47 protein-coding genes and 3 pseudogenes are annotated in these 46709 nt (G+C 72.9%); 28 read left to right on the top strand and 22 right to left on the bottom strand.

Going from position 1 to position 46709, the window contains the following annotated elements; all coding sequences use genetic code 11:
- Positions 1 to 168: 168 nt before the first annotated feature.
- Positions 169 to 333: a hypothetical protein gene (locus ABZW30_RS37180; RefSeq protein ID WP_355675691.1), complete on the bottom strand. Its 165-nt coding sequence runs from the start codon at positions 331 to 333 to the stop codon at positions 169 to 171.
- 340 nt (positions 334 to 673) lie between these two features.
- On the opposite strand from ABZW30_RS37180, the gene ABZW30_RS37175 reads away from it, so the two are divergent.
- From ABZW30_RS37175 to metG, 3 genes are all read left to right on the top strand, one after another.
- Positions 674 to 1522, top strand: a complete 849-nt coding sequence (locus ABZW30_RS37175) for a helix-turn-helix transcriptional regulator (protein WP_355675690.1) — start codon at positions 674 to 676, stop codon at positions 1520 to 1522.
- A complete protein-coding gene (locus ABZW30_RS37170; RefSeq protein WP_355675689.1) occupies positions 1519 to 1731 on the top strand; it encodes a DUF397 domain-containing protein in 213 nt (70 codons plus the stop codon). Before ABZW30_RS37175 ends, ABZW30_RS37170 begins: the two co-directional genes overlap by 4 nt.
- 133 nt (positions 1732 to 1864) lie before the next feature.
- On the top strand, positions 1865 to 3598 hold the full coding sequence (gene metG / locus ABZW30_RS37165) for a methionine--tRNA ligase (RefSeq protein ID WP_355675688.1): 1734 nt from the start codon (positions 1865 to 1867) through the stop codon (positions 3596 to 3598).
- A 100-nt stretch (positions 3599 to 3698) separates the two neighbouring features.
- On the opposite strand, the gene ABZW30_RS37160 is transcribed toward metG, so the two are convergent.
- Complete coding sequence (locus tag ABZW30_RS37160) at positions 3699 to 4595, bottom strand: hypothetical protein (protein ID WP_355675693.1); 897 nt, start codon at positions 4593 to 4595, stop codon at positions 3699 to 3701.
- 36 nt (positions 4596 to 4631) lie between these two features.
- Here ABZW30_RS37160 and ABZW30_RS37155 point away from each other — a divergent pair.
- Positions 4632 to 5006 (top strand): annotated as a pseudogene (locus ABZW30_RS37155) (ATP-binding protein); the annotation flags it as partial.
- Positions 4970 to 5620, top strand: coding sequence for a response regulator transcription factor (locus tag ABZW30_RS37150; protein WP_355675687.1), 651 nt, complete (start codon positions 4970 to 4972; stop codon positions 5618 to 5620). The pseudogene ABZW30_RS37155 and the gene ABZW30_RS37150, both read left to right, overlap by 37 nt.
- Here ABZW30_RS37150 and cutA read toward each other — a convergent pair.
- From cutA to ABZW30_RS37130, 4 genes are all read right to left on the bottom strand, one after another.
- Entirely contained in the window at positions 5610 to 5951 is a 342-nt protein-coding gene (cutA, locus tag ABZW30_RS37145; protein ID WP_355675686.1) for a divalent-cation tolerance protein CutA, read from the bottom strand. The genes ABZW30_RS37150 and cutA overlap by 11 nt on opposite strands.
- 149 nt (positions 5952 to 6100) lie before the next feature.
- Entirely contained in the window at positions 6101 to 7042 is a 942-nt protein-coding gene (locus ABZW30_RS37140; RefSeq protein ID WP_355675685.1) for a class I SAM-dependent methyltransferase, read from the bottom strand.
- Positions 7043 to 7101: 59 nt separating this feature from the next.
- Positions 7102 to 8085 carry an NAD(P)/FAD-dependent oxidoreductase gene (locus tag ABZW30_RS37135; RefSeq protein ID WP_355675684.1) on the bottom strand — a complete coding sequence of 328 codons (984 nt, stop codon included), beginning with the start codon at positions 8083 to 8085 and terminating at the stop codon, positions 7102 to 7104.
- A gap of 82 nt (positions 8086 to 8167) precedes the next feature.
- The gene (locus ABZW30_RS37130; RefSeq protein ID WP_355675683.1) at positions 8168 to 9118 is read right to left on the bottom strand and encodes a hypothetical protein; all 951 of its coding nucleotides are present in this window, start codon (positions 9116 to 9118) and stop codon (positions 8168 to 8170) included.
- A gap of 165 nt (positions 9119 to 9283) precedes the next feature.
- Here ABZW30_RS37130 and ABZW30_RS37125 point away from each other — a divergent pair, with 165 nt between their 5' ends.
- Complete coding sequence (locus ABZW30_RS37125; protein ID WP_355675682.1) at positions 9284 to 10339, top strand: aldo/keto reductase; 1056 nt, start codon at positions 9284 to 9286, stop codon at positions 10337 to 10339.
- Between the two features lie 78 nt (positions 10340 to 10417).
- Here ABZW30_RS37125 and ABZW30_RS37120 read toward each other — a convergent pair whose 3' ends face one another.
- The 3 genes and pseudogenes from ABZW30_RS37120 to ABZW30_RS37110 all read right to left on the bottom strand — a co-directional run bounded on the left by ABZW30_RS37120 (position 10418) and on the right by ABZW30_RS37110 (position 11667).
- Entirely contained in the window at positions 10418 to 10987 is a 570-nt protein-coding gene (locus tag ABZW30_RS37120; RefSeq protein ID WP_355675681.1) for a GNAT family N-acetyltransferase, read from the bottom strand.
- 93 nt (positions 10988 to 11080) lie between these two features.
- Positions 11081 to 11173, bottom strand: a pseudogene (locus ABZW30_RS37115) (NAD(P)-dependent oxidoreductase); the annotation flags it as partial.
- A 5-nt stretch (positions 11174 to 11178) separates the two neighbouring features.
- Entirely contained in the window at positions 11179 to 11667 is a 489-nt protein-coding gene (locus tag ABZW30_RS37110; protein ID WP_355675680.1) for an LURP-one-related family protein, read from the bottom strand.
- 93 nt (positions 11668 to 11760) lie between these two features.
- Between ABZW30_RS37110 and ABZW30_RS37105 the strand changes: the two genes are divergently transcribed.
- The 3 genes from ABZW30_RS37105 to ABZW30_RS37095 are packed head-to-tail and all read left to right on the top strand — an operon-like array spanning position 11761 to position 14564.
- Positions 11761 to 12285 carry a GNAT family N-acetyltransferase gene (locus tag ABZW30_RS37105; RefSeq protein ID WP_355675679.1) on the top strand — a complete coding sequence of 175 codons (525 nt, stop codon included), beginning with the start codon at positions 11761 to 11763 and terminating at the stop codon, positions 12283 to 12285.
- Between the two features lie 47 nt (positions 12286 to 12332).
- Positions 12333 to 12704 (top strand): hypothetical protein, encoded by a 372-nt coding sequence (locus tag ABZW30_RS37100; RefSeq protein ID WP_355675678.1) that lies wholly within the window; start codon positions 12333 to 12335, stop codon positions 12702 to 12704.
- Positions 12705 to 12749: 45 nt separating this feature from the next.
- A complete protein-coding gene (locus ABZW30_RS37095; RefSeq protein WP_355675677.1) occupies positions 12750 to 14564 on the top strand; it encodes an NHL domain-containing thioredoxin family protein in 1815 nt (604 codons plus the stop codon).
- A 119-nt stretch (positions 14565 to 14683) separates the two neighbouring features.
- Here ABZW30_RS37095 and ABZW30_RS37090 read toward each other — a convergent pair whose 3' ends face one another.
- The gene (locus tag ABZW30_RS37090) at positions 14684 to 15997 is read right to left on the bottom strand and encodes a M18 family aminopeptidase (RefSeq protein ID WP_355675676.1); all 1314 of its coding nucleotides are present in this window, start codon (positions 15995 to 15997) and stop codon (positions 14684 to 14686) included.
- A gap of 714 nt (positions 15998 to 16711) precedes the next feature.
- On the opposite strand from ABZW30_RS37090, the gene ABZW30_RS37085 reads away from it, so the two are divergent.
- Positions 16712 to 17218, top strand: coding sequence for a hypothetical protein (locus ABZW30_RS37085; protein WP_355675675.1), 507 nt, complete (start codon positions 16712 to 16714; stop codon positions 17216 to 17218).
- 98 nt (positions 17219 to 17316) lie between these two features.
- Here ABZW30_RS37085 and ABZW30_RS37080 read toward each other — a convergent pair whose 3' ends face one another.
- Complete coding sequence (locus tag ABZW30_RS37080; RefSeq protein WP_355675674.1) at positions 17317 to 19146, bottom strand: acyl-CoA dehydrogenase; 1830 nt, start codon at positions 19144 to 19146, stop codon at positions 17317 to 17319.
- A gap of 284 nt (positions 19147 to 19430) precedes the next feature.
- Here ABZW30_RS37080 and ABZW30_RS37075 point away from each other — a divergent pair, with 284 nt between their 5' ends.
- On the top strand, positions 19431 to 19865 hold the full coding sequence (locus tag ABZW30_RS37075; RefSeq protein ID WP_355675692.1) for an SseB family protein: 435 nt from the start codon (positions 19431 to 19433) through the stop codon (positions 19863 to 19865).
- A 167-nt stretch (positions 19866 to 20032) separates the two neighbouring features.
- Complete coding sequence (locus tag ABZW30_RS37070) at positions 20033 to 20992, top strand: pirin family protein (RefSeq protein ID WP_355675673.1); 960 nt, start codon at positions 20033 to 20035, stop codon at positions 20990 to 20992.
- A gap of 43 nt (positions 20993 to 21035) precedes the next feature.
- Here ABZW30_RS37070 and ABZW30_RS37065 read toward each other — a convergent pair whose 3' ends face one another.
- The 4 genes from ABZW30_RS37065 to ABZW30_RS37050 form a co-directional block, all read right to left on the bottom strand.
- Positions 21036 to 21857, bottom strand: a complete 822-nt coding sequence (locus ABZW30_RS37065; protein ID WP_355675672.1) for an integrase — start codon at positions 21855 to 21857, stop codon at positions 21036 to 21038.
- A gap of 325 nt (positions 21858 to 22182) precedes the next feature.
- Positions 22183 to 22791: a TIGR03086 family metal-binding protein gene (locus ABZW30_RS37060; RefSeq protein ID WP_355675671.1), complete on the bottom strand. Its 609-nt coding sequence runs from the start codon at positions 22789 to 22791 to the stop codon at positions 22183 to 22185.
- Positions 22792 to 22935: 144 nt separating this feature from the next.
- Positions 22936 to 24237 (bottom strand): amidase, encoded by a 1302-nt coding sequence (locus ABZW30_RS37055; RefSeq protein ID WP_355675670.1) that lies wholly within the window; start codon positions 24235 to 24237, stop codon positions 22936 to 22938.
- 37 nt (positions 24238 to 24274) lie between these two features.
- Positions 24275 to 24505 (bottom strand): hypothetical protein, encoded by a 231-nt coding sequence (locus tag ABZW30_RS37050; RefSeq protein WP_355675669.1) that lies wholly within the window; start codon positions 24503 to 24505, stop codon positions 24275 to 24277.
- Between the two features lie 278 nt (positions 24506 to 24783).
- Between ABZW30_RS37050 and ABZW30_RS37045 the strand changes: the two genes are divergently transcribed.
- Positions 24784 to 25773, top strand: coding sequence for an LAETG motif-containing sortase-dependent surface protein (locus tag ABZW30_RS37045; RefSeq protein ID WP_355675668.1), 990 nt, complete (start codon positions 24784 to 24786; stop codon positions 25771 to 25773).
- Between the two features lie 100 nt (positions 25774 to 25873).
- On the top strand, positions 25874 to 26680 hold the full coding sequence (locus tag ABZW30_RS37040; protein ID WP_355675667.1) for an LPXTG cell wall anchor domain-containing protein: 807 nt from the start codon (positions 25874 to 25876) through the stop codon (positions 26678 to 26680).
- A 204-nt stretch (positions 26681 to 26884) separates the two neighbouring features.
- Here the strand turns inward: ABZW30_RS37040 and ABZW30_RS37035 are convergent, their stop codons facing one another.
- Positions 26885 to 27553, bottom strand: coding sequence for an ATP-binding protein (locus ABZW30_RS37035; RefSeq protein WP_355675666.1), 669 nt, complete (start codon positions 27551 to 27553; stop codon positions 26885 to 26887).
- A 229-nt stretch (positions 27554 to 27782) separates the two neighbouring features.
- Between ABZW30_RS37035 and ABZW30_RS37030 the strand changes: the two genes are divergently transcribed.
- From ABZW30_RS37030 to ABZW30_RS36980, 11 genes are all read left to right on the top strand, one after another.
- Positions 27783 to 28580 carry a hypothetical protein gene (locus ABZW30_RS37030; RefSeq protein WP_355675665.1) on the top strand — a complete coding sequence of 266 codons (798 nt, stop codon included), beginning with the start codon at positions 27783 to 27785 and terminating at the stop codon, positions 28578 to 28580.
- Between the two features lie 191 nt (positions 28581 to 28771).
- On the top strand, positions 28772 to 29533 hold the full coding sequence (locus tag ABZW30_RS37025) for a YcnI family protein (RefSeq protein ID WP_355675664.1): 762 nt from the start codon (positions 28772 to 28774) through the stop codon (positions 29531 to 29533).
- A 75-nt stretch (positions 29534 to 29608) separates the two neighbouring features.
- Positions 29609 to 30313, top strand: coding sequence for an SCO family protein (locus tag ABZW30_RS37020; protein WP_355675663.1), 705 nt, complete (start codon positions 29609 to 29611; stop codon positions 30311 to 30313).
- Positions 30314 to 30377: 64 nt separating this feature from the next.
- Positions 30378 to 30905 (top strand): copper chaperone PCu(A)C, encoded by a 528-nt coding sequence (locus ABZW30_RS37015; RefSeq protein WP_355675662.1) that lies wholly within the window; start codon positions 30378 to 30380, stop codon positions 30903 to 30905.
- 13 nt (positions 30906 to 30918) lie between these two features.
- A complete protein-coding gene (locus ABZW30_RS37010; RefSeq protein ID WP_355675661.1) occupies positions 30919 to 32913 on the top strand; it encodes a FixH family protein in 1995 nt (664 codons plus the stop codon).
- A 5-nt stretch (positions 32914 to 32918) separates the two neighbouring features.
- Entirely contained in the window at positions 32919 to 34265 is a 1347-nt protein-coding gene (gene efeB, locus ABZW30_RS37005) for an iron uptake transporter deferrochelatase/peroxidase subunit (protein ID WP_355675660.1), read from the top strand.
- Positions 34266 to 34453: 188 nt separating this feature from the next.
- On the top strand, positions 34454 to 35389 hold the full coding sequence (gene pheA / locus ABZW30_RS37000) for a prephenate dehydratase (RefSeq protein WP_355675659.1): 936 nt from the start codon (positions 34454 to 34456) through the stop codon (positions 35387 to 35389).
- Between the two features lie 521 nt (positions 35390 to 35910).
- Complete coding sequence (gene serS, locus ABZW30_RS36995) at positions 35911 to 37185, top strand: serine--tRNA ligase (protein WP_355675658.1); 1275 nt, start codon at positions 35911 to 35913, stop codon at positions 37183 to 37185.
- Positions 37182 to 38015 (top strand): HAD family hydrolase, encoded by an 834-nt coding sequence (locus ABZW30_RS36990; RefSeq protein WP_355675657.1) that lies wholly within the window; start codon positions 37182 to 37184, stop codon positions 38013 to 38015. Before serS ends, ABZW30_RS36990 begins: the two co-directional genes overlap by 4 nt.
- Before the next feature lie 188 nt (positions 38016 to 38203).
- Positions 38204 to 38935 carry a FadR/GntR family transcriptional regulator gene (locus ABZW30_RS36985; RefSeq protein ID WP_355675656.1) on the top strand — a complete coding sequence of 244 codons (732 nt, stop codon included), beginning with the start codon at positions 38204 to 38206 and terminating at the stop codon, positions 38933 to 38935.
- Positions 38936 to 39017: 82 nt separating this feature from the next.
- Positions 39018 to 40256, top strand: a complete 1239-nt coding sequence (locus tag ABZW30_RS36980; RefSeq protein WP_355675655.1) for an MFS transporter — start codon at positions 39018 to 39020, stop codon at positions 40254 to 40256.
- Between the two features lie 18 nt (positions 40257 to 40274).
- Here the strand turns inward: ABZW30_RS36980 and ABZW30_RS36975 are convergent, their stop codons facing one another.
- Genes ABZW30_RS36975 through ABZW30_RS36960 form a run of 4 tightly spaced genes read right to left on the bottom strand, consistent with a single transcriptional unit; the run spans position 40275 to position 43941 of the window.
- Positions 40275 to 40991, bottom strand: a complete 717-nt coding sequence (locus ABZW30_RS36975) for an ABC transporter permease subunit (protein ID WP_355675654.1) — start codon at positions 40989 to 40991, stop codon at positions 40275 to 40277.
- Between the two features lie 52 nt (positions 40992 to 41043).
- Positions 41044 to 41961 carry an ABC transporter ATP-binding protein gene (locus ABZW30_RS36970; protein ID WP_355675653.1) on the bottom strand — a complete coding sequence of 306 codons (918 nt, stop codon included), beginning with the start codon at positions 41959 to 41961 and terminating at the stop codon, positions 41044 to 41046.
- Positions 41962 to 41984: 23 nt separating this feature from the next.
- The gene (locus ABZW30_RS36965; RefSeq protein WP_355675652.1) at positions 41985 to 42884 is read right to left on the bottom strand and encodes an ABC transporter permease; all 900 of its coding nucleotides are present in this window, start codon (positions 42882 to 42884) and stop codon (positions 41985 to 41987) included.
- Positions 42868 to 43941: an ABC transporter ATP-binding protein gene (locus ABZW30_RS36960; RefSeq protein ID WP_355675651.1), complete on the bottom strand. Its 1074-nt coding sequence runs from the start codon at positions 43939 to 43941 to the stop codon at positions 42868 to 42870. The genes ABZW30_RS36965 and ABZW30_RS36960 overlap by 17 nt, the downstream gene beginning before the upstream one ends.
- A 223-nt stretch (positions 43942 to 44164) precedes the next feature.
- Here ABZW30_RS36960 and ABZW30_RS36955 point away from each other — a divergent pair, with 223 nt between their 5' ends.
- The 3 genes from ABZW30_RS36955 to ABZW30_RS36945 are packed head-to-tail and all read left to right on the top strand — an operon-like array spanning position 44165 to position 45371.
- Entirely contained in the window at positions 44165 to 44587 is a 423-nt protein-coding gene (locus ABZW30_RS36955; protein ID WP_355675650.1) for a hypothetical protein, read from the top strand.
- Between the two features lie 14 nt (positions 44588 to 44601).
- The gene (locus tag ABZW30_RS36950; RefSeq protein WP_355675649.1) at positions 44602 to 45099 is read left to right on the top strand and encodes a PPE domain-containing protein; all 498 of its coding nucleotides are present in this window, start codon (positions 44602 to 44604) and stop codon (positions 45097 to 45099) included.
- Positions 45051 to 45371, top strand: coding sequence for a hypothetical protein (locus ABZW30_RS36945; RefSeq protein ID WP_355675648.1), 321 nt, complete (start codon positions 45051 to 45053; stop codon positions 45369 to 45371). The genes ABZW30_RS36950 and ABZW30_RS36945 overlap by 49 nt, the downstream gene beginning before the upstream one ends.
- A gap of 28 nt (positions 45372 to 45399) precedes the next feature.
- Here the strand turns inward: ABZW30_RS36945 and ABZW30_RS36940 are convergent, their stop codons facing one another.
- Positions 45400 to 45987: a hypothetical protein gene (locus ABZW30_RS36940; protein WP_355675647.1), complete on the bottom strand. Its 588-nt coding sequence runs from the start codon at positions 45985 to 45987 to the stop codon at positions 45400 to 45402.
- Positions 45988 to 46262: 275 nt separating this feature from the next.
- A pseudogene (locus ABZW30_RS36935) lies at positions 46263 to 46709 on the bottom strand (hypothetical protein); the annotation flags it as partial.

Below are 46709 nucleotides of genomic sequence, written 5' to 3'. Positions count from 1 at the left end.
CCCACTTTCCTGTTCCCCTTTCCCGCCCCGCCCCCCCCCAGGTTTTGGGGGGCCCCCACTTTTTTTTGGGGGGGGGGGGGGGGCCCCGCGCCCCCCCCCCCCCCCCCCCCCACGAAGGAGAAGGAACAGCGACGGGCGACCGGGCGGGAGGAAGGGAACGGGGGCCGGTCACGCCCCTCGGTTCCGCTTGCCAGCGGTGGAATGGCGGGCGGCGAAGCCGCGCTTCGCGGGGCGGGGTAGCCGGGGTTGCATGTTGACCAGCCAGACCAGCCAGCCGACGAAGAGGACGGCGAGGAGGAGAGCCGACAGTCCGGCAACCAGGAGGGCGTTCACCGGGTTGCGGAAATGCGGTGGGGAAGGCGGCGGGCAAGGCGGAGAGGCGAGGGAAGGGGCACGGCTGCCTCCGGTCGGTGATGTCGAGCGCCCTGGCCATGCATCTGATGCGCGTTTAAGGCTGATTGACAGGGCTGAATGGCGACTTGGCGACTGTTTAGGCGACAACAAGTCAGCGAGTGACACGTACGACCTTAGAGTCAGGGTGCCAGAGTTGCTACCGAGCGAGTGAACGTTCACTCCATCGTGGGGTATCCCCCATTTCGCTAGCTAGGGCCCGGTGTCCACGGCACACTTCACCGGAAGCATCGACCGTAGCCGCGATCCGGAGAAGAGAGTCATGCCACCCCGCTTGTCGCCGACCGTGCGCCAGCAGCGCCTCGGGATCGAGCTGCGCAAGATGCGCGAACGTGTGGGCGTGACGCCCAAGAGCCTGGCCGCCACGATCGGCACCGACCTGCCCAAGATCTCCCAGATGGAGAACGGGAAGTCGGGCATCAGCGCCGAGCGGCTGCGGATCTGGGCGCGCACCTGCGGCTGCGCCGACGGCCCGTACCTGGACGCGCTGCTCACGATGACGCAGGACCGGCGGAAGTACTGGTGGGACGGCTACCGGGGCCGGATGCCGAGCGGGATCATCGACATCGCGGAGATGGAACACCACGCGGTCTCGCTGTCCATCCTGAACAGCACCTTCGTCCCCGGCCTGCTGCAGACCCCGGCGTACGCGGCCGCGGTGTTCGAGCGGCTCCCCTCGCACGTCCGGCAGGAGGCGGAGGCCCGGATGGCATTCCGGATCCGGCGCCAGCAGATCTTCGTCGACCACCCGAAGCCGTACAGCGCGGTCCTGCACGAATCCGCGCTGCGGATGCAGTTCGGCGGTCCGGAAGTGCTGCGCGAGCAGTTGCGGAACCTGCTGGAGAATTCCGAACGGCCGGGGCTGGAGGTCAGGGTGATCCCGTTCAGCGTCCCCACCTACACCGGGTCCGGCGAGAGCCTGTATCTCGCCCGCGGGCCGGTCCCGGAGCTGGACACCGTCCAGATCGACCTCTCCCACGGGCCGACGTTCGTGCACACCGAAGCCGAATTGGACTCCTACCGCCGGATCAAGGAGAAGACCGCGGCGATCGCGCTCGGGACGGACGAGTCCCGGGACTTCATCCGGGCCTTACTGAAAGACTTCTCATGAACATACGGCTGAACGTGTGGCGCAAGTCGTCGGCCAGCGGTGAGAGCACCGACTGCGTCGAGGTCAGAGCGGCGGGCGGGCTGGTGGAGATCCGCGAGTCGGACCGCCCCGAGGCGATCGTGCGGACGACGCCGCGCAAGTGGGCGGCGTTCGTCCGCGGGGTGAAGGACGGGGAGTTCGACCGGTACGCCGACTTCACCCGGCCGTGAGGCCGACGCCCGTACGACGCGGCCGCTGCGCGGGCCCCTGCGGCGGTAGGCTTGGCAGCCCACAGTGGACCCCTGCGCCTGGCACAGCACTCCGGGTGGGGTGCGCGTGCGGGAGAAATCGGAGCATCCGAGGATGGCTCGCCACCTGATCACCAGCGCCCTTCCGTACATCAACGGGATCAAGCACCTGGGCAACATGGTCGGGTCCATGCTCCCGGCGGACGTCTACTCCCGCTACCTGCGCCAGCGCGGCCACGAGGTGCTCTACATCTGCGCCACCGACGAGCACGGCACACCCGCCGAGCTGGCCGCGCAGGAGGCCGGGCTGCCGGTCGCCGAGTTCTGCGCCCAGGCGCACGACGCGCAGAAGGCGGTGTACGACGGCTTCGGGCTCTCCTTCGACCACTTCGGCCGCAGCTCCTCGGCGCAGAACCGGGAGATCACCCAGGAGATCGCCCGCGAACTGCAGCGCAACGGCTTCATCGAGGAGCGCTCGGTCCGCCAGGTGTACTCCAACGCCGACGGCCGCTTCCTGCCGGACCGCTACATCGTCGGCACCTGCCCGCACTGCGGCTACGACAAGGCGCGCGGCGACCAGTGCGAGAACTGCACCCGGGTGCTCGACCCGACCGACCTGCTGGAGCCGCGCTCGGCGATCAGCGGCAGCTCCGACCTGGAGGTCCGGGAGACCCGGCACCTGTTCCTGCTGCAGTCGAAGCTGACCGAGGAGGTCGAGCAGTGGATCGCCGCCAACGGCGACGACTGGCCGGTGCTGGCCTCCTCCATCGCCCGCAAGTGGCTGACCGAAGGCCTGCAGGACCGCTCGATCACCCGTGACCTGGAGTGGGGCGTCCCGGTGCCGGCCGACGTGTGGCCCGAACTGGCCGCCGAGGGCAAGGTGTTCTACGTCTGGTTCGACGCCCCGATCGAGTACATCGGCGCCACCAAGGAGTGGGCGGACGCCGCCCCGGCCGGGCACCTGCGGGACTGGAGGTCCTGGTGGTACGAGGCCGACCGGACCGTCCGCTACACCGAGTTCATGGCCAAGGACAACGTCCCGTTCCACACCGTGATGTTCCCGGCGACGATCCTCGGCTCCCGCCGCCCGTGGAAGAAGGTCGACTACGTCAAGGCCTTCAACTGGCTGACGTACTACGGCGGGAAGTTCTCCACCAGCCAGAAGCGCGGCATCTTCACCGATGTCGCGCTGGAGCTGCTGCCGGCCGACTACTGGCGCTACTTCCTGATGGCGCACGCGCCCGAGTCGGACGACTCCAGCTTCACCTGGGACCTCTTCGCCTCGGTGGTCAACAAGGACCTCGCCGACACCCTCGGCAACTTCGTCAACCGGGTGCTCTCCTTCAGCCGCAAGCGCTTCGGTGACGACGTCCCCGGCGGGCACCCGGCGGGCGAGGCCGAGCAGCGCCTCGGCGAGCAGATCGCCGCCCTGCTGGCCGAGTACGAGGCCCAGCTGGACGCGCTCAACTTCCGCAAGGCGGCGCAGAGCCTGCGCGCGCTGTGGAGCGCGGGCAACGCCTACCTGGACGAGAAGGCGCCCTGGCTGCAGGTGAAGACCGACCCGGAGGCGGCGGCGCTGACGCTGCGGACGGCGATGAACCTGATCCACCTGTACGCGGTGGTCTCCGAGCCGTTCATCCCGACCGCGGCGGCGGCCATGCGCGGCGCCTTCGCCCTGCCCGAGGACTCGCCGGCGGCCACCCGTACCTGGGTCGGCGCGGAGGAGGCGCGGGCGCTGGACCTGATCCCGGCGGGGACGGCGTTCACGGTGCCGCCGGTGCTGTTCGCGAAGATCACGGACGAGGACCTGGCGGCCTGGACGGCGCGCTTCGGCGGCGCCGACAGCTAGTCGAGGGCTGGTCGACAGCTGGTCGAGGGCTGATCGAGGGCTAGGACGACGAACAGGCGGGGCCCGGGGGTTCCCGGGCCCCGCCTGCCGGTTTCCGCACTCAGCCGAGCAGGTCCAGCGCGCTGGTCCCGGCCAGGTCGTACGCCCCGGCGAGCAGCAGGAGCAGCAGGGACGCCAGCGTCAGGGCGGTGTAGTGCAGCCGCCCGGGGACGCCCCACCAGCGGCGGCGCCAGGCCAGCACCGTGCAGACCAGCATCGGCGCGGTCAGCGCCAGGGCGGCCAGCACCAGCACCGGGACGACGGTCAACAGCGGCGAGTCGGCCAGGAACAGCGTCTGGTTGAGCTCGTTGGGGTCCGCGGTCAGCAGGGCGAAGCAGGCGGTGGCGGCGAGCAGCAGGGTGCTGACGGCCGCGCCGAGCAGCCGTACGGCCGGCTGGCCTGCCCGGCCCCGGCGGCGCACCAGCCGCACCAGCGCGCCGACCGTCCAGCCGAGCAGGGTCAGGGCGAGCACGGCCAGGCCGGCCAGGGCGGTGATCCGGTGCAGGCCGGGGGCCTGGTACCAGGCGAGCGGCTGGTAGGCGACGGTCGGGTCGGCGTCGGTCAGCAGGGCGGTCACCGCGCCGTCGGCGCCGGTGGGGAAGGCGATCCGCGCGGTGCCGCCGACCTGCTGGAACAGACCGGGCTCGATCTGCTCCCAGTGGGTCTCCTCGGCCTCCGGGTCACGGGTGACCGGGCCGGTGACGGTGAGCCGACCGTCGGCGGCGGTGACGTGCAGCGAGCCCATCAGGGCGGCGGCCTTGGTGAGGTTGCTGCGGCTGGTGCGGGTGGAGCGGTAGTCGCCGGTGTAGCGGTCCAGGCCCGTGGTGATCGGGGCGGTGGCGATCGGCACGGTCGGGGCGGCGGGGGCGGCAGGGTAGAAGCGGTCGAGGAAGGCGTTGAGCACCTGCTGGGTGGCCCAGCCGCCGGTGCTGTCGACGCCGTCGCCGTTGAGGGTCACGTACAGGCCGACGCCGCGCTGCGGCAGCAGGGCCAGGCTGAAAGGGCGTTGGGCATGGACAGCCCGCTGGACGTGACCGTGGTCGCCGAACTGCCGGGCCGGGCCGAGGCGCCGGTCGAGTCGGCCTTCTACTTCGCCGTCTCGGAGGCGTTGACCAACGCCGCCAAGCACTCCGGCGCCGAGCACGTGGACGTCCAACTCTGGTACCAGGACGGCCTGCTGAAGGCCCAGGTCATCGACGACGGGAGGGGCGGCGCCGACCCCTCGCGCGGCACCGGGCTGCGCGGCCTGGAACGGCGGCTTGCTACCTTCGACGGAGCCCTGGCCGTCCACAGCCCGCTCGGCGGCCCCACGACCCTGACCATGGAGCTGCCGTGCGAGTTGTCCTCGCCGAGGACCTCTTCCTCCTGAGGGACGGTCTGGTCCGGATGCTGCAGGCCTACGACTTCGAGGTCGTGGCCGCGGTCGACACCGGACCGGACCTCCTGCAGGCCCTCCTCACCGAGCGCCCGGACGTGGCCGTGGTCGACGTACGGCTGCCCCCGACGTTCACCGACGAGGGCCTCCAGGCGGCGCTGGCGGCACGGCGGCAGATCCCCGGACTGCCGGTGCTGGTGCTGTCCCAGTACGTCGAGCAGCTCTACGCCAAGGAGTTGCTCGCCGACGGCAGCGGCGCGATCGGCTACCTGCTGAAGGACCGGGTCTTCGACCCCGACCAGTTCGTGGAGGCGGTCCAGCGGGTGGCAGCGGGCGGCACCGTGCTGGACCCGCAGGTGATCGCCATGCTGGTCAGCAGCACCGAACGGCGCAAGCCGCTGGACCGGCTGACGCCCCGTGAGCGCGAGGTGCTGGAGCTGATGGCGGAGGGGCGCTCCAACGCGGCGATCGCCGAGCGGATGGTGATCACGGAACGGGCGGTGAAGAAGCACACCGCCAACATCTTCCTCAAGCTCGACCTGCCACCCTCCGAGGAGGACCACCGCCGGGTGCGGGCGGTGCTGGCCTTCCTGGAGGTCACGTCCTGAGCGGTCCGGCCGTCTCCTCCGCCACCCAGGCCAGGTAGCCGGGGCTGCCGGAGACCACCGGTACGGCGATCACCTCGGGCGTCTCGTACGAGTGCCGTCCGGCGATGAACCCGGCGAGGCGGTCGGCGAGTCCGGCCCGGGTCTTGAGGTCGATCCGCCACTCCTCGGCGTCCTGCACCTCGCCGTCCCACCAGTACACCGACCGGACGGGGTACACCTGCGCGCAGGCCGCCAAGCGCTCCCGCACCACGGCGGCGGCGAGGGAGCGGGCCTGCTCCTCGCTCTCGTGGGTGGTGGTCACCACGACGAAGCCCTGCTGGTTCGCTGTCATGCCCCGACGGTAGCGGGAGCACGGACGGTATCCCGGAGCCGCGACGATAGCCGGAGCCCGGGCGGCAGGCCCGACAGCGGCCCGGAGCCCCGTCGCCGCGGTCTCGCAAGCGCGGCGACGGGGCGGCTCGGGTGCCCGCGGGCCCGGGGTCAGGCCCGGCGGGCGGTGTGGACGGTCATGGCGGAGAGGTAGAAGGCATCCGGGCGGTTGAGGATGCCGGTGGGGGCGTCCTCGGCGAGGAGGGCCTCCAGCGTGGCGCGGTCCTCCGGGATGAGCGCCTCGGCCAGCTGGTCGTGGCGGCGGCGGAGCTGGGTGTGCAGGTACTCCCGGACGGGACGGGCGAGCGGCGCCGGGTGGTCGACCAGGAAGGTGCGGGTGCCGCTGGGGACCAGTCCGGCCCGGCGCAGCATGGCCGGCCAGTCCTCGATCTCCTCGGTGGTGTCCGGAAGTTCGGCGCGCATGGCGCTGAAGCCGTCCTCGTGGGCCGCGTCCAGCCGGGCCTGGAAGCCGGGCCGGCCGAGGCCGAAGTCCCGGGGCAGGAAGCGCGGCGGCAGGCCGCTCTCGGCGACGGCGAGCAGGCCGCCGGGCCGCAGCCGCGCGCCCAGAGCGGTGAGCGCGGCCTGCTGGTCGCCGAGGTGGTGGATCGCGTTGCCGGACCAGATCAGGTCGGCCTCACCGAGCTTCTCGAACTCGGCGGGCAGGTCGGCCTGCTGGGTGCCCAGCCGACCGCCGGAGCGGGTCCGGGCGCGCTCCAGCAGGGCGGCCGACTGGTCGACGGCGACCACCTCGGCCGCCGGGAAGACCTCGGCGAGCAGCCCGGCGATCACCCCGGGACCGCTGCCGACGTCGAGGGCCCTGCGTACGCCGCCTTCGCCGGACAGGCCGGACAGACCGAACAGCCAGCGCGCGGCCTCGGTGACGGCTCCGGCGCGCAGGTCGGCCTCCTGCTCCAGGTGCGCCGCGAGGGCGTCCCAGTCCAGGTCGGCGGCGGGGACGTGGCCGTGGCCGTGGCCGTGGCCGTGCTGGTGACCGTGGCCGTGCTGATCCTGGTCCTGATGCTGATGCTGGTGCTGGTGCTGGTGCGAGGACATGGCCTCTCCTCCCGGATGGTGCGTCGTGGGTTGTCGGTGGGTCGACGAAAGCTTCCCGCTCAGGCGGGTACGGCGGCGTCGGACGCGCGACCCCGCCGATCGGCGAGGAGGGCGACCGCCCGCTCGACCTCCTCCGCCGCGAGGTCGTGGTCCAGCGCGAATGCGGCGGCCGCGCCCATCCCGGCGGCGGTGACCACCTGGGCGCGCGGGTCGGCGACGTTGCCGACCGCCCAGACGCCGGACACGCCGGTGCGCCCGGTCCGGTCGGTGGTGACCCAGCCGTTGTCGTCCCGCTCGCAGTCGAGGCCGAAGAGCAGCGCGTCCCGGGGCACCGGCTGCGGGAAGACGAACACCGCCTCGCGCAGCACCACCTGCCCGTCGGCGAGCTCGATGCCGCGCAGTCGCCCGTCGTCGGCGACCAGGCGGACGATCCGGCCCTCGACCACCCGAACACCCCGGGCGGCGAGCCGCTCCCGGTCGGCATCGGTCAACGCGAGGGTGTGCGCGAGCAGCACCACGTCGGCCGACCACTGCCGCAGGATCAGCGCCTGGTCGACCGCGCCCGGGCCGGTGCCGAGCACCCCGAGCGGGCGGTCGCGGACCTCCCAGCCGTGGCAGTACGGGCAGTGCAGCACGTCGACGCCCCAGCGCTCGGCCAGGCCCGGCAGCTCCGGCAGTCCGTCGCGCAGGCCGGTGGCGACCACCACCCGACGGGCGTGCAGCACCGGCCCACCGGCCAGGTGCACCACGAAGCCGGGCTCGACCGACTCGGCGGCCTCGATGTGCTCGACCCGCCCGTCGATCAGGTCCGCCCCGTACCGGGCGACCTCCTCCCGCCCGACCGCCAGCAGCGCCGCCGGGGGCATGCCGTCCCGGCTCAGGTAGCCGTGCATGTGCGCGGCGGGGGCGTTGCGCGGCTCACCCGCGTCCACCACCGCGACCCGCCGCCGGGCCCGGCCCAGCACCAGGGCGGTGCTCAGTCCCGCCGTGCCCGCGCCGACCACCACCACGTCGTAGCGCTCCGTCGTCCTCATCTCGCTCATGGCGCTCACCTCCGACGCCAGGCTGCGACCGACCATCCTGTGTCGGCAAGCTTTGTTGCCATCTCAGCAAACACCTCCACTCTCACTCCGCGGTCCGCAGCCAGTACGAGCGGGCCGCCACCGCCAGCGCCACGCCGTACCCGGCGAAGGCGCACGCCCCGACCCAGCCCACCTGCAGCGCCTGCTCGGCCGTGGCGAGCTCGCCCTGCCGGATGCCGAACACCCCGACCGCGCACAGCGCGAGGTAGCCGATCCCGACCAGCCCGTAGGGCACCAGCGTGGCCGCGCCGATCAGCGCCGGGGTGAGCGGCAGCCAACGCGGGACGCGACGGCCGCGCAGCGGCAGGGTCCAGCGCGGGAACACCTGCCCCCACGGCCGCACCAGCCCCCAGAGCAGGAACACCCCGATCGCCGCCAGCAGCACCGTGCCGTCCAGCCCCCAGCGCTCCAGGGCGAGCCAGAGCCCGGAGGAGCCGTTGTGCACGTAGCCGGCGTACATCTGGTCACCGCTGATCCCGGCGAAACTGCCGCCGAAGGCCCAGATCAGCTTCATCACCACATACGGAACGAAGGCCAAGGTCCCCGCCCAGGCCGCGAGTTGGACGGTGGCCGGGGCCGACGACGGGGCCGCGGGGGGAGCCGCCGCTCGGACGACCGGCCGCCCGGCCCGGGCGGCAGCGGCCAGCAGCAGCGCCCCGACCGCCGCCAGCGCCTTGTGCACCGCGTCCGCGACGCTGTCCACGCTCTGCCCGAACATCAGCGTCACCACATCCATCAGCAGGCTCCAGGCCGCCACCGCGGCCAGCCCGCACAACAGCCACAGCGCCCCCGTCAGCCATCGCACCGGCCCCAGCCGTACCGCCACCCACCCGGCCACGGCCGCCGCCAGGCCCACCCCGGCGACCACCCACCCCAACCAGGAGGCGCCCCACAGTGCGGTCCCGCTCAGCGCGCAGCCCAGCCCGAACCCGCCGTAGCCGACACCCCAACCGGCCACCGCCCAACCGTTCCTGCCCCACCCCTGCTTCGCCATGGCCCCAGGCTCGCCCGCGCCGCCGCACCCCGGCGTCCGCCGGAACGACGATCCGACTCCCCCTCCCGAGGGATCCACGGCAGGCCCTTGCCTTGGAGCGCACTCCAACTCCTAGCCTCTGACGCACCACCGCATCACCGACCCACCACCAGGGGGAGCACAACCATGCGCTACCGCGTCCTCGGCGGCACCGGCATCGAAGTGAGCGCCTACTGCCTCGGCACGATGATGTTCGGCGCGATCGGCAACCCGGACCACGACGACTGCGCCCGGATCGTCAACGCCGCGCTCGACCGGGGCATCAACTTCATCGACACCGCCGACATCTACTCGGCCGGCGAGTCCGAGGAGATCGTCGGCAAGACGCTGGCCGCCCGCGGCGACCGGGACGACATCGTGCTCGCCACCAAGGCGCACTTCCCGATGGGCGAGGGCCGCAACCGGGGCGGCAACTCCCGGCGTTGGATCGTCCGCGAGATCGAGGAGAGCCTGCGCCGACTGCGCACCGACCGGATCGACCTCTACCAGATCCACCGGCCGGACCACACCACGGACATCGAGGAGACCCTCTCCGTCCTCGGCGACCTCGTCCGGGCCGGCAAGATCCGCGCCTTCGGCTGCTCGACCTTCCCCGCCGAGCAGATCGTGGACGCCCACCACGTCGCCGAGCGCCGCGCCCTGCCGCGTTTCCGCACCGAACAGCCGCCGTACTCGTTGCTCGCCCGCGGCGTGGAGCGGGACGTGCTGCCGGTGGTGCAGCGGCTCGGGATGGGCGCGCTGACCTGGGGCCCGCTGGCCGGCGGCTTCCTCACCGGCCGCTACCGCAAGGGCCTGGAGATCGACCTCACCCGCGGCCGCGCCGCCATCAACCCGGGCCGTTTCGACCCTGCGCTGCCCACCACGGCCGCCAAGCTGGACGCGGTCGAGGCCTTCACCGATCTCGCCGAGGAGCTCGGCCGCACCCTGCCCGAGCTGGCCGTGGCCTTCCCGCTGGCCCACCCCGCGGTCACCTCGGTGATCCTCGGCCCGCGCACCATGGAGCAGTTGGACTCCGCCCTCAAGGGCGCCGACCTGGTCCTGGACGATGCCGTCCTGGACCGGATCGACGCCATCGTGCCGCCCGGCACGAACCTCTACCAGGCCGACGGCGTCTGGCAGCCGCCGGCCCTCACCACCCCGGCCATGCGCCGCCGCCCGGCCGCCGAGCGCCAGGCGGGCTGACGCTCCGCGGGCTGGAGGACGGCGGGCTGACGCTCAGCGGGCCGGGGCTCGGCAGGCTGGGGGCGGGCTTGGGACAGCTCACCCCCTCGGCGCGGCGAAGCAGTGGATCAGGACCGTACGGCCGGAGGCCCACCGCTGTTCGCCGCTACCGAGCAGGGCCCAGCCCAGGCGGCGGTAGAGGGTCACGGCGGCGGTGTCGGTGGCGAGCACGTCGAGCACGGGGTGCAGCCCGAGCGCCCGCGCGTGCACCACGGCGCTCGCCAGCAGTCGGGCGCCGGTCCCGTGGCCGCGCGCCGCCGGGGCGACGTACAGGCGGCCGATCACGGCGGTCAGTTCGGGGCGCCCGCCGGTCCGCAGGCTCCACAGACCGGGGGCGACATCGCCCGGGTCACTGCGGGAGATTCCGACGTGCCCGGCGATCCGGCCCCCCGCCTCGGCGACCCAGGCGGCCAGCAGGCCGTCCGGGGTGAGCCAGGCGGCGGGCCGCTCGGGCCAGTCGGCGGGGTAGCCGTCGACGGTGTGGACGTCGGACAGCACCCGGACGCAGTCGGCGAGGTCGGCGGCGCGACGCCGTCGGACGCCCACCCCCGCACCGGTCTGCCGAGAGCCGGACGCGACGACGTTGGCGCGTTCTTCAAGGTCAGCCATGCCGGTACGTTACCGGCCGCCCCTCACCGTCGCAGCAGGTCGACGACCCCGGTCAGGTCCTCCTCGCCGCTGCCGAGCTCCAACCGGCGCTCCGCTGAGCAGCGCCACGTCGTGCAGCGCCGCGCACCCGGCGTCCCCGCCCACGTACCGGGTGTCTGCCGGAACGGCGAGGGCCGCCCGGTGCTCCAGCCTCAGTGCTCCTCCGCCACCAGGTGGTCCACGCAGGCCGCGACGGCCAGCAGCAGCCCGGTGTCCGCGCCGTCGGCGATCTCCACGCCGTAGGTGTCGCGGACCCGGAACCACTTGCGGGAGATCCGGGCGAGCTCGTCGCCGTGGTGGTTCTCGACCCGGTAGTCCTTGTCGATCAGATTGCCGTGGATCTTCAGCTCGCCGCCGGAGGCCAGCTCCACCAGGTACTTGTCCCGGAACGGGGTGAACAGCTTCTCCCGGACGGTCGCGATCACCTCGCCGTCGGCGTCCTCGACCTTCATCGCGTCGCGGACGGTGAGCATCTTCTCCTTCACCACCGCGACCACCCGCCCGTGCGAGTCCTTCAGCTCGAAGGTGTGCCGCAGCCGCAGCACCTTGCCGTCCACCAGGAAGGCCTTGCGCCCCCGGTCGTCCTCGATCCAGTAGTCGTCGCCGACCGCGAACAGCTTCTCCCTGACCAGGTACCGCACCACAGCCTCCTCCGTCGTCGGGTGTCCGTCCCCATTCGACCCGACCCCCCACCCGGCACGAAGCACCGCCACGCGGCCGCGTTCAATACCGTCATGCGACCCGACCTCGACACCCCGCTGCACAGCGAGCGCCTCGACCTGCTGCCGCTCGCCTCCGAACACGCCGACGAACTGACCGCCGCCCTCGCCGACCCCGCCCTGCACATCTTCACCGGCGGCCGCCCGGCCACCCCCGAGGAGATGCGCGCCCGCTGCGCCCGCCTGGCCGCCGGCTCCCCCGACCCCGCCGAGGCCTGGGGCAACTGGGTCCTGCGACTGCGCGCCGACAGCGCCCTGACCGGCTATGTCCAGGCCACCGTCCGCTCCGAAGTCTCCGAAGTCTCCGAAGCCGAACTCGCCTGGGTGGTCGGCACCCCCTGGCAGGGCCGCGGCCTCGCCACCGAAGCCGCCCGCACCCTCCTCACCCACCTCACCGCCGTCGGCATCACCACCGCCGTCGCCCACATCCACCCCGACCACCACGCCTCGGCCCGCATCGCCCACGCCCTCGGCCTACGCCCCACCCCGCACACCCAGGACGGCGAAATCCGCTGGCAGGCCGATCTTCCGCAGCCGTAGCACCCGAGCCCCACCGCCCCCCCCCGGAAGGCCCATAGGAGCACCCCGTGTCCGTCGACGCCGGCCTTCACCTGCGCTGGCCCGGGGGCGGCCTGGTGGAGAGCGCCTTCGACATCGACGACCCAGCCGGCTACTGGACCTCCACCCGAACCGCCCGCCTCATCCCTCCGCCCGCCGAGGCCGCCGACGCCGTCACCGAGAGCCTCGCCCTCCGCGCAGCCGAGCTGCCGTTCCACCACACCGCGCGCTTCACCGGCCACCGGGTCACCCCCGAGGAGCTCGACGCCTTCTCCGACCGCCTCGTCGCCGAGCTGACCCGCCCCGGCGAGCAGACCGACGTCACCCTGTGGATCAACGACCGCCTCACCCGCCACGAGGCCGCCGTCCAGCCCGTCACCGACCTCCGACTGCTCGCCTGACCCCACCCGGAATGCCGTCCACCGCCGATGGGGTTGGATACAGGCATGGCATCTCGTGCACGTGTACGCGCCCCCGAGCTGGTCGGGGCAGGCGGTTGGCTGAACACCGGCGGCAAGGAGCTCACGCTCGCCGACTTCCGGGGCAAGATCATCGTCCTGGACTTCTGGACCTTCTGCTGCATCAACTGTCTGCACGTCCTGGACGAGCTGCGGGAGCTGGAGGAGAAGCACCGCGACACCGTGGTGATCGTCGGAGTGCACTCGCCGAAGTTCGTGCACGAGGCCGACCACCAGGCCGTGGTGGACGCGGTGGCCCGGTACGAGGTGCACCACCCGGTGCTGGACGACCCGGCGCTGGTGACCTGGAAGCAGTACGCCGTCCGGGCCTGGCCGACGCTGGTGGTGATCGACCCGGAGGGGTACGTGGTCGCCCAGCACGCCGGAGAGGGGCACGCCCACGCGATCGCCCGGCTGGTCGAGGAGCTGGAGGCCGAGCACGCCGCCAAGGGCACGCTGCGCCGCGGCGACGGCCCGTACGTGGCGCCCGAGCCGACCGCCGGGGACCTCAAGTTCCCCGGCAAGGCGGTCCGGCTGCCGAGCGGCAACCTCCTGGTCGCCGACTCCGGCCACCACAGCCTGGTGGAGCTGGCCGAGGACGGCGAGACGGTGGTGCGCCGGATCGGTGACGGCCAGCGCGGCCTGGTGGACGGCACCAGGCCCCGGTTCAGCGAGCCGCAGGGCCTCGCGCTGCTTCCGGAGGGTTCCGACTACGACGTGATCGTCGCCGACACCGTCAACCACGCGCTGCGCGGCGTCCGGCTGGCCGACGGGAGCGTCACCACCCTGGCCGGCACCGGCCGCCAGTGGTGGCAGGGCTCGGCCACCGAGGGCCCGGCCCGCGAGGTGGACCTCTCCTCGCCGTGGGACGTCGCCTGGTTCGACGGCCGGGTGTGGATCGCGATGGCCGGCGTGCACCAGCTGTGGGCGTACGACCCGGCCGCCGGCACCGTCGGCGTCGCGGCCGGCACCACCAACGAGGGCCTGGTGGACGGCCCCGTCGCCGAGGCCTGGTTCGCCCAGCCGTCCGGGCTGGCGGTCTCCGCGGACGGCGAGAGGCTCTGGGTCGCCGACTCCGAGACCTCGGCGCTGCGGTTCGTTTCACGTGGAACGAAGACGGTCCAAACCGCCGTCGGCACCGGCCTGTTCGACTTCGGGCACCGCGACGGCGCGGCCGACCAGGCCCTGTTCCAGCACCCGCTGGGCGTCACCGTGCTGCCGGACGGCTCGGTGGCCGTCGCCGACACCTACAACCACGCGCTGCGCCGCTTCGACCCGGCGAGCGGCGAGGTCACCACCCTGGCCACCGACCTGCGCGAGCCCTCCGGCGCGGTGCTGGTGGACGGCGACATCGTGGTCGTCGAGTCGGCCCGGCACCGGCTGACCCGGCTGCGGTTGCCCGAGGAGGCCGTCCAGGTCGAGTCGGTGGCGCACCGCACCCAGCGCGCGGCCACCGAGGTCGCCCCCGGCGCCTTCCAGCTGGACGTGGTCTTCGAGGCGCCGAGCGGCCAGAAGCTGGACGAGCGCTACGGCCCGTCCACCCGCCTGCTGGTCAGCTCCACCCCGCCCGAGCTGCTGGTCTCCGGTGCGGGCGCGGACTCCGCCCTCTCCCGTGAGCTGGTGCTCTCCGACCAGGTCACCGAGGGCGTCCTGCACGTCTCGGCGATGGCGGCCTCCTGCGACGACGACCCGGAGATCGAGTACCCGGCCTGCCACGTGCACCAGCAGGACTGGGGCGTGCCGGTGAAGCTGGTCGCCGACGGCGCCCGCCGCCTCCCGCTGGTCCTGGCCGGGATGGAGTAACCGGGCAGCGGGGTGACCGGGCAACCGAAGTAACCGGGCAACCGGAAGAGGCGGCAGCCGAAAGCGGCGGGGCCCGGCGGACATCACGTCCGCCGGGCCCCGCCGCTTCACCAGGGGGCTCAGCCCTCCAGGAACGCCTTGATCGCGCTCGCCAGCAGGTACGGGTCCTCCGCACCGCACAGCTCGCGCGCCGAGTGCATGGACAGCGCCGCGATGCCGCAGTCCACCGTCTTGATGCCCAGCCGCGCCGCCGTGATCGGGCCGATGGTCGTCCCGCAGGGCATGGCGTTGTTGGACACGAAGGTCTGCCACGGCACGCCGGCCTTCTCGCAGGCCGCGGCGAACACCGCCCGGCCGACGCCGTCGGTCGCGTAGCGGTTGTTGACGTTGACCTTGAGGATCGGCCCGCCGTTCGGCATCGGGTGGTGGCCCGGCTCGTGCCGCTCGGTGTAGTTCGGGTGGACGGCGTGGCCCATGTCCGAGGAGAGGCAGACGGTGCCGGCCAGCGCCCGGGCACGGTCCTCCGGGTTTCCGCCGCGGGCGTGGATCGTCCGGTCGATCACATTGCCGAGCATCGGGCTCTGTGCGCCGGTGTCGGACTCGCTGCCGGTCTCCTCGTGGTCGAAGGCGGCCAGCACCGGGATGTACGGCAGCTCGACGGCGCCTTCGGCGGCGGCGGTCGCCACGGCGGCGAGCGCGGCGGTGGCCGCGTGCACCGACAGCAGGTTGTCCAGCCGCGGGGCGGCCAGCAGCTCGCGGTCGCGGCCCAGGTAGGAGGCGGGCTGGACGTCGTGGGTCATCAGGTCCCAGCCGACCACGTCCTCGACGGCCAGACCGGCCCGCTCGGCGACGTAGGAGATCAGGGAACCCTCGTCCACCGGGCCGAGGCCCCAGATCGGGGTGACGTGGCGCTGCCGGTCGAGCTTCATGCCGTCGTTGACCTGGCGGTCCAGGTGGATGGCGAGCTGCGGCACGCGCAGCAGCGGCTCGTCCAGTTGGACGAGCCGCGCACTACCGTCCTTGAGCGCGAGTCTGCCGGACAGCCCGAGGTCACGGTCGAGCCAGGTGTTCAGCGGCACCCCGCCGTAGATCTCCACCGCGACCTGCCGCCAGCCGGCCGAACCGGTGTCCGGCAGCGGCTTGACCCGGAGGTTGGGCGAGTCGGTGTGAGTGCCGACGATGCGGAACGGCGTCTCCGCGCCGGCCCCTTCCGGCAGGTACCAGGCGATCAGCGCACCGCCGCGGATCAGGTAGCGCCCTCCGGCCGCCCCGTCCCAGGCGTCCGTCTCGGCGACCTGACGGAATCCCGCCTTCTCCAGGCGCTCGGCGGCGCTCGCGACCGCGTGGTACGGGGACGGCGAGGTGCCGAGGAACGCGATCAGGTCGTCGGTGTGCGTCCGGTCGAAAAATGCCCGGCGGGCGGCGGTCGACATACTGCTCCTGGGTCGAGGGAGGGCCGAAGCCGGATGGGGAGTCGGCTTCGCACCTTGAGCATATGCCCGTACACGGACATGGCATTCGGAAGCTCTCATCGGCGCGGAACCCGGACACACCCGCGGACCGCCCCGCGCCGAACTCCGCCCGCCCGGAGAGTTCCTGTGGTTCGGGTACGGCCGTCCCCGCCCTCGGCTCAGCCGGCCTTCGGTGCCTCCAACCGCTGCACCGACTCCCCCACCGGCAACTCCGAGCGCGATTCCATCCCCACCCCCGAGCCGATCCGAGTCCGGAACTCACCACGGGCATTCGATCGAATACCCGACATCCGTGTGGCACGCGTCACCACGGCATCGACTCCGATGGAGGGCATAGCGATCCATCCGTCTCGAAACGTAAGACGCCTAATGGCAACTCGCCGATTTCACAACGAAGTTCCAGTCCAAATTCCTGGCTCTCCGAGCCCTCCCGGGAGAGGATCTGTCCCGTGCGAACCGTCCGACGCGTTCGCACACGTCGGCCCCGCCGTGCCGGGCGAGGCCGGCGCGGCCAAGCTCGCCGCGCACAAGCCGCGGAACGAGGACCTGCTCCGCAAGGCCGGCCACCTCGTCGCCGACGGCACGAGCAGGTGACGGCCACACGTTCGCTCACATCCGCCCGGCTGCCGGGCGGATGACACTGGTAGCGGTGAAGTCCCCGGGGAGAGTGCCCTGTTGACCACAACGACGAGTACCGCCGACGAGACCGTCGAACCGCCGCCGCCCCCCGCCCGGTCCCGGGCCGCGCGGCGGCGGAGGGTGCTGCTGGGGGTGGCGCCGGCCGCCGCACTGGTGGCGGTGGGCGGGGTGGGGGCGGCGACGCTGGTGAAGTCCCCGGCGGAGCGGGCCGCGCAGACCGCGCCGCCACCGAACAGCCTGCTCACCGCGCCGGTGGTCAGCCAGGTGCTGACGCCCTCGGTGGCCGCCCGCGCGGTGGTGTACCCGCCCGCGCAGTACAACGTGGTCCCGGCCGCCGCCTCGACCGATGTCACCCAGCTGTTCGTCTCCAAGCTGGGGGTGAAGCAGGGGGACACCGTCAGGGCCGGCGAGTTGCTCGCCGAGGTGTCCGGCCAGCCGCTGTTCGCCCCGCTGATCGGCACGGTCGTCGGCCTGCCGGCCGGCCTCTACCCAGCCCTGCACGCGGCCCGGACGGACCCGCTGCAGGCGCTGCGGAGCGCCTAGCGGACGAACAGGCGCGGAGGAACACCGAAGGGCCCGGTGGCAGCCGGGCCCTTCGGTGTGAGGGTTTTCGTCAGGCGGTCAGAAGGGGGTGCCAGGCCTTAGAAGGCCTCCTCCGCCAGCTCCATGATCTCGTTGTCGATGCCCTCGGCGATCGCCCGCTGCGGAGCGACGGTCGGGAGGATGTTCTTGGCGAAGAAGCGGGCCGCCGCGACCTTGCCCTGGTAGAACGGCACGTCCTTCTCGGAGGCGCCGGCCTCCAGCTTGGCCAGGGCCACCGCGGCCTGGCGCAGCAGCAGCCAGCCGACCACGACGTCGCCGGAGACCATCAGCAGGCGGGTGGTGTTGAGGCCCACCTTGTACATGTTCTTGACGTCCTGCTCGACCGAGGAGAGGTCGGCGAGCAGCTTGCCGATGATGGCCTCCAGGTCGCCGGCGGCCGTGGCGAGCAGCTTGCGCTCGGCGGCCAGGGCGTCGCCGCCCTCGGCCGAGCCGAGGAACTTCTGGATCTGCTCGTTCAGGGCGGTCAGCGCCTGGCCGCCGTCCTTGACGATCTTGCGGAAGAAGAAGTCCTGGCCCTGGATCGCCGTGGTGCCCTCGTACAGGGTGTCGATCTTGGCGTCGCGGATGTACTGCTCGATCGGGTACTCCTGCAGGTAGCCGGAGCCACCGAAGGTCTGCAGGGACTGGGCGAGCTGCTCGTAGGACTTCTCCGAGCCGTAGCCCTTGACGATCGGCAGGAGCAGGTCGTTCAGGCGCTCGGCGGCCTCGTCGCGCTCGCCGCGCAGCTTGGCGGCCAGCATGTCGTCCTGGACCGACGCGGTGAACAGGACCAGCGCGCGCATGCCCTCGGCGTAGGCCTTCTGGGTCAGCAGCGAGCGGCGTACGTCCGGGTGGTGGGTGATGGTGACGCGCGGGGCGGTCTTGTCCAGGAACTGCGAGATGTCGGCGCCCTGCACGCGCTCCTTGGCGTACTCCAGGGCGTTCAGGTAGCCGGTGGAGAGGGTGGCGATGGCCTTCGTGCCGACCATCATGCGGGCGAACTCGATGATCTTGAACATCTGGCGGATGCCGTCGACCTTCTCGCCGAGCAGCCAGCCCTTGGCCGGGTGCTTGGCACCGAAGGTCATCTCGCAGGTGTTCGAGGCCTTGAGGCCCATCTTGTGCTCGACGTTGGTGGCGTAGGCGCCGTTGCGCTCGCCGAGCTCGCCGGTCTCCCAGTCGAAGTCGTACTTCGGGACGATGAACAGGCCCAGGCCCTTGGTGCCCGGCTTACCGCCCTCGGGGCGGGCCAGCACCATGTGGATGATGTTCTCGGACATGTCGTGCTCGCCCGAGGTGATGAAGCGCTTCACACCCTCGATGTGCCAGGAGCCGTCCTCCTGCTTGATCGCCTTGGTGCGGCCGGCGCCCACGTCGGAGCCCGCGTCGGGCTCGGTGAGGACCATGGTGGAGCCCCACAGGCGGTCGGTCATGCGCTTGGCGACCTCGAGCTGCTCCTCGGTGCCCTCCTCGGCGATGACGCCGGCGAAGGCCGGGCCGGAGGAGTACATCCAGATGGCGGGGTTCGAGCCCAGGATCTGCTCGGCGAAGGCCCAGATCAGCGAGTTCGGGGTGACCTGGCCACCGATCGACTCCGGGATGCCCAGGCGCCACCACTCGGCGTCCATGAAGGTCTGGTAGCTCTTCTTGAACGTGGCCGGGATCGGGGCGGTGTTGGTCTCCGGGTCGAAGACCGGCGGGTTGCGGTCGGTGTCGGTGAAGGACGCGGCGAGGTCGTTCTCGGCGAGGCGCGCGATCTCGCTCAGGATGTTCTTCGCGGTCTCGACGTCCATGTCGGCGAACGGTCCGGTGCCGTACACCTGGTCGCGACCGAACACCTCGAAGAGGTTGAACTCCACGTCCCGCAGGTTGGACTTGTAGTGACCCATGGCCTGTTTTCTCCGGTTCGTCGCTTCCGGGTGACCGCCGCTTTTCGGGCGCCCCGTACCCACCAGTAGGCATCATGATGCTACCCAGCGGTAACTTGGGCAAGCCCCTGGCGGTGAATCGCCTATGAACGTGGTCACGTCCCACAGCCAGGGCGACCACTCCTTGTCAGGATCGACGCCAGCGCGGGCGGGTGCGCTCCCGCTAGCCTGTCCGTGTGTACGGATATGACCAGAACGCATACCCGGGTGACCCCTACCAGCAGCAGGCGGGTCCGCAGCCGGGCATGAACGGCATGCCCGGACCCGACGCGTACGGCGCACAGGGGCAGGCGTCCCAGCAGTCGCTGTACCCCGAGCCCTCCCCGCCGTCGCTGGCGGACGCCGTCCGGGCCTTCACCACCGGCTCGATGGCGGTCGAGGACTTCCAGGCGATCTTCATCACCTCGAAGGTGCACTGCCCGCGCGGCGACCGCCCCGGCTTCCTGGCACTGCACAACACCCCGACACCGGTGATCCCGATGTTCAGCTCGCTCAAGGAGCTGCGCCGCTACGCCGGCAAGGACTCCAAGCACTTCACCGTCACCGGCGCCGAGGTCCTGGACCTGCTGCCGACCGGCTACGGCTTCGCGCTGGACATGGAGGGCGAGCACCGGATGGTGTTCGACGCCAAGGCCGTCGAGCAGATGGTCGACTTCACCATGCGCCGGATGTACGGCTGACGACCGCTCCGCGGCCGTCGGCCACCGCCTCGCGGACGGCCGCCCCATCCTGGAAGAGGAGCCCCGCGCTCCCCTGTCGAGACATAGTTCAATTTTCAACTTGCTTGTTGTTGAGAGTTGAACTAATCTCGTGCAGGTAGGCGAGACACCCCCCGAAGGAGGCCGACATGCCCGCCGTGACCGTCGACAACCCGCTGACCCTTCCGCGCGTGACCGCGCCGGACCCGGCCGTCGCGAGCGCCCGGCCCGTCCTCACCGTGGCCACCGCCCCCGAGGGCTACGAGGGCGAGGGCTTCCCCGTCCGCCGCGCCTTCGCCAAGATCAACACCAAGTACCTCGACCCGTTCATCATGATGGACCAGATGGGCGAGGTGGACTACGCGGCCGGCGAGCCGAAGGGCACCCCCTGGCACCCGCACCGCGGGTTCGAGACGGTCACCTACATCATCGACGGAACGTTCGTCCACCAGGACTCGCACGGCGGCGGCGGCGTCATCACCGACGGCGACACCCAGTGGATGACGGCCGGCTCCGGCCTGCTGCACATCGAGACCCCGCCGGAGTCCCTGGTCATGTCCGGCGGCCTGTTCCACGGCCTCCAGCTGTGGGTCAACCTGCCCGCCTCGGACAAGATGATCGCCCCGAAGTACCAGGACATCCGCGGCGGCAGCGTCAAGCTGCTCAGCTCCGAGGACGGCGGCGCGCTGCTCCGGGTGATCGCCGGCGAGGTCGACGGCCACCAGGGGCCGGGCGCCACCCACACCCCGATCACCATGATCCACGCGTCGATCAACCCCGGCGCCCAGGTCACCCTGCCCTGGCGCTCCGACTTCAACGCCCTCGCCTACGGCCTGGCCGGCAAGGGCTCGGCCGGCCAGGAGCGGCGCCCGTTCGGTATGGGCCAGGCGGTCGTCTTCGGCGACGGCGACTCCCTCACCATCCGCGCCGACGAGACCCAGGACTCGCGCAGCGCCAACTTCGAGGTCGTCCTCCTCGGCGGCCTGCCGATCCGCGAACCCGTCGCCTGGTACGGCCCGTTCGTGATGAACAGCCACCGCGAACTCCAGCAGGCCATGGAGGACTTCCAGGCCGGCCGCCTCGGCACCATCCCCACCGACGCTCACTGACCCCTTCCACCGAGAGGGCCCGGACCCCACGGTCCGGGCCCGGCTACAGCAGTGCGTAGAGGGCCGAGGCGTCGTCGTGGGTCTTGCCGCGCGGCCAGCGCTCGCAGGCGGCGTCCGCCCGCTCCACCTCGCGGACCTGGGCGATCAGCTCGCCCGGGCCGGACTCCGCGAGCAAACGCAGTACATCGCCCCAACTGCCCAGCCCGAAACGCTCGGTGTAGCGCGAGGCGCCGTCGGTGAGGGCGGCCAGCGCGTGCAGCCGGTCCAGCCGGACGAAGCCGGTCTCGGCGTGCTCGGCCGCGCGCGGGCTGGCGGCGGCGATCCACGGGCCGTTGCCCCGGTTGCGGGCGGCGCGCAGCGCCAGCGCGTACTCCAGGTGCAGCGCGGCCCGCTCGGCCGAGCCGGGGACGGTCGCCCAGACCTGGCGGCGCAGCCCCTCCCCGTCGGGGAAGCGCTGGTTGTCCCCGATCACCTTCGGCGGGCCGTCCTTGAACTCCAGCACCAGCAGCGAGTCGCCGAGCACCAGGTACTCCAGCGACTCGCCGTGCCGCCGGGCCGCGACCACCACCGCGGCGGGGGTGTTGGGGTGGGCGAGGTCGCAGCGGCCGCCGTGCAGCGCGGCCGTCTCCACGATGGCATCGGCCAGGCACTCGGCGATCGAGCGGTCCACGCGGTCGGTGAGCCGGGCGAGCAGGTGCACCCCCAACCGACGGACGTACCAGGCCGTTCCGTGCCGGCACCCGGACTCCAGACCGGTCGGCGAACTCGCGCCGTCCAGCAGGACCAGCGCCTCCGGCGAGGCCGCCGCGAAGTCCTCGCTCTCGCGGTCGGGCCGCCGTGCTTCCCCTGCGAGCTGTAGCTGCATCCCGACAGTGTGGACGCCGCCCCCGGCCCGCGCCCAGACCCATGCGTCGGTGTGGCGCGGGCCGGCGCCCGCCGCCCGGTGGCAGCCGGGGTGATTCGGCCATACCGTCGAATAGCGACTGGACGATTCGGCCGATCGGGGCCGGTCAGGTTTGGCACCACCTACGGGTGTCCGGACGGCCCGGGACTGACGAGGAGCGGAAGATGTTCTGGCAGTTCATCGTGTTGGCGGCCGCCTCACTCGGCTTTCCGACCGCGGCGCTGCTCTTCCTGATCGGCGGGCCGCGCTTCCCGGACGAGACCCGGGACCGGAAGGTCTAGGAGGCCTAGGAGGCCTTCCAGGCCGGGTCCCGTCCGAGCAGTGCGAGGGCGCGGTCGAACCGGCCGGCGCCGCCGGGTTCGAGGCCCGGGCGGAAGGCCCGGCCGGGCGCCCGGTGCTCCGGCGTGTTCGGGACGGCCTCGGTCACCGCCGACAGCGCGTCGGCCAGGGCGTCGTCGTGCTCCACCGCTGCGACCAGCGCGCCCGGGGTGCCGAGCGCGGCGGCGACGTCCCAGCCGTGCACCAGGGTGTCGAGCAGGTGGAAGCCCACCGCCTGCGCGAGCGGGAACGGTCCGCCGTCGCGGATCTCGGGCAGCCACAGCGCCCGGTCGGCGGCGGCCGCCTCCCGGAAGGCGGCGGTGAGGTCGGCGCCGGTCCGGCGGAAGACGCCCGCCGGGTCCGCGTCGACCGGGGCGTCCGCGAACAGCGCGAGGTCGGGCCCGGCGCCGCGGGCGGCCGCGGCGAAGCCATGGTGCTGGCCGACGCAGTGCTCCAGCAGCCGACGCAGCGTCCAACCGGCGCAGGGGGTGGGCAGGTCCAGCTGATCCGGCCGTACGGTGTCCACCACCTCGACGGCCAACTCCATGGCTTGCGCGTGCAGTTCGACGAGCTTCATACGACAGCAGCCTCCAGGCAAGCGGCAATGAATCCGATCACCTGATCAACGACGGTCGGTTCCGCGGTGATCCACCGGCGGCCGGGCCCCGGGTGACCACCAGGTCGAACCGTTCCCCGTACACCCGCCGCAGCCGATCCGACCCTAGCCCAACGCCCGTTCCAGCACGGCGGCCTGGGCGAGCAGCCGTTCGTCGCCGCCCGCCGCGCCGATCACCTGGAGGCCGAGCGGCAGCCCGGCCTCGGTCCGGCCGGCCGGCAGGCTCAGCGCGGGCAGGCCGAGGAAGCTCCACGGCAGCGACATCACCGCGTCCCCGGTGCTGTGCAGGCCCTCCGGCGCACCGCCGGTCGCCGAGGGCGCCAGCCACAGGTCCACCCCGGCCTCGGCGGTCGCCGCCGCCACCTGCTCGCGCAACCGCTGCCGGAACTGCAGCGCGGCCGCCCGGTCCTCGGCCGCGACGCCCCGGCCGACCCGAATGCTCGCCACCGTCTCCGGCCGGTACAGGGCGCCGAACCGGGCGAACCAGTCGGCGTGACTGCGGGCCAGCTCGAAACGGTTGATGTTCTGCAACTGCCGGGTGATCTCGGCGAAGTGCGGGAACAGCGGCACCCGACGCACCGTCAGCCCGGTCAGCTCCAGCCGCTCCACCCACCCCTCGAAGGCGCGCAGCGCGGCGGGTTCGGCCCGCTCCAGGTACGAGCCGTCCGGCACGCCGAGCACGGGCAGGTCCGTGGCGGCTCCGGTCCGCCAGTCGTCGCAGAGCAGCGGGGCCGCCAGCGCCGCACCCGCCAGGTCGGCGGTGAACACGCCCAGGGTGTCGAAGCTCGGCGCGTTCGGGATCACGCCCGCGATCGGGATCCGTCCGTACGTCGGCCGGAAACCCACCACCCCGCAGTACGCGGCCGGGCGGATCACCGAACCGACCGTCTGAGTGCCGATCGCCAGCGGCACCAGCCCCGCCGCGACCGCCGCCGCCGAACCGCTGCTGGAACCGCCCGGGGTGTGCCCCGGATGGTGCGGATTGCGGGTCGGGCCCGGGGCGCTCGCCGCGAACTCGGCGGTCACCGTCTTGCCCGCGACCATCGCCCCCGCCGCCAGCAACCGGTCCACCACCACGGCCTGCGGGCCCGCCAACACCCCCGGCGGCAACGCCGAACCACCATGCGTCGGCAGCCCGTCCACGTGCACGATGTCCTTGACCCCCACCGCCACCCCGTACAGCGGCGGCCGCCCGGCCGGCTCCGGGTACCGCGCCGCCAACTCCCGTGCCCGCGCCCGCAGTCGGTCGTGCCGCCCGGGCTCCGGCACGAAGGCGTGGATCAGCGGGTCCACCCGCTCGACCAGAGCGCAGAGACGGTCCACGTGCTCGAGCAGGCCCGGCGCACCGGACCGCAGCCCGGCGGCCGCACGGGTCAACGACCGCGGCCGGACGAAAGATTCCTCCATACCGATCACGGTAGCGCCGACCACAGCGGCACCGGCCTCACGGGTGCTCGGCCGCCAAGTACGGCTGCTCGCGCAGGAAGTACGCTCCGCAGGTGTGGCAGCACAGTTCGGGAGTCTTCCCCCAGTCCACCGCCTCCCGCACCGGAGCCCCCGGATCGAGCTCGCGGCCGCACATCGCCACGCTCTGCCCGCCCCGGACCATGTGCCACAGCCGCACCCCGCCGGCCTCGCCGTCGGCGCCGTACTCGGCTCGCATCTGGTGCATCATGCACCCCATCGTCCGACCGCACCCTGGCCCCGGCAACCGGGGGCGCCACGGGCCGCCGCGGACCGCGCGCCGGAGCCGTCGTGCACCGCACGCGGAACCCCCCGTACACCAACGACACAAGTCCTGTCCGGCACCGCTCGAACTGCGCCACCCCCGTCGTGATCCGGCCACCACGGCTCGATAGTGTGCGCGCTCGCGACCCGCGCGCCCGGCGCCCGCGCGTCCGGCCCCGCGTCGCCCACGACAGCCTCATTCCATCCATAGCTGGAGCACCGATCGTGCGCTCTTCCCGCCTTCTGGCCTCCGCGGCCCTGGTCGCCCTCACCTTCGGCGGCACCGTCGGCGCCGCCACCGCGAGCGCCGTCGGGGTCCCCGCGACCCCGACCCCCACCGCGACCCCGAGCGTCACCGCCACCGCCACCGCGACCACGCCCGGCACCCCGGCTCCGACCGCCCCCACCGGCGGCCCCGGCACGCGGCCGACCAACGTGCCGACCGCGCCGGTGCCCTCGCCCAACATCCCCTGCCCCGGCGGCTACCACGTCGAGGACCTCAAGGTCACCGGCAGCGGCCTGTCCGGCGCCACGCTGACCAAGGGCGGTGCGGCGCAGGAGGTGACGGTGACCTTCGAGAACAACACCCCCGTCGACCTGCAGAAGCTCAGCACCTTCTTCTTCGTCACCGACATCGCCGAGGAAGGCCAGCCCCCGCACACCTGGGGCAAGGACGCCTTCGCACTCCAGGCCAAGGTCCCCGGCGGCGACTGGAAGCCCGTCAGCCAGGACGTCATCAAGAACAACATGAGCTACATCCGGGCCGACCTCGGCACGTTCAAGCTCGCCAAGGGCCAGAAGCTCACCCTCCAGGTGCGCATCGCGGCCACCGACAAGGCGCTCAGCACCAACTACTTCGCCCAGCTCGGCGGCGACTCCGAGTCCTTCCCCAGCAAGGACATCCCGGGCGTTCGCCAGGGGCCGGAGGGCAGCTGCAGCGGCTTCACCGGCAGCTACCGCATCGCCGACCTCTTCAAGGTCGTCGACGCCGGCTCCGCCCCGGCCACCAGCGCGGCCGCCGCCCCGTCGGCCTCCGCCTCCGCCCCGGGCTCCGCGGCCTCCGTGTCCGCCTCGGCGTCGGCCGGTCCGGAGCTGGCCCACACCGGTGCCGACTCCAACACCCTGCCGATCGCCCTGGGCGGCGCGGCGGTGCTGGCGGCCGGCGCCGGCACCCTGTTCGTGCTGCGCCGTCGCAAGGCCGGCGCGCACAGCTGATCGCTCGTCGGATGAACCCGAGGGGCGCGGACAACCGTTCGCGCCCCTCGGCGGTCTTCCCCACAGAGCGCACCCCCGACCCGACCGCTGGAGCCCACCGATGCGACCCGCCCGCCTTCCCGCCGCCTGCACCATCCTCGTGCTCACCGCCGGCCCGGTCGCCCTCGGTACGGTCCCCGCCCTCGCCGCCGACTCCTCGCCCACCGCGACGCCGTCCGCGTCACCCTCGGCGACACCGACGGTGACGCCGTCCGCCCCGGCCCCCAGCGCCACGACCGGCCCCACGGACACTCCGTCCGCCGGCTCCGGCCCCACCGCGACGCCCTCGGCCACCCCGACCGCGACCGGCACCCCCGCCGGCTGCCCGGAGGGCGCGACGGCGGTCCAGATGCCGGTCACCGGCAGCAGCACCCCGGGGCAGCTCACGGTCACCTTCGACAACATCAGCACCACGACGGTCAAGGACCTGACCACCACCGTCGCCCTCGCCGACGGCGGCACCAGCGACCTCGACGCGGAACTGCGCGCCCCCGGCGGCACCTGGAAGCCCCTCACCGTCTCCGGGGCCCCCGTCAACACCGGCAGCTACCAGCTCGCCCCGGGCCAGAAGCTCACCCTGCAGCTGCGGGCCACCACCATCGGCGACCACCGCCTCACCTTCACCGCCAAGTCCGAGGTGCTCCCGAGCGGCTCCGCCCCGGCGAAGAAGTACACCTGCCCCCAGCTCACCGCCGGCTACACCAACCGCACCCCCACCCCGACCGCCCCCACCCACCTCGCCGACACCGGCGCCGGCACCGCCTCCCGCCCCCTCGCCATCGCCGGCACCACCGCCCTCCTCCTCGGCACCACCCTCCTCTTCCTGACCCGCCGCCGCCCCGTCCCGGGACCGACCACCCAGGACTGACCACCCGGGAGCGAGGCGCCCCGCCGGCACTGAGGCGGGGAGGCCGCGCGCAGCGGCGAGCCACCTGCTCCACGCGCCCGGGCGAGCCGCCGAAGCCCGCACGCGGGTCCGCTGCCGAGGCATCGATTCACCCCGGCCGCCACACGCCGACGACCACGGCACCCCACGACGTTCGTCCTGTGACCAGCCCGACGCGGACCACCGTCAGGAGGCGGCCCGCAGCAGGGCGCCGTCCTGCCACTTGAGGATCTTGTCGAAGCTCACGATGGCGCCCCGGAGGGGGTGGTTGCGGAGTTGGACGTGGTCGGTGAGGGCGTGGATGAGGAACAGGCCGCGGCCGGATTCGGCGGTGAGGTCGGGGAGGGTGTCGAGGTCGACCGGGCGGAGGGTGGGGGCCGGGGGGCGGCAGGGGAGGACGTGGGTGTCGTAGGGGTGGCCGTCGCGGCGGGGGCGGTGGGCGGTGAGGATGCGGGCCGGGACGGTGGCGCGGGAGCGCCGGGAGCGGCGGGGCCCTCGGCCGGTCGCGGTGGGTCGGGACGCGACGGGACGGGACGCGGCGGGACGGGACGCGGTGGGGGCGGCCGGGCGGCGGGCGAGCGGGGCGGCGGGGGCCGGCAGACCGGGGCCGGAGTCGGTGACCTCGATCCGCAGGCGGTCGCCGCTGATCGAGGCGGTGACCTGGAAGCCGTCGTCGGGGCGGCCGGTGGCGCCGTGCTCGACGGCGTTGGCGCAGGCCTCGGTGAGGGCGACGCCGAGGTCGTCGGCGATCTGCGGGTCGACGCCCGCCGTCGCCATGGCACCGAGCAGAATGCGCCGGGCCAGCGGAACGCTGGCCGGGTCGCGCTTGAGGTGCAGAGTCCACCAGATGTCCACGGGAGGTCCCTCCTGGCTGCGGCTCCACATACAACTAGGTATCTCCGGGCGAATCGGCGGCGAACCGTGCTCGGGGGCGGCTACCGCCCGTTCGGCGGATGGACTGGGGACGGGGTCTGTGCCGAAGGGCGCACGGGTGGTGGCCCACGCCGCCGCCGAACGGGGCATTCGTAGGGATTTCCCACCCTGCCCGTATCGGCGGTGTACGCGATGAGATGATGGCCCGGCCATGACTGCCCTCCCCGCCGCCCCGTTCCCGGGCGCCTCCGTACCGGTCCGGCCGGTGGGGGCCGCCGCCTGGGATCTGCGGCTTGCCCGGGCGGTTCCGTTCGCGCTGGTGTGCACGCTGATAGCCGCCGCCGGGCACGCCCTGGCGGGTGGCGGCGATGTGCCGCCGGTCGCGCTGGCGACGGGTTTCGCCGCGGTACTGGTGCTCGCGGCGGCGTGCGGCGGACGGGAGCGTTCGCTGGCGCCCATCGCCGGGGCGCTCGGCGCCGGGCAGCTCGGACTGCACTGCCTCTTCCACGGCTTCGGCGGCGGCATGCACCACGGCGCGATGACCATGCCGCAGGCGGCCGGTCGGCTGATCTGCAACGAGGCCCGCCCGGGCACGCTGGTCGGCCTGCCCGCCGGCACGTCGCCCGAGCAGCTGGTCTCCTCCGCGGGCCTGGACCCGCACGCGTACGCCGTCGCGCCCTGGTGGCAGGGCGGCGTGTTCGGGATGACGCCGTCGATGCTGGCCGGGCACCTGGCCGCCGCGCTGGTGGCGGGCTGGTGGCTGCGGCGCGGCGAGGCGGCGCTGTGGCGGCTGGTGCGGGTGACCGCGTCGGCGGCCCGGGAGCACTGGGCGGCGCCGCTGCGGTCGGCGTTCGTGCTGGTGGCCGCGCTGCTGCGCGGTCTGTTCGGTGTGGCCGGTCCGGCCCGCCGATTCGGGGCCAGGGGCGGCGAGGGTCCGCTCCCGGCGGGTGCGGTGCTGCGGCACAGCGTGGTGCGGCGCGGTCCGCCGTGCGGGGCCTTCGCGCACTGACCCGGCGTTGCCCGTACCCCTGAGCGGTACCGGGTTCCGGGCGTGCGCGGTGTCCGGGCCGTTCCCGTCCGCCCACGGCGACGACGGCCCCAAGCTCTGCCCTCACGTCCCCACGCGCGGTCCCGCCGAGGCACGGTTTCCCCGTCGCCCGGCAGTGCGGACCGCCGAGCTCCGATCGGAGACCCCGCATCATGCGTTCCCTTCCCACCCGCCGTCTCGCCGCCGTCGCCCTGACCGCCGCCGCCTCCGTGGTGGCGCTGGCCGGCCCCGCCTTCGCGCACGTCACCGTGAACCCGGGCTCGGCCGCCCAGGGCGGCTACACGGCCGTCGACTTCCGGGTGCCGAACGAGAGCGACACGGCGAGCACGGTGAAGCTGGAGGTCAACCTCCCGCTGGACCACCCGCTGGCCTCCGTCCGGACCCTGCCGATGCCGGGCTGGACCGCAACCGTCGAGAAGTCGAAGCTCGACAAGCCGATCAAGGTGCACGGCAACGACGTCAACGAGGCCGTCTCCAAGATCACCTGGACCGCCGACGCGGGCACCAAGGTCGCCCCCGGCCAGTTCCAGGAGTTCCGGGTCTCGCTCGGCCCGCTGCCGGCCGACACCGACGCCATGGCCTTCAAGGCCCTGCAGACCTACGACAACGGCGACATCGTCCGCTGGATCGACGAGTCCAAGGACGGCCAGCCCGAGCCGGCCCACCCGGCCCCCGTTCTGAAGCTCACCAAGGCCGCCGGCGGTGACGGCCACGGCGACAGCCACGGCGTCACCGCCTCCCCTGCCGCCGACACCCACGGTGACGGCTCCGACCACGCCGCCGCCTCGGGCGACGGCAAGTCCAGCGACAGCACCGCCCGCACCCTCGGCGTGGTCGGCATCGTGGTCGGCGTGATCGGCACCGCCGTCGGCGTGCTCGGCCTGCGTCGCAAGAGCGGCGGCTCCGCCTCCTGACCCCCGCGCCGGCGGGGCCGCGCCCACCCCGGGCACGGCCCCGGCCGGCGGTCCACCGCGCACGATCGGAACCCCATGTCCCGCACCACCCGTACGAACCGCGCCACCCGTACGAACCGCGCCGGCCGCACCACCCGGCTGGCCGGCGCGGCCGCCCTCGCGCTGGCCGCCGCCCTGACCCTCTCCGCCTGCGGCTCCTCCGGCGGCGGCTCGACCGCCGCCAAGGTCACCCGGCAGAAGGAGGACAGCCCGTACCAGGGCACCAAGCTCGCCAAGAACTTCGAGAAGCCCGACCTCCAGCTGACCGACACCTCCGGCCAGCCGTACGACCTTCGGCAGCAGACCAACGGCAAGGCCACCCTGCTGTTCTTCGGCTACACCAGCTGCCCGGACGTCTGCCCGACCACCATGGGCGACATCGGCGTCGCGATGAAGGCGCTCTCCGCGGAGGACCGGAAGAAGGTCAACGTCGTCTTCGTCTCCACCGACCCGAAGCGCGACACCCCCAAGGTGCTGCGCACCTGGCTGGACTCGATGGGCAGTGATTTCATAGGCCTCACCGGCGACCTGGAGAAGGTGAAGACCGCTGCCAAGTCGCTCGGCATCATGATCGAGGACCCGGTGGTCAACCCGGACGGCACGGTCACCTCCACCCACGGCGCCCAGGTGCTGGCCTTCCTCCCCTCGGACGACAAGGCGCACGTGCTCTACATGAGCGGCACCGAGGAGAAGACCTACGAGCACGACCTGCCGCTGCTCGCCAAGGGAGTCGCGGCGTGAGCGAGCGAACCATCAAGGGGCGCGTGTTGCGCGAAGCGCCTGCCGCGCGCGGCGAGGTGGGCGCATGAGTGAGCGCAGCGAGCTCACCATCAAGAGGAGCGCGGCGAACCGGCGTTTCCGCCGGTCGGCCCTGCTGGGCGCCGTGGTCGCCACCGCCCTCGGCGGCGGCGCCATCCTGGCCGCCTGCGGGACCGGCGGCCAGGACGGCGCCGGCGACCAGGGGCCGGCGAAGCTGAGCGTCGCCGACTCCTACATCCCGCTGCCCCCGGCCGGCGGGATGGGCGCCGGCTACCTGACCGTGCGCAACGACGGCGGGCCGGACCAGCTGGTCAAGGTGACCAGCCCGGCCGCCGGGTCGGTCACCATGCACCGCTCGACCGCCTCGACCATGGAGCAGGTGGACAGCCTGGCCGTGCCCGCGCACGGCGCGCTGCAGCTCGCCCGCGGCGGCACCCACCTGATGATCATGGGGTGGCAGAAGGCCCCCGCGCTCGGCGACGAGCTCGAACTCGACCTCACCTTCGCCAAGTCCGGCACCATCTCGGTCAAGGTGCCGGTCAAGGAGCTCACCTACCGGCCCGGCCAGAGTTAAGGGACCCGCCAGCATGCAGAAGGCCTCGCACCGCCGGATCGCCCCCCTACGCATCGCCGGAGCACTCGGGATGCTCGGCGCGCTGCTCGCGCTGATGCTCGCCGGCGCCGGACCGGCCTCCGCGCACGCCACCCTGGAGTCCACCGACCCGCGGCAGAACTCGGTGGTCGCCACCGCCCCGCAGGCGGTCACGCTGACCTTCAGCGAGACGGTGTCGCTGTCCGGTGACTCGGTGCGGGTGCTGGACCCGGCCGGCAAGGCCGTGGACACCGGCAACCCGGCGCACGCCGACGGCCAGGGCAACACCGCCCGGGTCGCCCTGAACAGCGGGCTCGCCAACGGCACGTACACGGTGGCCTGGCGGGCCGTCTCGGAGGACTCGCACCCGGTCGGCGGGGCGTTCACCTTCTCCATCGGCGCGCCCTCGGACACCTCGGTGTCCGCCACCACGCTGCAGGGCGCCAAGGCGGACGGCCTGGTCGCCGCGCTGTACGGCACCGGGCGCACCGTGGCGTACGCGGCCTTCGCGCTGCTCGCCGGGGTGGCCGCGTTCGTGCTGGTCTGCTGGCCGGCCGGCGCGACCCGGCGACCGGTGCAGCGGCTGCTGATGACCGGCTGGACGGCGCTGCTGGCCTCGACCGTCGCGGTGCTGATGCTGCGCGGCCCGTACGAGCGCGGCTCGGGCATCGGCAAGGCGCTCGACCTGTCGCTGGTGCGCGCCACCCTGGACGAGCGGATCGGCACCGCGCTGGCCGCCCGGCTGCTGCTGCTCGCCGCGGGCGGGATCTTCCTGTCGCTGCTGGTCGGGCAGTTGGGACAGCCGCGGAAGCCGGCCCCCGCGAAGGCCGACGAACACGACGACGACGCCGAGGCCGCGGAGCTGCGCGAGCTGGAGCAGCGGGCCGCCGAGCGGCCGGAGCGCGAGGCCCGGCTGGGCCTGGGTGTGGCCGGGCTGGTGCTGGCGGTCGCCCTGTCTGCGACCTGGGTCGGCGCCGACCACGCCTCGGTGGGCATCCAGGTCTGGCTGGCGCTGCCGTTCGGCATCCTGCACCTGATCGCGATGGCGCTCTGGCTGGGCGGGCTGGCCACGCTGCTGGTCACGCTGCGCGAGGGCGTCGGCGCCGAGGCGGTGGACCGCTTCTCGAAGGTCGCCTTCGGCTCGGTGGCGGTGCTGGCCGTCACCGGGATCTACCAGTCCTGGCGGGGCCTGGGCAGCTGGGGCGCGCTGACCGACACCGAGTACGGGAAGCTGCTGCTGGTGAAGACCGGCTGCGTGGTCGTCATGATCGGCGTCGCCTGGATCTCCCGCAGCTGGCTGGCCCGGTTGCGCTCGGCCCCGGCCGAGGCGGTGGAGGTCGAGCCGGCCGAGGTGCCCGAGCCGGTCGACGTCGCGGCGCACAGCGAGGACCCGGTCCGGCAGGCGCAGCTGGCCCGACAGCAGGCCGCCCGGGCGAGTGCCGGGCGCGAGCGCGGGCTGACCCCGACCCGGGCCGGGCTGCGCCGCTCGGTACTGGTCGAGGCGGTGGTCGCGGTGGCGGTGCTGGTGGTCACCACGATGCTCACCAACTCCCCGCCCGGGCGGGTGGCGGGCGAGGTCAAGGCGGCCGGGACCGCCGCCCCGGTGGCCGGTGGGTCGGCGGCGGCGCCGCAGGGCGAGCCGGGCCGCACGGTGGAACTCAAGCTGCCGTACGACACCAAGGGCCGGACGCCGAGCGCCAAGGGCACCGCGACGGTCACCGTCACTCCGGCCAGGACCGGCCCGAACGAGGTGAAGCTCGCGCTGGACGGTGCGGACGGGCAGCCGGTGGACGTCCCGGAGGTGCAGCTCGCCTTCACCCTGCCGGACCGCGACCTGGGCCCGTTGCCGGTGGCGCTGACCCCGGGGGGCACCGGCCGCTGGAGCGGCACCGCGCAGCTGCCGCTGGCCGGCACCTGGGTGGTCTCGGTGCAGATCCGCTCCTCGGACATCGACCAGACCACCCCGACCCAGCAGTTCAAGATCGGGTGAGCGCAGTGGACGACACTTCGACGGATCTGACGGACCTGGCGGACCGGACGGGCCGGGAGGACCGGACGGGCCAGGCGGACCGGACGGGCCAGGCGGACCGGCAAGAGCGGAAGGGCCCGGCGGGCTTCACCCGGCGGGCGCTGCTCGGCACGGCCGGCGCCGGGCTGCTGGTCGGCGCCGGGGCCGGGGTGGCCGGGGCGGTCGCCTACGACCGCCCGTCCGGCGAGAAGGCGGACAAGGGCGGCGCGCTCGGCGCCGGCCGGTTGCCGTTCCGCGGCGAGCACCAGGCCGGCATCCTCGAACCGCAGCAGGCCCGGGTCCAGCTGGCCGCCTTCGACCTGGCCGACGGGGCCGGCCGGGACGGGCTGCGCACCCTGCTGCAACGCTGGACCAGGGCGGTGGACCGGCTGACCACCGGGGAGCCGGCCGAGGAGTTCGACAACCAGGTCGCGCTGGACGCCGGGCCCTGCTCGCTCGCCGTCACGGTCGGCTTCGGCGCCGCGCTGTTCGACAAGGCCGGGTTGGCCGAGCACCGCCCGGCCGCGCTCGAACCGCTGCCCGCCTTCACCGGTGACGCGCTGGACGCGGCGCGCGGCGAGGGCGACCTGTTCGTGCAGATCGGCGCCGACGACGCCCTGGTGGCGGTGCACGCGCTACGGGTGCTGCAGAGGCTGGCGGCCGGGACGGCGGCGCTGCGCTGGCAGTCGGCCGGCTTCGCCCGGACCCCCGGCGCGACCGCGCGGCCGGTGACCGGGCGCAACCTGATGGGCCAGATCGACGGCACCAACAACCCCAAGCCGGGCGAGGACGGCTTCGCCGCCAGGGTGTTCTGCGCGGCCGGCGGGGACCACCCGGCCTGGCTGGCCGGGGGCTCGTTCCTGGTGTTCCGGCGGATCCGGATGCTGCTGGACCACTGGGAGGAGCTGCCGGTGGACCGCCAGGAGCGGGTGATCGGGCGGCGCAAGGCGGACGGTTCGCCGCTGAGCGCACCGGCCGGCTCCGGCGAGGGCACCGCGGTGGACCTGTCCGCGCAGGGCCCGGACGGTGGCCTGGCGGTGCCCTCCGACGCCCACGTGCGGGTCGCCGCCCCGGCGAGCAACGGCGGCGCGGCGATGCTGCGACGCGGTTTCTCGTACCACGACGGCCTGCTGCCGGACGGCTCGCCGGACGCCGGGCTGCTGTTCCTCGCCTTCCAGGCCGACCCGCGCAAGGGCTTCACCCCGGTGCAGCGCAAGCTCTCCCGGGGCGACGGACTCTCCCGCTTCCTGCGGCACGAGGCGAGCGGCCTTTACGCGGTGCCGCCGGGCGTACCGGCGGCGGGCTACCTCGGACAGCAGCTGCTGGAGGGGTAGGGCCTGTCTCCCGGGTTTCGTCGGATCAGGCGAGGACCCAGGAGACGGGCCCGCGTGCCAGGACCGCGATCCCGGCCACTGAAACGCTTTCATGCCGGGGCGGCGGAATCGTTATGGTGACTGCTTCGGCACCACCCCGCTCGTGCAGCACCCCGCTCAGGCACTATCCCACTGGCAACGGAGGCGTCATGTCGGCCACCCGCTACACCTATCTCGGCCCGGCCGGCACCTTCACCGAGGCGGCACTGCACACGCTGCCCGAGGCGGCGACCCGGGAGCTGGTGCCGCTGTCCTCGGTGGCGCTGGCGCTGGACGCGGTGCGCGGCGGGGAGGCGTCCGGGGCGTTCGTGCCGATCGAGAACTCGGTGGAGGGCGCGGTCACCGCGACCAACGACGAACTGGCCGCCGGCGCACCGCTGATGATCTACCGTGAGGTGCTGCTGCCGATCTCCTTCGCGCTGCTGGTGCGGCCGGGCACCGAGCTGTCCGGGATCAAGACGGTGACCAGCCACCCGGTGGCCCAGCCGCAGGTGCGCCGCTGGCTGGCGGCCAACCTGCCGGACGCCACGTGGGAGTCGGCCGCCTCCAACGCGGACGGCGCCCGGCTGGTCTCCGAGGGCCGGTACGACGGGGCGTTCGCGGGCGAGTTCGCGGCACCGATCTACGGGCTGGACCCGCTGGTCAAGGACATCGCGGACGCGCAGAGCGCGACCACCCGGTTCGTGCTGGTCGGCCGCCCCGGGCGGGTCTCCTCGCCGACCGGCGCGGACAAGACCTCGATGGTGGTCTGGCTGCCGGACGACCACCCGGGTGCCCTGCTGGAGCTGCTGCAGGAGTTCGCGGTGCGCGGGGTGAACCTGATGCGGATCGAGTCCCGGCCGACCGGCGAGGGGCTGGGCAACTACTGCTTCCTGATCGACTGCGAGGGGCACCTGTCCGAACGCCGGGTGGCGGAGGCGATGATGGGGCTCAAGCGGATCTGCCCGCAGGTGCGGTTCCTCGGTTCCTATCCGCGCGCCGACCGCCAGGGCTCCAAGCACCGGCGGCCGGGGACCTCGGACCAGGACTTCGCCGCGGCGGCGGACTGGCTCTCCCGAGCGCTCGACGGGCGCGGGGACGTCTGAGCCCGGCCATCCGAACGACATCTCCTGTCTTTCCGACCTTTTCCGACCGTTATCGACCGGGCCGATCAGCCGGGACGGGCGACCGTTCCGTCGTCCACAGGGGTGCCCGGGGCCGGAGGCCGCTGTCCACAGGCCCGCCCGCTGTCCACAGCCTGAAGTTATCCACAGGCCTGGGGATGAGTCGACAAACCGGTATAGCCATTGCGCAGACCTGGTCGGATCATCAGTTTGCGTCGCAGAGATGACTAATCAGACCAGAGTCACCCGCTTGCCCGTAAATCACCCGTCCGAGTGCTTCAATTCCCTCACCCGAGAGAGTCGAATGAGGTTTGAAACCTCAATTCCCCATCTCCGGTGAGCGGACGCTGATCCTCCCCATCGATCCACAGCCCCGGCCCCTGGCCTGTGGATAACCCGCCCCCGAAGAGTTCCCCACAGAAGTTATCCACAGGATCCGGTGAGTTATCCCCAGGAGAAAACCGGTACCGGTGGAGGAACGACCGCCCGGTACGCTTGGCCCTGTGATTGACCTTCGCCTGCTCCGTGAGGACCCTGACCGAGTGCGCGCCTCGCAGCGCGTCCGTGGCGAGGACGTCGACCTGGTCGACGCCCTCCTCTCCGCCGACGAGCGGCGCCGGTCCTCGGGCAGCCGCTTCGACGAACTGCGCAACGAGCAGCGGGTGCTCGGCAAGCAGGTCGCCCAGGCCAAGGGCGAGGAGAAGACCGCCCTGCTGCAGCGCACCAAGGACCTGGCCGCCGAGGTCAAGGCCGCGGACGCCGAGCAGAGCGCGGCCAAGGAGGAGGCGGACCGCCTGCTCCGCTCCCTGGCGAACCTCATCGACCCGGCCGCCCCGGTCGGCGGCGAGGAGGACTTCGTCACCCTGGAGGAGATCGGCACCCCGCGCGACTTCGCCGCCGAGGGCTTCGAGCCCCGCGACCACGTCGAGCTCGGCCAGCTGCTGGGCGCGATCGACACCGAGCGCGGCGCCAAGGTCGCCGGTGCCCGCTCCTACTACCTGACCGGCGTCGGCGCGCTGCTGGAGCTCGCCCTGGTCAACATGGCGATCGCCCAGGCCACCGCGGCCGGTTTCACCCCGATGATCACCCCGGCCCTGGTCCGCCCGGCCGCCATGGACGGCACCGGCTTCCTCGGCCAGGCCGCCGAGAACGTGTACCACCTCGGCGACGAGGACAAGTACCTGGTCGGCACCAGCGAGGTCCCGCTGGCGGCGTACCACATGGACGAGATCATCGACGCCGAGAAGCTGCCGCTGCGCTACGCCGGCTACTCGTCCTGCTTCCGCCGCGAGGCCGGCACCTACGGCAAGGACACCCGCGGCATCATCCGCGTCCACCAGTTCGAGAAGGTGGAGATGTTCGTCTTCACCACGCCCGAGGACGCGGAGAACGAGCACCGCCGCCTGCTCCAGTGGGAGAAGGACTTCCTCAACGCACTGGAACTGCCCTACCGGGTGATCGACGTCGCCTCCGGCGACCTCGGCGCCTCGGCCGCGCGCAAGTTCGACATCGAGGCCTGGATCCCCACCCAGGGCAAGTACCGCGAGGTCACCTCGACCTCCAACACCACCGAGTACCAGGCCCGCCGCCTGTCGATCCGGATGCGCGAGGAGGGCAAGACCCGCCCGCTCGCCACCCTGAACGGCACCCTGGTCGCCGTCCCGCGCACCATCGTGGCCATCCTGGAGAACCACCAGCAGGCCGACGGCTCGGTCGTCGTGCCCGAGGCGCTGCGGCCGTACCTCGGCGGACGCGCCGTCATCGAGCCCGTCAAGTGACCTCGACCGCACACCCAGGCGGTGGCGACCTGCCCTATCGGCTGGTCGCCACCGACCTCGACGGCACCTTGCTGACCAGCGAGGAGACCGTCTCCGAGCGCACCCGCGCCGCGCTGGCCGCGGCCGTCGGCGCGGGCGCGCTGCACATCATCGTGACCGGGCGCTCGGCCGTCTGGGCCCGCCCGGTCTTCGACGAGATCGGTTACACCGGGATAGCGGTCTGCGGCCAGGGCGCCCAGGTCTACGACGCGGGCGCGCACAAGCTGCTCACCTCGCTCACCCTGGACCGCCGGCTGGCCGCGCTCGCGATCGAGAAGATCGAGGCCGAGACCGGTCCGCTGGCCGTCGCCGCCAGCCAGGACGGCCTGGACGGCCAGGTGCTGGCCGGCCCCCGCTACGAGCTGCTGATCGGCTCGGACCTGCCGGTCGTCCGGGTCGAGCGCGACGAGCTGCTCGCCTCCCCGGTCAGCAAGCTCTACATCCAGCACCCGGGCCTGACCGACGACGCCCTCGCCGAGGCCGCCAGGCACGCCGCCGGCGGCCTGGTCGGCGTGGTGATGGCCGGGGCCGGCGTGGTCGAGCTGCTGCCGCTGGGCCTGTCCAAGGCCACCGGCCTGGCCGTCGCCGCCCGCCGCCTGGGCGTGCGGGCCGCCGACGCCATCGCCTTCGGCGACATGCCCAACGACGTCCCGATGTTCGGCTGGGCCGCGCACAGCGTGGCCATGGCCAACGCGCACGAGGAACTGCTGGCCGTCGCCGACGAGGTGACCGCGAGCAACGACGAGGACGGCGTGGCCGTCGTCCTGGAACGGCTCTACCCGGCGCGCTGAGCAGGCGGGGCCGGGGTGATCGCCGGTACGCCGGTGACCCGGTGACCCGGTGAACCTGGCGGTCCTGCGGACGCAAACTGACGAGGACTGACTGTTCGTGGCGAGTTCACGGGCAGTTGTAGGATGACCGGGCAATCGGTTGTAGGATGACCGACGACCGATGAGCGGTGTGCGAAGGGAGGCCCAGAATGAGCGGCAGCGGCGACAACCTGCAGGCGGCCGGGCGGCGCTCCCTGGTGGACACCGCGATCGACCAGCTGCGCGAGCAGCTGGCCGGCGGCGCCTGGCCGGTGGGGTCGCAGATCCCCACAGAGCACGAGCTGGCCGAGCGGCTGCAGGTCGGGCGGAACACCGTACGGGAGGCGATCCGGGTGCTGGTGCACGCCGGAATGCTGGTCTCCCGGCAGGGCGAGGGGACCTTCGTACGGTCCACCAGCGACCCGGCGGCGGTGCTGCGCGGCGTCCAGCGCTCGGGCATCCGGGACGTCCTGGAGGTCCGCGCGGCGCTGGAGACCGAGGGCGCCCGACTGGCGGCCCTGCGGCACACCCCCGAGGACATCCGGCGGATGCGGGCCGCGCTGGCCCGCGAGGCCGAGGTGTTCGCGGCGCACCCCGAGCGGGCCAGCCGCGAGGCCACCGTCGAGCACGACCTGGAGTTCCACACCGCCGTCGTCGAGGCCGCCCACAACCCGGCGCTGGCCGAGGTGTACCGCTACTTCGGCGCCTCCGTGCGCGAGGCGATGACCTCCGCCTTCGGCGACCACGACATGCCCGAGGCGGTCGTGGCCACCCACGAGGCGCTGGTCGACGCGATCGAGAGCGGTGACCCGGACCGTGCCGAGGCGGCGTGTCGTGCGCTGCTCGCCGGCCCGACCGCGGCCGTCGAGCAGCTGCTCGCGGCCATCGCGGCCCGGAAGTAGGACGGCGCGAGCCCCTCTTCCGTCCGTCCGCGCCCTCCCCCCGGTCTTCAGGACCGAGCCGTCAGGAAAGAACAGCACACCCATGGCCGTCACCCGTGCCCAGCAGCCGGTTGTCACCACCCCTGCCCCACTCCCCCTGCGCTCCCGGCTGGCCCACCCCGCCCTGCTGCTGACCGGCATCGTGCTGGTCGCGCTGAACATGCGCGCCTGCCTGGCCGCCGTCTCCCCGATGGTCGGCGAGATCCAGCGCACCTTCGGCCTGTCCGCCACCGCGAGCGGGCTGATCACCACCGTCCCGGTGCTGTTCCAGGGCGTCGGCGCGCCGCTCACCCCCCGGTTGACCCGCCGGTTCGGCGCCGAGCGGGTGGTGCTGGGCGCGGTGCTGGTGCTGGGCGCCGGCGTGCTGCTGCGGGTGCTGCCCTCGGTGTTCGCGCTGTACGCGGGCTGCGTGGTGATCGGCGTGGCCATCGCGGTGCTGAACGTGTCGATGCCGGGTCTGGTCAAGCGCGAGTTCCCGGACCGCGCGGCCACCATGACCGGCGTCTACTCGACCACCATGCTGGTCGGCGCGACCCTCGCCGCCGGCACCTCCGTCCCGCTGGAGCACGCGCTCGGCGGCGGCTGGCGGGCCTCGCTCGGCGCCTGGTCGCTGCTCGCCCTGGTCGCGGCGGTGGCCTGGCTGCCGCAGGTGCTGCGCTCCCGGCAGGAGAAGACCGCGGTGGCCGCGGCGGCCCAGCCGGGCAAGCCGATCGAGGGCATCTGGAAGTCCCCGCTGGCCTGGCAGATCAGCCTGTTCATGGGCATCTCGTCGCTGCTGGTCTACACCCTGGTCGCCTGGATGCCGACCATCCTGGCCGACCACGGCATGGACCGCGGCCAGGCCGGTCTGGTCTTCGCCTTCTCCAACCTGGTGCAGGTGGCCGGTGCCTTCCTGGTGCCGCTGATGGCCGGCCGGATGACCGGTCAGCGCGCCCTGGCGGTGACCATGGCCGCCCTGAACGGGCTCGGCATCGCCATGCTGCTGGTCGCCCCGGTCTCCGCCGCCTGGGTTTCGGCGGCCGTCCTCGGCGTCGCCCAGGGCGGTTCGCTGGGCCTCGGCCTGGCGTTCATCGTGCTGCGCACCGGCACCGCGGCCGGCGCCGCCCAGCTGGGCGGGATGTCGCAGGCGATCGGCTATCTGGTCGCCGCGGCCGGCCCGGTCGGCGCCGGTGCGCTGCACCAGCTCACCGGCGGCTGGGAGGCCACCCTGGCGCTGATGCTGGTGCTGGTCCTGGTGGTCGGCGCGGCCGGCCTCGGCGCGGGCCGCAACCGGACGCTGTAGGGCGTCGCTCCCCGGCCGCTACTCCTCCGAGGCGAGGGTCAGCCCGGCGAGCCTCACCGAGGCCAGCGCCGTCGCCGCGACGGTGACCACCAGCAGCAGCGGGACGGCCGCCCCGAGCGAGACGTCGGCACCGATCGCGGTATCCCCGGCCACCGCCTCGGCGACCGCCCGGCCCCACTGCTGGACGCTCAGCGTCCGGGCGCCCTCGACGAAGTTGCCGATCAGCGACTCCCAGATCAGCGCGTACGCCAGCCCGGCCACCACCGCGTGCCGGGTGACCACGCCGAGCAGCAGGAACAGCGCGCTGTACGCGGCCCCGGCGACCAGCACCGCGATGGTGTAGCCGAGCGCCACGCCGTCCCGGGTGCCGTACAGCAGCAGCCCGGAGACCAGCGTCGGGACGGCGGCGAACACCCAGACGGTGCCGATCGCGACGGTCAGCTTGGTGGTGACGATCTGCCAACGCGGCAGCGGCTTGGCGAGCAGGTAGACGATCGAGCCGTCGTCGATCTCGGTGGCGATCACCCCGGTGCCGACCACCAGGCCGAGGATCGGGACGAGGGTGCCGAGGTCGAGCTGGCCGAGGATCTTGACGGTCAGGCTGTGCGCGTCGCCGCTCGACCCGGCGGCGATCGCCGAGACGATCAGCAGCAGGGCCGGGGCCACCAGCAGCAGGGCGCCGCGACGGCGGCCGAGCAGGCCGCGCAGGGTCAGCCTGGCGACGGTCGGGTTCATGGTCGGTCGGCCCCTTCCTGGGTCCGGTTGGTGACGTGGATCAGGCGGCGGGTCATGCCGAGACCAGGTACGAGAAGACGCTCTCCAGCGACTCGTCCGCCGGGGAGACGGTGTACAGCCGGATGCCGGCCTCCCGGGCGACCCGGGGCAGCAGGGTGGTGAAGCCCTGGAAGTTCACCGCCTCGATCCGCAGCGCCCTCTCCCGCTCGTCCACCTCGATCCCGGTGGTGGAGCCGTCGGCGATCAGCGCGGCGGCGAGCCGGCGGTCGTCGCTGGAGCGGACCAGGTAGCGGTGCGGGCGGTCGGTCATCAGCCGCCGGATCCGGCGGAAGTCCCCCGAGGCGGCGTGCCGTCCGGCCACCACCACCTCGATGTGCCGGGCCAGCTGCTCGACCTCCTCCAGGATGTGGGAGGAGAACAGCACCGTCCGGCCGTCCGCGCCGAAGCGGCGCAGCAGCTCCATCAGCTGCAGCCGCTGGCGCGGGTCCATGCCGTTGAAGGGCTCGTCCAGCAGCAGCACGGCCGGGTCGTGGACGAGCGCCGAGGCCATCTTGACCCGCTGCTTCATGCCCTTGGAGTACGTCCCGGTGCGGCGGTCCTTGGCGTACGCCATCTCGACCAGGTCCAGGGCGCGCCGGGCGGCGGCGCCGGGCTGGGGCAGGCCGTGCAGTTCGGCGTTGGCGAGGACGAACTCCCAGCCGGTCAGGTAGTCGTACATCGACTCCCGCTCGGGGACCAGGCCGATCTGCCGGTACACCTGCTGGTTGCGCCAGATCGGCGCGCCGTCCAGGGTGACCGCGCCGCTGGAGGGGGCGAGGAAGCCGCTCATCATGTGGATGAGGGTGGACTTGCCCGCGCCGTTGGGCCCGAGCAGGCCGGTGATGCCGGGGCCGATCGACATGGTGATGTCGTTGACCGCGACCACGTTCCCGAACCAGCGGGAGACCTTGTCGATGCTGATGGTGGCCATGCCGCCCTCTCAGACGTTCCTGCTCAGACGTTCTTGTAGCGGCGCAGCAGGAGGCGGTACGAGCCGACCACCATCGCCGCGGCGACGAGTGCGAACACCACCACGCCCAGCCCGCCCGGGGCGTGCCGGCGGTCCAGGCCGGCGCCGAGGTCGAACACCTCGTTGACCAGGGCCTCCACCAGGCCGTTGGGCGAGATCAGCGCGGTCCACTGGGCGGCGTCGGAGCCGCCGGGACCAGGGTTGCTGATGCCGACCGCGATCGCGGCCACCGTCGAACTGACCGCCAGGTAGCCCATGATGGCCGCCACCCCGAAGCCCCGGCGCGGCGTCGCCGCCGCGATCACCAGCGCGACGGAGGTCGGCACCAGGGCGTACAGCACGGCCGCCGCCAGGCCGTACAGGAAGTGGCTCGTGTTGTGCGCGAAGTCCATCCCCCCGAGCAGCGCGCCGACGTACAGCACCAGCAACGGGGCGGCCATCAACAGGAGTTGGGCGCAGGCCATGGCTGCGAACTTGGCCCGGACGTAGTTGGTGCGGGTGATCGGGCGGGAGAAGTAGAGCGGCCCGGTGTGGTACCGCAGATCCCGGGAGAGCAGCACCGGCGCCTGGGAGGCCAGGAAGATCGAGACCACCAGGTCGAGGCTGGCGAGGTAGCCGGCGTACTCGACCGGCAGCTCGTCCCGCTTCAGGGAGAGCGCGACCGCGACGAAGATCATCGCGGGGACGGTGACCACGCCGAGCATCAGCATCGGCAGCACCTTGGACTTGCCCGAGCGGCCCAGGCCGTAGGCGGCGCGCAGGCTCTGGGTGAAGAGCGAGCGGGTGGCGTAGGCCCGGCCGAGCCGGGGGCCGGTGTAGCCGCGGTAGCCGATGTCGTGGATGACACCGGCGTCGGCGGGCCTGGCGTCAGGAGGCTGCGGCATCGTCCGTCCCTCCCCTGGCGTTCTCGTCGTCGCGCTCGTTGTCGGTGTCGGTGCCGGTGTCGGTGTCGTTGTCGGTGTCGGTGTCGGTGAAGAGTTCGGCGACCCGGTGGCGGCGCTGCTCCAACCGGACCAGGCCGAGGCCCAGTTCGGCGACGGTGTCGCGGATGGTGTCGTAGGTGTCCTCCCCGGCCAGCCGGACCAGCAACAGGTGCGAGCCCTCGGACTGGACGGTGAGGCCGGCGGCGGCCAGCCGTTCGCGGACCTCGGTGCCGGGCGCGGCCACCGCGTCCGAAGAAGGGGGCGCAGCGGAGCTGCCCGGATCAGGGTGGTGGTGGGCGACGGGCGGGAAGTCCGTGACCTCGACCGCGAGGACGGCCGTCGCCTCCGTGAAGGAGGCGGTGGAGGAGGAGCGCAGCAGCTTGCCGCCGTCGATGACGACCAGGTGGTCGCAGGTACGCTCCAGCTCGCCGAGCAGATGGGTGGTGACCAGCACCGAGATCCCGAAGTCGGTGTGCACCCGGCGGATCAGGCCCAGCATCTCGTCCCGGCCGGCCGGGTCGAGGCCGTTGGTCGGCTCGTCCAGCAGCACCAGCTTGGGGTCGTGCACCAGCGCCTGGGCGAGCTTGACCCGCTGCTTCATGCCGGTCGAGTAGCCGCCCATCGGACGGTACCGCTCCTCGTACAGGCCGACGTGCCGCAGGGTGTCCGCGGTGCGCTCACGGGCGGCGGTGGCGGGCAGGCCCGCCATCCGGGCCATGTGCACCACGAACTCGGTCGCGGAGACGTCCGGCGGCAGGCAGTCGTGCTCGGGCATGTAGCCGACCTGCTCGCGGATCTCGGAGCCCCGGGTGGCGACGTCCAGGCCGAGCACCTCGCCGCGGCCGGAGGTCGCCGGGGCGAGCCCGAGCAGGATCTTGATCAGGGTGGACTTGCCCGCCCCGTTGGCCCCGACCAGCCCGACGACCCCGGGCTGCACCTCGACGGTCAGCTGGTCGAGGGCGGTGACCCGGGGGAACCTCTTGGTGAGGCCCTCGGTCTTGATGACAGCAGTGGACACGCCCTCAACGTAACGGTCTTGCGCGGTAAGGGCCATGAGCTGGAATGACGAGGCCTTCTGCTGCTGCGGTATGACGCCGGGCCCGATCTCCCCTAGGGGTCGGGGCGGGTCGGCGAAATCGGGACCCGCATGCACTCTTGTCGAACTCTTTAACTTGCTTGCCCATTTCTTTGCCAACGGGGGTGTCGGCGCGAGCGCGCCGGCACGGAGGGGGACGATCGACGTGTCTGATCGGGCGACCGCGTTCGACCGGATGATGAACCCATGGGCCTACGACGCGGACGGCAACCTGGCCGCCCGGACCCAGGAAGCGGCCCGCACCCAGCTGAACTCGGCCCAGGGGCCGGGCGGGGGCGCCGGCTTCAGCGCCGACACGAACGCGCTGACCACCGCGGGGAACAACTCCGACCAGATCCACGCCCGCCTCAACACCGACGGCCGGGGCGCCGACGAGGCCACCGCCAAGGTCTCCACCTCGCTCGCCGGCTGGAGCACCGGCAAGGCCGCCCAGGGCGCCGCCACCACCTGGGACCAGTGCGTCGCCGCCCTCGGCAGCACCATCGGGCAGACCACCCAGGCCCTGCGCGGCAGCGCCGCCAACTACCAGCGCAACGAGTCGGCCGTGAAGTCCGACATGGGCGCCTGAGGGGGCGGACGGACATGGTCGACTTCCACGAGCTCAGCAACGTCGGGTTCGACTCCCTGGAGAGCGCCGCCACCGCCTGGGAGCAGGTCGCCCTCAAGCTCAAGTCGATGGACCAGGACTGGGACAGCACGGTCATCGCCAAGGTGAACTCCGCCTGCTGGAGCGGCCCTTCGGCCGACCCGGCGCGACCCGGGCTGCAGCGCACCAACGAGCAGCTGAGCGCCGCCGCGACGGAGGCGAACGCGCTCGCCTCGATCTTCAAGGACGCCGCGGGCGAGTTCCAGGCCGTGAAGGCCAAGCTGGAGAAGGCGGTCGCGGACGCGCGGACGGACGGACGGACCGTCACCGGCGACGGCACGGTGAGCTGGCCCCCGGCCGACAACCGCTGTCGCGCGGGGAGTGCGAGGGAACCCTCGACGACCCCGGGATCGCCACGACGCTGGGACGCACCCCCCGGGTCTTCGTGGAGACGGGACTCCACATCCCGGACCGGGGCGTCAAGCCCAGCCTGAGATGCACGGTCGAAGGCCAGGGAGGACGAACGCTGTATGCGCCGGCCGTCAGCGTCGATTTCGCCACCGACCGCGAAGCCGGGCAGGCCACTTTCAACTGCACCCTGCTGGGCAAGGCCGAGCCCTACCGGGCCGCCCTCAGGGTCGGGCGCTTCCCCCAAGCCGATGTCCCGGCCCGGGAACGTGCCGACGAGCTGGTGACCGGCTTCGCCGAGCGCGCCGCCGTGAAGCTCGGCTGCGCCAACGGCGCCGAGTCGCTCACCGTGAAGTGAGCGGCCCGGCGCCGTACCCGGCGTCACGTCAGGAGCTGGGACGCTCCCACATCTCGACGACCTTGCCGGAGGCGTCGATCGCCACCTTGTAGTCGCCGGCCGAGCAGGGGTACGAGCCCTTCTGGTTCCCCGGCGTGGCGACGCACTCGTTGATGTGCTTCGCCAGGTCGGCCGCGTTGACGTCCTTCGGCGCGGCCACGACCGACTTGAGGTGCCCCTTGACGGTCGGGGCGAACTGCGCGGTCTTGTCGGCGCCCACCGGCTGGAAGCCGACGTCGTTGACGCCGCAGACGTCCTTGGTCTCCTTGTAGACCAGGGCCGTCGCGCTGGTGCCCTTCACCGGGACGATCCACTTCTGTCCGGCGGGCAGCGGGTCGCTGGTGCAGAAGCCCTCCGGGCCGCCGTCGGTGGGCTTGCCGGTCGGGGCCGGCTTGGCCGTGCCGGTGGCCGGGGCGGCGGTCGGCGAGGCTGCGCCGCCGGTGGCAGGCGCGGCGGTGGCGGTGGCGGTGGTGCCGCCCGCGCCCTGGTCCGACGAGTTGTCCGGGCCGCAGGCCGCCAGGCCGAACGCGGCGGTGGTGACCAGAGCGGCGGCGAGCAGCCTCCTGGAAGCAGACATGACGAAAGAACCCCCGTTTAACGCATGATCAGATGCAGGTGCGGCGGACAGACTAGCGCCTCACTCCCACACCCTCCCCGGACCGAGGTCATGTCCTGGCCCAGGCGGTCATGGCGCCCACCGGCGAGCCGTGCTCGTAGCCGGTCGACGCGGCCGGCTCCGCGATCCCCGAACGCGGGCGCACCCGGTACATGCAAGCCGGGAGTCTGCAGTGATCCGTTGCGGGGCCTCGCCTGGCAAGCGAGGCCCCGCAGCACGGGTGGCAGCAGGGGCTGTCAGTTCGCCGATGAGGCGCTCGGTCGGGCGCTGGCAGTCGGGGAGGTGAACTCCCTTGCCGCGATCGGCCATTCGTTGTGGTAGAGCCGGAACGGGATGTCCTTCTCGATCAGCGGGGTACCCATGATGGCGATCCGCGCCAGCACCGCTCCGTCCACGTCGAGGCCGCCGTAGAGTCCGGCCTTGCCGTGGACGGTCGGCCCGGCACCGCTGGAGTCGATGCTGACCGAGCCGTCCACCTCCGCCCGCAGATACGGCTCGACCGTGGCCTTCACACCCACCGTGTCGTAGAGGGCGACGGAGCCTTCGGCGACGAGGCCGGCGCTGACCGAGGCATGGCCCTCGAACGACGCCTTGACCGGGGAGACGCTGGTCTTGACGGGCTCGGTGGTGGAGGTCCAGCCGCCCGCCTTCGTGTAGTCGGCGTGCAGGGCCCAGTCACCGGT

It is taken from the genome of Kitasatospora sp. NPDC004669 (assembly GCF_040609455.1).
GTDB lineage: Bacteria > Actinomycetota > Actinomycetes > Streptomycetales > Streptomycetaceae > Kitasatospora.
The sequence above is the reverse complement of the archived record's forward strand: the minus strand, read 5'-3'. Positions and strand labels throughout refer to the sequence as shown.

Excerpts from the sequence above, each read along its gene's own strand:
- ABZW30_RS37175 (WP_355675690.1), top strand. The coding sequence starts at position 674 with ATGCCACCCCGCTTGTCGCCGACCGTGCGCCAGCAGCGCCTCGGGATC.
- ABZW30_RS37170 (WP_355675689.1), top strand. The coding sequence starts at position 1,519 with ATGAACATACGGCTGAACGTGTGGCGCAAGTCGTCGGCCAGCGGTGAG.
- metG (WP_355675688.1), top strand. The coding sequence starts at position 1,865 with ATGGCTCGCCACCTGATCACCAGCGCCCTTCCGTACATCAACGGGATC.
- cutA (WP_355675686.1), bottom strand. The coding sequence starts at position 5,951 with ATGACAGCGAACCAGCAGGGCTTCGTCGTGGTGACCACCACCCACGAG.
- ABZW30_RS37140 (WP_355675685.1), bottom strand. The coding sequence starts at position 7,042 with ATGTCCTCGCACCAGCACCAGCACCAGCATCAGCATCAGGACCAGGAT.
- ABZW30_RS37135 (WP_355675684.1), bottom strand. The coding sequence starts at position 8,085 with ATGAGCGAGATGAGGACGACGGAGCGCTACGACGTGGTGGTGGTCGGC.
- ABZW30_RS37130 (WP_355675683.1), bottom strand. The coding sequence starts at position 9,118 with ATGGCGAAGCAGGGGTGGGGCAGGAACGGTTGGGCGGTGGCCGGTTGG.
- ABZW30_RS37125 (WP_355675682.1), top strand. The coding sequence starts at position 9,284 with ATGCGCTACCGCGTCCTCGGCGGCACCGGCATCGAAGTGAGCGCCTAC.
- ABZW30_RS37120 (WP_355675681.1), bottom strand. The coding sequence starts at position 10,987 with ATGGCTGACCTTGAAGAACGCGCCAACGTCGTCGCGTCCGGCTCTCGG.
- ABZW30_RS37105 (WP_355675679.1), top strand. The coding sequence starts at position 11,761 with ATGCGACCCGACCTCGACACCCCGCTGCACAGCGAGCGCCTCGACCTG.
- ABZW30_RS37095 (WP_355675677.1), top strand. The coding sequence starts at position 12,750 with ATGGCATCTCGTGCACGTGTACGCGCCCCCGAGCTGGTCGGGGCAGGC.
- ABZW30_RS37090 (WP_355675676.1), bottom strand. The coding sequence starts at position 15,997 with ATGTCGACCGCCGCCCGCCGGGCATTTTTCGACCGGACGCACACCGAC.
- ABZW30_RS37080 (WP_355675674.1), bottom strand. The coding sequence starts at position 19,146 with ATGGGTCACTACAAGTCCAACCTGCGGGACGTGGAGTTCAACCTCTTC.
- ABZW30_RS37075 (WP_355675692.1), top strand. The coding sequence starts at position 19,431 with ATGAACGGCATGCCCGGACCCGACGCGTACGGCGCACAGGGGCAGGCG.
- ABZW30_RS37070 (WP_355675673.1), top strand. The coding sequence starts at position 20,033 with ATGCCCGCCGTGACCGTCGACAACCCGCTGACCCTTCCGCGCGTGACC.
- ABZW30_RS37065 (WP_355675672.1), bottom strand. The coding sequence starts at position 21,857 with ATGCAGCTACAGCTCGCAGGGGAAGCACGGCGGCCCGACCGCGAGAGC.
- ABZW30_RS37060 (WP_355675671.1), bottom strand. The coding sequence starts at position 22,791 with ATGAAGCTCGTCGAACTGCACGCGCAAGCCATGGAGTTGGCCGTCGAG.
- ABZW30_RS37055 (WP_355675670.1), bottom strand. The coding sequence starts at position 24,237 with ATGGAGGAATCTTTCGTCCGGCCGCGGTCGTTGACCCGTGCGGCCGCC.
- ABZW30_RS37050 (WP_355675669.1), bottom strand. The coding sequence starts at position 24,505 with ATGATGCACCAGATGCGAGCCGAGTACGGCGCCGACGGCGAGGCCGGC.
- ABZW30_RS37040 (WP_355675667.1), top strand. The coding sequence starts at position 25,874 with ATGCGACCCGCCCGCCTTCCCGCCGCCTGCACCATCCTCGTGCTCACC.
- ABZW30_RS37030 (WP_355675665.1), top strand. The coding sequence starts at position 27,783 with ATGACTGCCCTCCCCGCCGCCCCGTTCCCGGGCGCCTCCGTACCGGTC.
- ABZW30_RS37025 (WP_355675664.1), top strand. The coding sequence starts at position 28,772 with ATGCGTTCCCTTCCCACCCGCCGTCTCGCCGCCGTCGCCCTGACCGCC.
- ABZW30_RS37020 (WP_355675663.1), top strand. The coding sequence starts at position 29,609 with ATGTCCCGCACCACCCGTACGAACCGCGCCACCCGTACGAACCGCGCC.
- ABZW30_RS37015 (WP_355675662.1), top strand. The coding sequence starts at position 30,378 with ATGAGTGAGCGCAGCGAGCTCACCATCAAGAGGAGCGCGGCGAACCGG.
- ABZW30_RS37010 (WP_355675661.1), top strand. The coding sequence starts at position 30,919 with ATGCAGAAGGCCTCGCACCGCCGGATCGCCCCCCTACGCATCGCCGGA.
- pheA (WP_355675659.1), top strand. The coding sequence starts at position 34,454 with ATGTCGGCCACCCGCTACACCTATCTCGGCCCGGCCGGCACCTTCACC.
- ABZW30_RS36985 (WP_355675656.1), top strand. The coding sequence starts at position 38,204 with ATGAGCGGCAGCGGCGACAACCTGCAGGCGGCCGGGCGGCGCTCCCTG.
- ABZW30_RS36980 (WP_355675655.1), top strand. The coding sequence starts at position 39,018 with ATGGCCGTCACCCGTGCCCAGCAGCCGGTTGTCACCACCCCTGCCCCA.
- ABZW30_RS36975 (WP_355675654.1), bottom strand. The coding sequence starts at position 40,991 with ATGAACCCGACCGTCGCCAGGCTGACCCTGCGCGGCCTGCTCGGCCGC.
- ABZW30_RS36970 (WP_355675653.1), bottom strand. The coding sequence starts at position 41,961 with ATGGCCACCATCAGCATCGACAAGGTCTCCCGCTGGTTCGGGAACGTG.
- ABZW30_RS36965 (WP_355675652.1), bottom strand. The coding sequence starts at position 42,884 with ATGCCGCAGCCTCCTGACGCCAGGCCCGCCGACGCCGGTGTCATCCAC.
- ABZW30_RS36950 (WP_355675649.1), top strand. The coding sequence starts at position 44,602 with ATGGTCGACTTCCACGAGCTCAGCAACGTCGGGTTCGACTCCCTGGAG.
- ABZW30_RS36940 (WP_355675647.1), bottom strand. The coding sequence starts at position 45,987 with ATGTCTGCTTCCAGGAGGCTGCTCGCCGCCGCTCTGGTCACCACCGCC.